The sequence below is a fragment of the Pseudonocardia alaniniphila genome (genome assembly GCF_022524485.1).
GTDB classification, from domain to species: domain Bacteria; phylum Actinomycetota; class Actinomycetes; order Mycobacteriales; family Pseudonocardiaceae; genus Pseudonocardia; species Pseudonocardia alaniniphila.
Map to the genome: position 1 here is coordinate 228381 of NZ_JAKXMK010000006.1, position 57190 is coordinate 285570.

Annotated in this window: 53 protein-coding genes, 1 pseudogene and 1 riboswitch (2 of these 55 only partly in view); of the genes and pseudogenes, 21 read left to right on the forward strand and 33 right to left on the reverse strand. The window is 71.3% G+C overall.

Features of this window, described 5'->3' with window-relative positions; all coding sequences use genetic code 11:
• On the forward strand, positions 1-258 hold the end of the coding sequence (locus tag MMF94_RS07845; RefSeq protein WP_241035625.1) for a type 1 glutamine amidotransferase domain-containing protein. Its footprint begins 324 nt before the window's first position; the window shows 258 of its 582 coding nt (coding positions 325-582); its start codon lies off the left edge, out of view; its stop codon occupies positions 256-258.
• 71 nt (positions 259-329) lie between these two features.
• Positions 330-878, forward strand: a complete 549-nt coding sequence (locus tag MMF94_RS07850) for a DUF6328 family protein (protein WP_241035626.1) — start codon at positions 330-332, stop codon at positions 876-878.
• 12 nt (positions 879-890) lie between these two features.
• On the opposite strand, the gene MMF94_RS07855 is transcribed toward MMF94_RS07850, so the two are convergent.
• Complete coding sequence (locus tag MMF94_RS07855; RefSeq protein ID WP_241035627.1) at positions 891-1664, reverse strand: RNA polymerase sigma factor SigF; 774 nt, start codon at positions 1662-1664, stop codon at positions 891-893.
• A 284-nt stretch (positions 1665-1948) separates the two neighbouring features.
• On the opposite strand from MMF94_RS07855, the gene MMF94_RS07860 reads away from it, so the two are divergent.
• Positions 1949-4231, forward strand: coding sequence for a HelD family protein (locus MMF94_RS07860; protein ID WP_241035744.1), 2283 nt, complete (start codon positions 1949-1951; stop codon positions 4229-4231).
• A gap of 35 nt (positions 4232-4266) precedes the next feature.
• Here the strand turns inward: MMF94_RS07860 and tnpA are convergent.
• Positions 4267-4678 (reverse strand): annotated as a pseudogene (gene tnpA / locus MMF94_RS07865) (IS200/IS605 family transposase).
• Between the two features lie 11 nt (positions 4679-4689).
• Here tnpA and MMF94_RS07870 point away from each other — a divergent pair.
• Positions 4690-5883, forward strand: coding sequence for an RNA-guided endonuclease InsQ/TnpB family protein (locus tag MMF94_RS07870; protein WP_241035628.1), 1194 nt, complete (start codon positions 4690-4692; stop codon positions 5881-5883).
• A 43-nt stretch (positions 5884-5926) separates the two neighbouring features.
• Here the strand turns inward: MMF94_RS07870 and MMF94_RS07875 are convergent, their stop codons facing one another.
• The 9 genes from MMF94_RS07875 to MMF94_RS07915 form a co-directional block, all read right to left on the reverse strand.
• Positions 5927-6694, reverse strand: a complete 768-nt coding sequence (locus MMF94_RS07875; protein ID WP_241035629.1) for a 3-oxoacyl-ACP reductase — start codon at positions 6692-6694, stop codon at positions 5927-5929.
• 113 nt (positions 6695-6807) lie between these two features.
• Positions 6808-7266 carry an SRPBCC family protein gene (locus MMF94_RS07880; RefSeq protein ID WP_241035630.1) on the reverse strand — a complete coding sequence of 153 codons (459 nt, stop codon included), beginning with the start codon at positions 7264-7266 and terminating at the stop codon, positions 6808-6810.
• Positions 7267-7749, reverse strand: a complete 483-nt coding sequence (locus tag MMF94_RS07885) for an SRPBCC family protein (RefSeq protein WP_241035631.1) — start codon at positions 7747-7749, stop codon at positions 7267-7269.
• A complete protein-coding gene (locus MMF94_RS07890; RefSeq protein ID WP_338104174.1) occupies positions 7746-8033 on the reverse strand; it encodes an ArsR/SmtB family transcription factor in 288 nt (95 codons plus the stop codon). The genes MMF94_RS07885 and MMF94_RS07890 overlap by 4 nt, the downstream gene beginning before the upstream one ends.
• Positions 8034-8208: 175 nt before the next feature.
• Positions 8209-9255: a hypothetical protein gene (locus tag MMF94_RS07895; protein WP_241035633.1), complete on the reverse strand. Its 1047-nt coding sequence runs from the start codon at positions 9253-9255 to the stop codon at positions 8209-8211.
• Between the two features lie 64 nt (positions 9256-9319).
• Complete coding sequence (locus MMF94_RS07900; protein WP_241035634.1) at positions 9320-10045, reverse strand: gamma-glutamyl-gamma-aminobutyrate hydrolase family protein; 726 nt, start codon at positions 10043-10045, stop codon at positions 9320-9322.
• Positions 10026-11402 carry a glutamine synthetase family protein gene (locus tag MMF94_RS07905; RefSeq protein ID WP_241035745.1) on the reverse strand — a complete coding sequence of 459 codons (1377 nt, stop codon included), beginning with the start codon at positions 11400-11402 and terminating at the stop codon, positions 10026-10028. The genes MMF94_RS07900 and MMF94_RS07905 overlap by 20 nt, the downstream gene beginning before the upstream one ends.
• A gap of 28 nt (positions 11403-11430) precedes the next feature.
• Positions 11431-13020, reverse strand: a complete 1590-nt coding sequence (locus MMF94_RS07910; protein WP_241035635.1) for an amino acid permease — start codon at positions 13018-13020, stop codon at positions 11431-11433.
• 23 nt (positions 13021-13043) lie between these two features.
• Positions 13044-13982 (reverse strand): choline kinase family protein, encoded by a 939-nt coding sequence (locus tag MMF94_RS07915; protein WP_241035636.1) that lies wholly within the window; start codon positions 13980-13982, stop codon positions 13044-13046.
• A 53-nt stretch (positions 13983-14035) separates the two neighbouring features.
• Here MMF94_RS07915 and MMF94_RS07920 point away from each other — a divergent pair, with 53 nt between their 5' ends.
• Both MMF94_RS07920 and MMF94_RS07925 read left to right on the forward strand, forming a co-directional pair.
• Positions 14036-16498: a GcvT family protein gene (locus tag MMF94_RS07920; RefSeq protein WP_241035637.1), complete on the forward strand. Its 2463-nt coding sequence runs from the start codon at positions 14036-14038 to the stop codon at positions 16496-16498.
• A 92-nt stretch (positions 16499-16590) separates the two neighbouring features.
• Entirely contained in the window at positions 16591-17433 is an 843-nt protein-coding gene (locus MMF94_RS07925; RefSeq protein ID WP_241035638.1) for an aldo/keto reductase, read from the forward strand.
• A gap of 176 nt (positions 17434-17609) precedes the next feature.
• Here MMF94_RS07925 and recQ read toward each other — a convergent pair whose 3' ends face one another.
• From recQ to MMF94_RS07950, 5 genes are all read right to left on the reverse strand, one after another.
• Positions 17610-19427 carry a DNA helicase RecQ gene (gene recQ, locus MMF94_RS07930; protein ID WP_241035639.1) on the reverse strand — a complete coding sequence of 606 codons (1818 nt, stop codon included), beginning with the start codon at positions 19425-19427 and terminating at the stop codon, positions 17610-17612.
• Positions 19428-19471: 44 nt separating this feature from the next.
• Positions 19472-20245, reverse strand: a complete 774-nt coding sequence (locus tag MMF94_RS07935; RefSeq protein WP_241035640.1) for a GntR family transcriptional regulator — start codon at positions 20243-20245, stop codon at positions 19472-19474.
• Between the two features lie 82 nt (positions 20246-20327).
• A complete protein-coding gene (locus MMF94_RS07940) occupies positions 20328-21110 on the reverse strand; it encodes a YqjF family protein (protein ID WP_241035641.1) in 783 nt (260 codons plus the stop codon).
• 27 nt (positions 21111-21137) lie between these two features.
• On the reverse strand, positions 21138-23057 hold the full coding sequence (locus tag MMF94_RS07945) for an ABC transporter ATP-binding protein (protein WP_241035642.1): 1920 nt from the start codon (positions 23055-23057) through the stop codon (positions 21138-21140).
• Positions 23054-24847 (reverse strand): ABC transporter ATP-binding protein, encoded by a 1794-nt coding sequence (locus MMF94_RS07950; protein ID WP_241035643.1) that lies wholly within the window; start codon positions 24845-24847, stop codon positions 23054-23056. The genes MMF94_RS07945 and MMF94_RS07950 overlap by 4 nt, the downstream gene beginning before the upstream one ends.
• Before the next feature lie 154 nt (positions 24848-25001).
• On the opposite strand from MMF94_RS07950, the gene fgd reads away from it, so the two are divergent.
• A complete protein-coding gene (gene fgd, locus MMF94_RS07955) occupies positions 25002-26006 on the forward strand; it encodes a glucose-6-phosphate dehydrogenase (coenzyme-F420) (protein WP_241035644.1) in 1005 nt (334 codons plus the stop codon).
• A gap of 51 nt (positions 26007-26057) precedes the next feature.
• Here the strand turns inward: fgd and MMF94_RS07960 are convergent, their stop codons facing one another.
• Genes MMF94_RS07960 through MMF94_RS07970 form a run of 3 tightly spaced genes read right to left on the reverse strand, consistent with a single transcriptional unit; the run spans position 26058 to position 26998 of the window.
• The gene (locus MMF94_RS07960) at positions 26058-26468 is read right to left on the reverse strand and encodes a ChaB family protein (RefSeq protein ID WP_241035645.1); all 411 of its coding nucleotides are present in this window, start codon (positions 26466-26468) and stop codon (positions 26058-26060) included.
• A 3-nt stretch (positions 26469-26471) separates the two neighbouring features.
• Positions 26472-26783, reverse strand: coding sequence for a DUF4235 domain-containing protein (locus tag MMF94_RS07965; RefSeq protein ID WP_241035646.1), 312 nt, complete (start codon positions 26781-26783; stop codon positions 26472-26474).
• The gene (locus MMF94_RS07970) at positions 26780-26998 is read right to left on the reverse strand and encodes a hypothetical protein (RefSeq protein ID WP_241035647.1); all 219 of its coding nucleotides are present in this window, start codon (positions 26996-26998) and stop codon (positions 26780-26782) included. The genes MMF94_RS07965 and MMF94_RS07970 overlap by 4 nt, the downstream gene beginning before the upstream one ends.
• Between MMF94_RS07970 and MMF94_RS07975 the strand changes: the two genes are divergently transcribed.
• Positions 26997-27533 (forward strand): ATP-binding protein, encoded by a 537-nt coding sequence (locus MMF94_RS07975; RefSeq protein ID WP_241035648.1) that lies wholly within the window; start codon positions 26997-26999, stop codon positions 27531-27533. The two genes, MMF94_RS07970 and MMF94_RS07975, sit on opposite strands and share 2 nt — an antisense overlap.
• 29 nt (positions 27534-27562) lie before the next feature.
• Here the strand turns inward: MMF94_RS07975 and MMF94_RS07980 are convergent, their stop codons facing one another.
• From MMF94_RS07980 to MMF94_RS08000, 5 genes are all read right to left on the reverse strand, one after another.
• On the reverse strand, positions 27563-28348 hold the full coding sequence (locus MMF94_RS07980) for an AfsR/SARP family transcriptional regulator (protein ID WP_241035649.1): 786 nt from the start codon (positions 28346-28348) through the stop codon (positions 27563-27565).
• A 290-nt stretch (positions 28349-28638) separates the two neighbouring features.
• Positions 28639-29598, reverse strand: a complete 960-nt coding sequence (locus MMF94_RS07985; RefSeq protein WP_241035650.1) for an ATP-binding protein — start codon at positions 29596-29598, stop codon at positions 28639-28641.
• On the reverse strand, positions 29595-30488 hold the full coding sequence (locus MMF94_RS07990; RefSeq protein WP_241035651.1) for an MEDS domain-containing protein: 894 nt from the start codon (positions 30486-30488) through the stop codon (positions 29595-29597). Before MMF94_RS07990 ends, MMF94_RS07985 begins: the two co-directional genes overlap by 4 nt.
• Before the next feature lie 164 nt (positions 30489-30652).
• Positions 30653-32221: an acetolactate synthase large subunit gene (locus tag MMF94_RS07995; RefSeq protein ID WP_241035652.1), complete on the reverse strand. Its 1569-nt coding sequence runs from the start codon at positions 32219-32221 to the stop codon at positions 30653-30655.
• Complete coding sequence (locus tag MMF94_RS08000; protein ID WP_241035653.1) at positions 32218-32739, reverse strand: OsmC family protein; 522 nt, start codon at positions 32737-32739, stop codon at positions 32218-32220. Before MMF94_RS08000 ends, MMF94_RS07995 begins: the two co-directional genes overlap by 4 nt.
• A gap of 73 nt (positions 32740-32812) precedes the next feature.
• On the opposite strand from MMF94_RS08000, the gene clsA reads away from it, so the two are divergent.
• The 7 genes from clsA (at position 32813) to gcvP (ending at position 40280) form a co-directional block, all read left to right on the forward strand.
• A complete protein-coding gene (gene clsA, locus MMF94_RS08005; RefSeq protein ID WP_241035654.1) occupies positions 32813-33439 on the forward strand; it encodes a cardiolipin synthase ClsA in 627 nt (208 codons plus the stop codon).
• 9 nt (positions 33440-33448) lie between these two features.
• On the forward strand, positions 33449-33832 hold the full coding sequence (gene gcvH / locus MMF94_RS08010) for a glycine cleavage system protein GcvH (protein ID WP_241035655.1): 384 nt from the start codon (positions 33449-33451) through the stop codon (positions 33830-33832).
• Between the two features lie 110 nt (positions 33833-33942).
• A complete protein-coding gene (garA, locus tag MMF94_RS08015; protein WP_241035656.1) occupies positions 33943-34395 on the forward strand; it encodes a glycogen accumulation regulator GarA in 453 nt (150 codons plus the stop codon).
• A gap of 103 nt (positions 34396-34498) precedes the next feature.
• Positions 34499-34972, forward strand: a complete 474-nt coding sequence (locus MMF94_RS08020; protein WP_241035657.1) for a bifunctional nuclease family protein — start codon at positions 34499-34501, stop codon at positions 34970-34972.
• A gap of 138 nt (positions 34973-35110) precedes the next feature.
• Entirely contained in the window at positions 35111-35689 is a 579-nt protein-coding gene (locus tag MMF94_RS08025) for a MerR family transcriptional regulator (protein ID WP_169394762.1), read from the forward strand.
• A 184-nt stretch (positions 35690-35873) separates the two neighbouring features.
• Positions 35874-37073, forward strand: coding sequence for an NAD(P)/FAD-dependent oxidoreductase (locus tag MMF94_RS08030; RefSeq protein WP_241035658.1), 1200 nt, complete (start codon positions 35874-35876; stop codon positions 37071-37073).
• A gap of 57 nt (positions 37074-37130) precedes the next feature.
• Positions 37131-37239, forward strand: a riboswitch (glycine riboswitch).
• Between the two features lie 152 nt (positions 37240-37391).
• On the forward strand, positions 37392-40280 hold the full coding sequence (gcvP, locus tag MMF94_RS08035) for an aminomethyl-transferring glycine dehydrogenase (protein ID WP_241035659.1): 2889 nt from the start codon (positions 37392-37394) through the stop codon (positions 40278-40280).
• Between the two features lie 164 nt (positions 40281-40444).
• On the opposite strand, the gene MMF94_RS08040 is transcribed toward gcvP, so the two are convergent.
• The 4 genes from MMF94_RS08040 to MMF94_RS08055 form a co-directional block, all read right to left on the reverse strand.
• Positions 40445-41572: a M91 family zinc metallopeptidase gene (locus MMF94_RS08040; RefSeq protein WP_241035660.1), complete on the reverse strand. Its 1128-nt coding sequence runs from the start codon at positions 41570-41572 to the stop codon at positions 40445-40447.
• A 493-nt stretch (positions 41573-42065) separates the two neighbouring features.
• Positions 42066-42950 (reverse strand): 3-methyladenine DNA glycosylase, encoded by an 885-nt coding sequence (locus MMF94_RS08045; protein WP_241035661.1) that lies wholly within the window; start codon positions 42948-42950, stop codon positions 42066-42068.
• 317 nt (positions 42951-43267) lie between these two features.
• Positions 43268-44320 carry a hemolysin family protein gene (locus MMF94_RS08050; RefSeq protein WP_241035662.1) on the reverse strand — a complete coding sequence of 351 codons (1053 nt, stop codon included), beginning with the start codon at positions 44318-44320 and terminating at the stop codon, positions 43268-43270.
• Positions 44313-45671 (reverse strand): hemolysin family protein, encoded by a 1359-nt coding sequence (locus MMF94_RS08055; RefSeq protein WP_241035663.1) that lies wholly within the window; start codon positions 45669-45671, stop codon positions 44313-44315. The genes MMF94_RS08050 and MMF94_RS08055 overlap by 8 nt, the downstream gene beginning before the upstream one ends.
• Positions 45672-45919: 248 nt before the next feature.
• On the opposite strand from MMF94_RS08055, the gene coaA reads away from it, so the two are divergent.
• The gene (coaA, locus tag MMF94_RS08060; RefSeq protein ID WP_241035664.1) at positions 45920-46882 is read left to right on the forward strand and encodes a type I pantothenate kinase; all 963 of its coding nucleotides are present in this window, start codon (positions 45920-45922) and stop codon (positions 46880-46882) included.
• Between the two features lie 40 nt (positions 46883-46922).
• On the forward strand, positions 46923-47375 hold the full coding sequence (locus tag MMF94_RS08065; protein ID WP_241035665.1) for a MarR family winged helix-turn-helix transcriptional regulator: 453 nt from the start codon (positions 46923-46925) through the stop codon (positions 47373-47375).
• 18 nt (positions 47376-47393) lie between these two features.
• Here MMF94_RS08065 and MMF94_RS08070 read toward each other — a convergent pair whose 3' ends face one another.
• Entirely contained in the window at positions 47394-48188 is a 795-nt protein-coding gene (locus MMF94_RS08070; protein ID WP_241035666.1) for a DUF427 domain-containing protein, read from the reverse strand.
• A 63-nt stretch (positions 48189-48251) separates the two neighbouring features.
• The gene (gene asnB / locus MMF94_RS08075; protein WP_241035667.1) at positions 48252-50111 is read right to left on the reverse strand and encodes an asparagine synthase (glutamine-hydrolyzing); all 1860 of its coding nucleotides are present in this window, start codon (positions 50109-50111) and stop codon (positions 48252-48254) included.
• Between the two features lie 84 nt (positions 50112-50195).
• On the opposite strand from asnB, the gene MMF94_RS08080 reads away from it, so the two are divergent.
• The 3 genes from MMF94_RS08080 to MMF94_RS08095 all read left to right on the forward strand — a co-directional run bounded on the left by MMF94_RS08080 (position 50196) and on the right by MMF94_RS08095 (position 53847).
• The gene (locus MMF94_RS08080) at positions 50196-50678 is read left to right on the forward strand and encodes a MarR family winged helix-turn-helix transcriptional regulator (RefSeq protein WP_241035668.1); all 483 of its coding nucleotides are present in this window, start codon (positions 50196-50198) and stop codon (positions 50676-50678) included.
• Between the two features lie 128 nt (positions 50679-50806).
• The gene (locus tag MMF94_RS43280; protein WP_277398673.1) at positions 50807-52684 is read left to right on the forward strand and encodes a serine/threonine-protein kinase; all 1878 of its coding nucleotides are present in this window, start codon (positions 50807-50809) and stop codon (positions 52682-52684) included.
• Complete coding sequence (locus tag MMF94_RS08095) at positions 52681-53847, forward strand: heparan-alpha-glucosaminide N-acetyltransferase domain-containing protein (RefSeq protein WP_241035669.1); 1167 nt, start codon at positions 52681-52683, stop codon at positions 53845-53847. Before MMF94_RS43280 ends, MMF94_RS08095 begins: the two co-directional genes overlap by 4 nt.
• Positions 53848-53861: 14 nt before the next feature.
• Here the strand turns inward: MMF94_RS08095 and MMF94_RS08100 are convergent, their stop codons facing one another.
• On the reverse strand, positions 53862-54614 hold the full coding sequence (locus tag MMF94_RS08100) for a sulfite exporter TauE/SafE family protein (RefSeq protein WP_241035670.1): 753 nt from the start codon (positions 54612-54614) through the stop codon (positions 53862-53864).
• A gap of 285 nt (positions 54615-54899) precedes the next feature.
• Between MMF94_RS08100 and MMF94_RS08105 the strand changes: the two genes are divergently transcribed.
• Positions 54900-55883 (forward strand): zinc-binding dehydrogenase, encoded by a 984-nt coding sequence (locus MMF94_RS08105; protein WP_241035671.1) that lies wholly within the window; start codon positions 54900-54902, stop codon positions 55881-55883.
• A gap of 13 nt (positions 55884-55896) precedes the next feature.
• Here the strand turns inward: MMF94_RS08105 and MMF94_RS08110 are convergent, their stop codons facing one another.
• Together MMF94_RS08110 and MMF94_RS08115 are read right to left on the reverse strand one after the other, a co-directional pair.
• Positions 55897-57000 (reverse strand): SWIM zinc finger family protein, encoded by a 1104-nt coding sequence (locus MMF94_RS08110; protein WP_241035672.1) that lies wholly within the window; start codon positions 56998-57000, stop codon positions 55897-55899.
• Positions 56997-57190 carry the 3' end of a DEAD/DEAH box helicase gene (locus MMF94_RS08115; protein WP_241035747.1) on the reverse strand. Its footprint extends 2452 nt past the window's final position, so only the last 194 of its 2646 coding nucleotides appear in the window; the start codon falls outside the window, past its right edge; it ends in the stop codon at positions 56997-56999. Before MMF94_RS08115 ends, MMF94_RS08110 begins: the two co-directional genes overlap by 4 nt.

A 57190-nucleotide genomic window follows, 5' to 3' on the forward strand; every position in this document is an offset into this window, starting at 1 on the left:
GTGGGAGTGATCTGTCACGGGCCGTGGACGCTGGTCGAGGCCGACCTCGTGCGCGGCCGGACGCTCACGTCGTACCCGAGCCTGCGCACCGACATCCGCAACGCGGGCGGCACGGTGGTCGACGAGGAGGTCGTCACCGACCACGGTCTGGTGTCGAGCCGCAACCCGGGTGACCTGCAGGCGTTCTGCGCGAAGATCGTCGAGGAGTTCGCGGAGGGTGCACACCAGGTGCAGGCGAGCGGAGCGACGGCCGGCTGACCGGGCAACCGGGGGCCCGGGAAGGCTCTCGACGGACGACTCGCGTCCTGTGACCCGGGTACCCTCCCAGCATGAAGGGCCCGGACCGCGGTATGCCGGAAGCCGGGCAGGAACGCCCCGGCGAGGGCCCCTTGCAGCGGGCCGACCGCAACATGATCGAGCTGCTGCAAGAGCTGCGGGTGGCGCAGACAGGCGTGCAGATCCTCTTCGCGTTCCTGCTGTCGCTGTCGTTCACGGACCGGTTCGCGAGGCTCGACGAGATGCAGCGGTGGACCTACATCGTCACCTTGCTGCTCTCGGTCATCACCGCCGGGCTCCTGGTCGCGCCTGCCGCCGCCCACCGCATGACGTTCCGCCGCGGGGTGAAGCAGCAGACGGTGCAGCTCGGCCACAGGCTCTTCACTACCGGACTGGCCACGCTGGCGCTCACACTCACGGGGTCGGTGCTGCTCGTGCTCGACGTGGCGACCAGCGACGAGATCGCGGTGCCGGTCGCGAGCGCGGTCGGGGTGATCCTGCTCGGGTTGTGGTTCGTGCTCCCGCTGCGGCTCCTGCGGCAGCCGCGCAACGGCGGCACTGTCGCCCGGCAGGACGAGGAACGCACGCCGGCTCGAACCTAGCCGCCGCCGCGGCTACGCGTCGTCCTCCGTGATCCGCCTGCGCATCTGCGCCAGCGTCTGGGACAGCAGCCGCGACACGTGCATCTGGGAGATCCCGACGCGGTCGGCGATCTGGGTCTGCGTGAGGTTGCCGAAGAAGCGCAGCAGCAGGATCGTCCGCTCCCGCTCGGGGAGCTCTTCCAGGAGCGGGGCGAGGGCCTCCCTGTACTCCACCTTCTCGAGTTCCGTGTCGGCGCTGCCGAGCGTGTCGGTCAGAGTGGTGTCGGCGCCTGCCACGAGCTCGTCCAGAGAGGTGCTGCGGTAGGCCTGCTGGGCGTCCAGGCCCTCGACGACCTCCGCGGGTGGGATGCCGATACGCATCGCGATCTCGCTGGGCCGCGGAGCCCGGCCCAGTTCCTGGGACAGGGGGCCGATGGCCGAGTTGATGGCGCTCTGCAGGTCCTTGAGGCGCCGCGGCACCCGCATCGACCAGGTCCGGTCGCGGAAGTGCCGCCGGATCTCGCCGGTGATGGTGGGTACGGCGTAGGAGAGGAAGTCGACGCCGCGGTTCGGCTCGAACCGATCCACCGCGTTCAGCAGGCCGACGGTGCCGGCCTGCTCGAGGTCGTCGACCGGCTCGCCGCGCCCGGCGAAGCGCCGGGCGATGTGCCGCGCCACCGGCAGGTAACCTGTCACGAGCTTCTGGCGCAGCCCGGCTCGGCCAGGATCGTCCGGCGGCAGGGACGCGAACTCGGCGAACAACGGCGCCAAGTGGGCGTAGTCGGATTCGCGGGAGGAGTCAGACACGGCGCACCGGGCACCTGGGGCAGGGATCGGGTCGCACCGTGTGAGCTACCCGCGAGCAGTCGGGAGAAAACGCTCGCGCTGGTACGTTCGTAAGCTGCCATTCCGTCCGTCCGCTTCGCGAAGGTGAATTGCCGGTGTCGAACAGCACGTCCCACGCTCGCAGCGGCAGCGACGCCCCGGCGGGTGACACACCGACGGGGGACCCCCGTACCAGCGACAGCGCCTCCGCCGACGTTCTCCCCACCGGCGACGACGGAATCGAGTACGAGCGCCGCTACGTCGGAATGCTCTACGAGCGTCTCGACGCCCGTCGTGCCGACACGGCGCGGCGGCTCGAGTCCGTGCTGCACGACGAGACGGTGGGCACCCCGCAGGCACTCACCGAACGGGACGCTGCCGCGGCGATGTACACCGACCGCCTCGCGGCGCTGCGTGCCGCGGAGCACGGGCTCGCCTTCGGCCGGCTCGACACCGACGAGGGCGAGCGCCGCTACGTCGGGCGACTCGGGCTGCTCGACGAGGAGAACGAGTACGAACCGCTCCTGATGGACTGGCGTGCGCCTGCCGCGCGGCCCTTTTACACCGCCACGGCGGCCTCGCCCGAGGGCATCCGGCGCCGCCGCCACCTGCGTACCCGCCGTCGCGAGGTCACGGCCGTCGACGACGAGGTGCTGGACCTGGACGACGCCACGGCCGCGTCGCAGGCGGGCGGCCTGACCAGTGAGGCCGCGCTGCTCGCCGCGGTCGGTGCGCGCCGTACCGGGCGCATGGGCGACATCGTCGCCACCATCCAGTCGGAGCAGGACGCGATCATCCGCTCGAAGCCCAGCGGAGTTCTCGTGGTGCAGGGCGGCCCGGGCACGGGCAAGACGGCGGTGGCGCTGCACCGCGCCGCCTACCTGCTCTACACGCACCGCGACCGGCTGGCCCGCCGCGGCGTGCTGGTGGTCGGGCCGAACCCGACCTTCCTGAGCTACATCGGGCAGGTCCTTCCGTCGCTGGGTGAGACCGCGGTGGTGCTCGGCACCGTCGGGCAGCTGCACCCCGGCCTCGATGCTCGGCGTGCGGAGTCTCCGCTCACTGCTGCGGTCAAGGGCCGAGCCGAGATGGCGGCCGTGATCTCTGCGGCTGTCCGCGACCGTCAGCAGGTGCCCCGGCGGCCCATCGAGCTCGTCGTGGAGCAGCAGCGGGTGCGGCTGGATCGGGACGTCGCCAACGCTGCGCGCACGCGCGCCCGGCGCTCGCGGCGGCCCCATAACGAGGCGAAGCGGATCTTTCACAAGGAGGCCGTGCGGCTGCTGGCCGACCAGGTGGCGCGCACGCTCGGCGGCCGCGGCCTGCTCGATTCCGGCGACCTGTCCGACATCCGGGAAGAGCTCACGGAGAGCAGAGAGCTCACCCGTGAGCTCGATGCGCTGTGGCCGACGCTCTCGGCCGAACAACTGCTCACCGACCTGTTCTCCTCCCCGAAGCGGCTCAACACGGTGGCCCGGCGGCTCCCGGCCGCCGACCGGGAGCTGCTGCTGCGCGACGCCCCCGGCGACGACGTCGCGGCCAACCTGCGCTGGACGCCCGCCGACGTCCCACTGCTCGACGAGGCCGCCGAGCTGCTCGGCGACGACGGTGCTGAGGCGGCGGCACGGGAGGCCGCTGCGCTGCGCGAAGAGGTGCTGTACGCCCAGGGCGTGCTCGATGTGCTCGACCTGGAGGAGGATCTCGACCCCGAGCTGCTGCGCGCCACCGACGTCGTCGACGCCGACCGGCTGGCCGAGCGCCAGGCCGTGCGCCGCTACGACTCCACCGCCGACCGGGCCGCGGCCGACCGCGAGTGGACCTACGGCCACGTGATCGTGGACGAGGCGCAGGAGCTCTCGCCGATGGCCTGGCGGCTGGTCATGCGCCGCTGCCCCACCCGCTCGATGACCATCGTGGGGGACATCGCGCAGACCGGCGACCTGTCGGGCGCGGCGTCCTGGGGCGAGGTGCTCTCGCCGTTCGTGGCCGCCCGGTGGCGGCTCGAACAGCTCACCGTCAACTACCGCACGCCATCGGAGATCGCGGACGTCGCCGACGACGTGCTCGCCGCGATCGAGTCGGGGCTCGCCGCGCCGCGCTCGGTGCGCAGCACGGGTGTCCCCCCGCGCGCGGTGCGCGTCGACCTCGTCCCGGGCCCCGACGGCGTCCGCACGGCCACGGCGCTGGAGGACACCGTCGCGAAGGTGCTGGCCGAGGAGACCGGGGCGGTGGGTGACGGCCGCACCGCGGTGCTCGCCCCGGCCGCGCGGGTCGCCGCGCTGCGGGAGCGCCTGCTGGGAACGGACGACCCCGAAGCCGACGGCGCCGAGGTGGACGTCGACCTCACCGCGCCCGTGGTGGTGCTCCCGGTCACCGCCGCGAAGGGCCTCGAGTTCGACGCCGTCGTGGTGGTGGAACCTGCCGAGCTCCTGGCCGAGTCGGTGCGCGGTGCGAACGATCTCTACGTGGCGCTCACCCGCTCCACCCAGCGGCTGGCGGTCGTGCACGCGGAGCCGCTGCCGGCGATGCTGCACCGGTTGCACCAGGCCTGAACTGCTACCGAGATGTCCGCTAGTGCATCGCACTTTCAGTGCGGTGGTGATGGCGGACGCGGGGGGTTCGCGCAGCGGGCGAGTGTGCCCGAGAGCGGATGGTGCTGTTGCTCGATGTAGTGCCGCAGGATGCTGGGTGGTGCACCGCTGAGCGAGGACCACAAGCGCTGCGCACGCCAGTAGTGCCGCGCGAGGTCGGGGAACTCGTGGCGCAGACGGCGCGAGGAGACGCCTTTGAGGCTGTTGACCAGCTTCGAGATGGCGACCTTGGGCGGGAAGTTGACCAGGCCGGTGAACTCGACCAGCTCGATCTCCAAGTTGTCGCAGACAGCCCGCGTGATCTTTTCCAGCCGGGTGCGGTGTCGCTCGCTGAACACCCGGCCGGTACTTCGTGACGAAAACCAAGTGCGCGTGCAGCAGGAAAGAGCAGTGTCTGTCAGTGCGGATACGGTGATCGGGTGCAGCTCCGGTACGCCTACCGCCTTAATCCGACACCGGATCAGCGGATCGCCCTCGCGAAGGCGTTCGGGTGCGCACGAGTGGTGTTCAACGACGCCGTCGCCGCACGCCGAGCAGCACATCTCGCAGGGGGTCCATACCCGACTGACGCGGCATTGTCGAAGGCGCTTACCGCCGCGAAGCGGACTCCCGAGCGGCCGTGGCTTGCCGAGGTGTCCGCAGTGGTGCTGCAGCAGGCGTTGGCCGATGCGAACACCGCCTACCGAAACTTCTTCGCCTCCCTCACCGGGAAACGGAAGGGACGCAAGCTGGGCGCACCCCGGTTCAGGTCGAAACGAGACAGGGCACAGTCGATCCGGTTCACCAAGGCCGCCCGGTTCCGAGTGACCCCCGCCGGTTGTCTAAGACTCCCCGGTATCGGCGACGTCCCCGTCCGCTGGTCCCGCGAGCTGCCGGCCGACGCCTCGAGCGTGACCGTGACCGTGGATGCCTCGGACCGGTACCACGCCTCGTTCGTGGTAGAGGTCGACGACCAGCTACTCCCGCCGGCCGGGCGGCAGGTGGGGATCGACCTCGGGTTGACCCATTTCGCGGTGCTCTCCGATGGCCGCAAGGTCGACAACCCGCGTATCGCACGCAAGGCCGCGGCGAAGCTCCGGCGGGCACAACAAGAACTGTCCCGCCGTCAGAAGGGGTCGGCTAACCGCGGCAAGTCGGTACGCAAGGTCGCGCGCTGCCATGCCCGGGTCGGGGATACCCGTAGGGACTGGCTCCACAAGCTGTCGACCACGATCGTCCGCGAAAACCAAGCGGTCTATGTGGAAGACCTCGCCGTGTCCGGCCTTGCCCGCACACGGCTCGCTCGCTCGGTGAACGACGCCGGGTGGTCCACGTTCGTCGGCATGCTGGCGTACAAGGCGGCACGTCACGGGCGAACGTTCGCCAAGGTCGACCGCTGGTTGCCCTCCACCCGTGCATGCTCGACGTGCGGGGCCATCGGCGAGGCCAAGCCCCTGCACGTGCGTGAATGGGTCTGCCCCTGCGGTGCTGTGCACGACCGGGACATCAACGCAGCAATCAACATCCTGGCCGCCGGACGGGCGGACAGGCCAACGCCTGTGGAGACGACGTCAGACCTCGGCTTGCCGGGGCAGTTGTCCGCGAAGCAGGAACCCACCGGGAGCGCCGCATGAGCAGCGCAGACCGGAATCCCCGCCCATCAGAGCGGGGAGGACGTCAAAGGGGAGTCACGTACGCACCCGAGATGCCGCCGTCGACCAGGAACGTCGAGGCCGTGATGAAGGAGGCGTCGTCGCTGGCGAGGAACGCCACCGCGCCGGCGATCTCCTCGGGCCGGGCGAAGCGGCCCATCGGGATGTGCACCAGCCGCCGCTGCGCGCGCTCGGGGTCGGCGGCGAAGAGCTCCTGCAGCAGCGGGGTGTCCACCGGGCCGGGGCAGAGCGCGTTGACCCGGATGCCCTCCCGGGCGAACTGCACGCCCAGCTCGCGCGACATGGCGAGCACTCCGCCCTTGGACGCGGTGTAGGAGATCTGCGACGTGGCAGCTCCCAGCACCGCCACGAACGACGCCGTGTTGATGATCGAGCCGCGTCCGGCGCGCTGCATGTGCGGGATCGCGGCCCGGCAGCACAGGTACACCGACGTCAGGTTGACCTCCTGGACGCGTTGCCACGCCTCGAGGCCCGTGGTGAGGATCGAGTCGTCCTCCGGCGGGGAGATGCCGGCGTTGTTGAAGGCGACGTCCACGCTGCCGTAGTGCTCCGCCGCCGCCGCGAACAGCGCCTGCACCTGTTCCTCGGAGGTGACGTCGGTGCGCACGAACAGGCCGTTGACCTCGTCGGCGACCGCCTGCCCCTGTCCCGTGTCGATGTCGGCGACGACGACGTTCGCACCCTCCTGCGCCAGCCTGCGGGCCGTCGCCAGCCCGATACCGCTGCCGCCGCCCGTGACGACCGCCGTGCGTCCCGCGAACCGCTCGATCATGAGACCGGACACTAGCCTGGCGCTTTCCCGCCGGTGTGATCACGAGAGCCGCGGAGCGGTCGTAGGGGGCTCCTGAGCTGGGACGAGCGGCGTTGTCGCGCGAACCTGTCGGCCTACGCCCGGGGTGGTGGCTGGCGGGTTTCGATGTGTCGTTTCAAACTCGCGACGTTGGCCGGCATTTCCTTCTGGGCTTGGCGGCGGACGACGAGCGGGACGAGGAGCTTGCCGATGCCGTGCCCCTCGAAGTCGACTGTGATGGTCAGCCGGGAACGGGTCTCGGTCAGTGGATCCACTGTGAGATCGACCGTGGCGCGGATGGGGCCGTCGATGCCACGCACACCCCACGTCCTCGGTGGGTCGATATGGGTCAGTTCGGAAGTCACGGCCCGGTCGGCTCCGCCGATGCGTCGGGTGGTCAGGCACCTGATGCCTGTTTGCGGAGGGCCGGGATGGTCCATGCGAGCGTCGATGACGCCTGCCTGCCACTCCCTGAACCGAGTCGGGTCGGTGGCGTAGGCGAAGACCTCGGCGGCGGGGCGGTCCACTTCCGCAGAGGCGATGATCGGGGACATTCAGCTCTCCGGTTCGAACAGGGCGGCGTAGCGGGCCAGGTACAGCGGCCATCCGTGGTCTCCGTCGACGCCTTCACCGACCGACTGCCATCCGGGTCCGTGTCGGTCGAGGTGGCGGTGCTCCAGCTCGATACGGGTGCGGTTCGGACCCTCCGGGACGAACCGGACCTCGACCTCGCTGGTCAGTTCCGGGTCGGTCTCGACCTGCCACTGCGGGCTGATGTCCCAACTGAACACCAAGCGCTCCGGCGGCTCGTAGTCCAGGATCCGCGCCCAGTGGCACTCACTGCCGTCGATCGCACGGTCGTAGATGTGTCCACCGACTCGCGGCTCGAACACCGTCTCGGTGATCGCAGCTGCGAGCAGGTTGTGTTCTGGTGGCTTGAAGTCGCCGAAACGTTTGGTGAACGCCGTGAAGGCCTGCGTGATCTCCGCGTTGACCACGACCTGCCTGCGGACAACAGCGGCCTCAGTTCGGGTCATGGACTCTCCTCTGTCGCTTGTTCGGCAACATCCACGTAGCTGGCGAGAGCTCGCTGCCAGAAGGTGTCGAGCTGATCTCGCAACGCGGCCATCGCCGTCGGATTGAGCCGGTAGATCCGTCGTGTACCGACCGCGCGCTCGCTCACCAGGCCGGCGTCCTTGAGGATCTTCAGGTGTTGGGAGACCGCAGACCTGGTGACCGGCAGCTCGGCAGCGATCTGCCCCACCGCCTGCGGGCCCTCAGCGAGGCGGCTCACAATGGCACGCCGCGTGCCGTCCGCCAACGCGCTCCACCCGTCAACTGCTCGGTCAGGACTCACTAACGGTTAGCGTTCACTAATAAAGCTGTGGGTGTCAAGGGTTCAGCGTGAACTGGACGTCGCGCCTCGCCCACCCCGCCAACTCGCCAAAGATCCGGTCTAGTGCGGGCGGTTCTCGCGCCCGGACGTGGACGCTCCGCTACGCCGTGGCGACCCCGGGCCCGCACAGCTGCGCCCCCTGGCGCAGGATCGTGCGGGCCATCTCCCGGTCGCGCCGGCCCAGCCCGCACGACGCGGCGATGTCGACCGGACGACCGAGCGCCTCCTCGACGGCCGTCATCGCCGAGCGCAGCTCGTCGGCCGTCCGGCCCTCGTGCAGGAGCCCGGCGACGAACCGGGTGTCCGGGGGCAGGCGCAGCGCCGAGAGTCGCGCGTAGAACGCCGGGTCGAGCGGTGGGGGCTCCTCACCCGCGGCCAGCGGTGCGTGGACGAGTTCCAGACGGTGATCGGACGGCCAGCGGGCGGCCAGGGCGTTGAGCAGCGTGACGACGGGGCCCGTGTCGTGCAACCGGAACAATGCGGTGTGTTGCAGGTCACCCATGCACAGGTGCAGCCCGAAACGCGTGCCCTCCGGGGTGAGGCGCACCAGCGCGGCGACCGTGCGGGCGAGCCAGGCCGCGACGATCGGGCGTACCGGCGCGGGACTCATCGCGACGAAGGCGAGCTCGGCGGGCATCTCGAGCTGGACGAGCACGTCGTCGCCTGCGTCATCGCGGATGCGGCTGATCTCCCTGGCGATGGCTTCGGAAAAGGGCCGCCGGTAGAGAAGCGGACCTCGGGGGCCCATGGTGAACATCGACATGCCGAGACCGGTCGGCAGGCCGATCTGGAAGATCAGGTCCGTGCGGCCGTGTGCCTGACGGGCCGCGTCGAACACCGGCCGTGCCTCGGCGTACGTCTCCGGGTAGCCGAAGTGCAGGGAGTCGCCGCGGAGCCGGTGGCCGCGGCGGACCCGGAAGTTGAGGAGCCGGTCGTAGCCCGCGAAGTCGCCCTCTCGGCGGACCTCCAGATCGGGGTGCGCGCGCAGGCCTTCCATCACCGAGGCGATCCAGTTGCGTCGATCACCGGTCTCGCCGTCGGGCAGCGTGGCAAGGTACGGCCCGGCCAGCTCCAGCATCTCGTTCATCGCGTCGGCCGTCGTGCCGGCCGGAAAGCTTCCGACCATGTGCAGCGCCCGGTTGATCATGAATCGAGCGTGAGCAATGGCAAAGACTTCGTCAAGTCACGCCATGGGGTGACCTATCCCAAGGTCAAGTGCGGGTTGCGGCCAGCAGCGCTGCCATGAGCCGGATGTCGGTGGCGTCCTGTTCGGGATGCCACTGCACACCTACCACGAACGGGCGCTCGTCGAGTTCCACGGCCTCGACGGTGCCGTCGCCCGCACGGGCGGTGACGACCAGGCCGTCGGCGAGCCGGTCGAGGGCCTGGTGGTGGTGGCACTGCACCGCCACCGTGGTGCCGACCGCGGTGGCCACGCGGCCACCGGGAACCAGGTCGACCATGGTGGTGGCGAACTTGCCGGGGGTGGGGTTGTGCCCGTTGTGCCCGACGGCATCGGGCAGGTGCTGGACGAGGGTGCCGCCGAGAGCGACGTTGAGCATCTGCAATCCGCGGCAGACGCCGAGTACCGGGATCTCACGCTCGAGCGCCCGCTGCAGCATCGCGATCTCGGCGGCGTCGCGCTCGGCCCGCGCGGCGCCGGTGAGGGGATGGCGGTCCGCCCCGTAGCGCTGCGGGTCGATGTCGGGCCCCCCGGACAGCACGAGTGCGTCGATCCGGTCGACGGCCGCGGCTGCCTGCGGGCGCGGTGGCAGGAGCACGGGGATCCCGCCCGCGGCGAAGACGATGTCGGGATACGTGCTGGGCAGGAGCACGGTGTCGTGGTCCCACACCCCGTACGCCGCGCGCTCCCCGTAGGTGGTGAGCCCGACGACGGGACGATCGGGGCCGTGAGGATCAGAGCCGTTCGAAGCCACGCCTGCGCTCCCAGTCGGTGACGGCCGCGTCGAAGGCGGCCAACTCCACTCGTGCGGCGTTGGCGTAGTGATCGACAACTTCCTGGCCGAACGCCGCGAGGGCCACCTTGGACCCGGCGAAGAGCTCGGCCGCTTCTCGCAGCGTACCGGGCACTCGAGGGGCATCGGAGGTGTAGGCGTTGCCGACGAGCTCCGGCGACAGTTGCAGCTCGTTCTCGATGCCGTGCAGCCCTGCGGCGATCACAGCGGCGACGCCCAGGTACGGGTTCATGTCGCCGCCGGGTACGCGGTTCTCCACGCGCAGCGACGGGCCGTGCCCGACGACGCGTAGCGCGCAGGTGCGGTTGTCCACACCCCATGCGACGGCCGTGGGCGCGAAGGAGCCGTCGGCGTAGCGTTTGTAGGAGTTGATGTTGGGCGCGAACAGGTAGGTGAGCTCGCGCAGGCATGCCTGCTGCCCCGCGATGAACTGCGCGAACAGCGGGGAGAAGCCGTGCTCCTCACCGGGCGTAGCGCCAGCGGAGCCCGCATCGGCACTGCCGGCGAAGACCGGTCCGTCCTGCCCACGCAGTGAGATGTGGATGTGGCAGGAGTTGCCCTCCCGCTCGTCGTACTTCGCCATGAAGGTGAGCGCCATGCCCGCCTGGTCGGCGATCTCCTTGGCGCCCGTCTTGTAGATCGAGTGGTTGTCGCAGGTGGTGAGCGCGTCGGCGTAGCGGAAGGCGATCTCGTGCTGGCCGAGGTTGCATTCGCCCTTCGCCGACTCGACGACCATGCCTGCGCCGGCCATCCCGTTGCGGATCCGGCGCAGCAGCGGCTCCACGCGTGCCGTGCCGAGCATCGAGTAGTCGACGTTGTACTGGTTCGCCGGCTCGAGCTGCTGGTAGCCCTTGCGCCACGCCGTGTCGAACGAGTCGGCGAAGAGCATGAACTCCAGCTCGGTGCCCACGTCGGCCTGCAGACCGCGCTCGGCGAGCCGCTCCAGCTGGGCACGCAGGATCTGCCGCGGTGACGCGACCACGGGCGAGCCGTCGGCCCACTGAGCGTCGCAGAGCACGAGCGCCGTGGCCTCGTGCCACGGGACCTGCCGCAGCGTCGTGAGGTCGGGCTTCAGCACGAAGTCGCCGTAGCCGCGCTCCCAGCTCGACATCGCGTAGCCGGCGACGGTGTTCATCTCGACGTCGACGGCCAGCAGGTAGTTGCAGGCCTCCGCCGCGTGCGGCACGACCTCGCCCAGGAAATACGTGGCCGCGCAGCGTTTGCCCTGCAGCCGGCCCTGCATGTCGGTGAACGCCACCAGCACGGTGTCGATCGACCCGTCGTCGACGGCGACGCGCAGCTGGTCGAGGGTGAGCATGCCGCGTGGTCTCATGTGATCGAGGATCTCACGGTGTTTCGGTCTCCAGCTCCCGTTCGGTGATCGGCGGCTCCTCCTCGATGCCCACTTCGCGCACCGGTCCCGTGAACCAGCGGCGCGCCGAGAGCAGGTACCAGCCGCCGAACAAGATCAGCGCCCCGCCCACGGTGAGCGGCGCGTAGTTGACCACGTTCCAGTCGAAGTCGGCGGCGCCCGGAATGCCCTTGGGGGAGACCGGCATCAGGAAGAGCAGGCACACGATGGCGATCCAGGCGACCGCGACCGGCGCGATCCACCGGTAGTGGTGACCGAGGCTCCACGCCCCGCCCTCGAACCGGGCACCGGCCCGGATCCGCAGGATGATCGGCAGCGCGAACGCGATGTAGAGCCCGATCACCGCGATGGACGTGCCGACGAGGTAGCCGACCACACCGTTGGCGAGCGTCGGCAGCATCAGCGCCCAGCTCAGCACGGCGATCGCGATCACCGCGTTCACCGGCACGCGGTTCGCCGCGACCTTGCGCCACACCCGCGAGCCGGGCACAGCGCCGTCACGGGAGAAGGCGAACATCATCCGCGACGCCGACGTCACCGACGCCGTACCGCAGAAGAACTGTCCGACCACCGCGATGAGCAGCAGGAACTCCGCCCAGGCCGTACCGAGCGACTCGGTCCAGATGTAGACCACCGCATTGCCCAGAGCGTCGAGCGTGCCCTGCACGTCGGGCACGGCGAACGTCACGGCCACCAGGAGCACGAAGCCGAAGAGCACCGACACGGCGACCGACATGACCATGCCCCACGCCGCGGCACGAGACGCCAGCCGCGTCTCCTCGCTCATGTGCGCAGAGGCGTCGTACCCGGTGATCGTGTACTGGGCCATGAGCAGGCCGATGCCGAACACGAACCAGAAGCCGACGTCGCCGAACCCGTTGCCGGCGAACCCGGAGTTGTTGATCGTCTCCCCGAAGACGAACGCCGCGGACTGGTGGTTCTCCGGGATGACGATCAGCACGGCGACGATGACGACCACGCCGATCATGTGCCACCAGGCGGAGACCGTGTTGAGCCGCGCGAGCAGGTTGACGTTCAGCAGGTTGAGCGCGAGGTGCAGCGCGACGATCACGGAGTAGACCACGAAGACCGTGCCGGTGCCGGTGCCGGCGACGGTGGGGAACCAGAGGTTGAGCAGCGCGGTCGTGAAGATCGCGGCGCCGTAGTCAATCGCGGCGGTCACCGCGATCTGCCCGACCAGGTTGAACCAGCCGGTGAACCAGCCCCACGCCGGACCGCCGAGCTTCGACGCCCAGAAGTACAGCGCGCCGGCGGTGGGCATCGCCGAGGCGATCTCACCCATGGCCATCGCCACCAGCACACAGAAACCGCCGACGAGGAGCCAGCCCCACGTGATGGCGACGGGCCCACCGTTGTTGAACGCGATGTAGTACGAGGTCAGGCAGCCGGCGAGGATCGAGATGATCGTGAAGGAGATCGCGAAGTTGGAGAACCCGCCCATCTCGCGGTAGAGCACCTGCACGTATCCGAGACGATGCAGGGTGGCCTCGTCGTCGTCCTTGCCCACGCTGTTCCTGTCGTCGGTCCGGTCGTTCGTGGGCATGCGACCTCCAGGAATCGCGGATCTCAGTCGGGTAGGCGCGCGGCCACGAGCAGGTGCTCGAGGTCGGGTCCGTCGAACTCCTGGACGGCACGGTCGTACTTCTCCATGCCCCAGGACCAGAAGTCGAACTCCAGCGGGCTGGAGCCGTGCTGGATCGAGGCCCACAACATCCAGCCGTACTTCGCCATCAGCGCGAACAGCCGGGCGCGTGCGACCTGCCGGGGAGAGGGCCGCCCGTGGTAGGCGGCGACGAGCACGTTCAGCAGCGGGGGCGGCAGCGCGGCCTCGCTCCAGATGTTTCCCAGCTCGAAGGCCGGGTCGTTGTTGCCGGAGTACTCGAAGTCGATGATCCGCACCTGCCGGCCACCGCTCCCGTCCGGGCAGAGGAGGAGGTTGGCGGCGAGCAGGTCGTTGTTGCACGGCACCGTGACCCGGGGGCCGAGCGCCGCTCGGATCCGCGGCACCAGCGGGGCGAACTCGTCGTAGCGAGGGGGCAGCCGGAAGCCGTGCTCGGCGACGATGCGCCGGTAGCGGGCCTGGACGTCGAACATGTCGAAGTCGCCCGCGAAGCGCGGCCCGGAGTGCAGCCGGCGACAGGCTGCCGCGACGAGGCGCAGCACCTCGCGGTCGTGCAGATCCTCGTCGGTGAGCGTGCGGCCGGGCAGGTACCCGACGGTCAGGCCGGTGCCGGGGCGGTAGTGCAGGACGGGTGCACCGACTCCTGCCTGCGCGGCGGCGACCGAGTTGGCGTACTCGTTCTCGCGGTCGATGCCCAGCAGTCCACCGCCGTCCTGCATGGGGATGCGCACGACGCAGGACCCCTCGGGGTTGGTGACCTTGAGATTGCGGTTGGTGAGGCCGCCGGGAAGCTCCTCGACCGTGCGGGGGCGGCGAGCCGTGCACGGGATGGAGTCGAGCAGTGCGTCGGTGGCGGGATCGACCGCCATGGTCCGCACGCGCATCGGTGGATGGTAGGGCTCGCGCCGGGAACGGTCTAGACCGTAAGGTCGCGGCCATGGCGCAAGCGCTCCCCGGCCGAGCCCGTGTTGTGGTGATCGGTGGGGGAGTGGGCGGCGCGAGCGTGGCGTTCCACCTCGTCGAGCGCGGCGAGCGGGACGTCCTGCTCATCGAGCGCGCGGAGCTCACCAGCGGATCCACGTTCCACTCGGCGGGACTGGTCGGCCAACTGCGCTCCGACCCGGCGCTCACCACCATGAACGGCTGGTCGGTCGAGCTCTACCGCAGGCTGCAGCAGACCGAGCACGCCCCGGGCTGGGTGGAGTCCGGCTCGCTGCGGCTCGCGTCCTCGCCCGCCCGTCTCGAGGAGATCCGCAGGCAGGCGGGCTGGGCACAGCGCTCCGGCCTGCCACTCGACCTGATCTCCGCCGCCGAGGCGACCGAGCTGTTCCCGCTGATGTCGGCCCAGGGCGTGCTCGGGGCCGCCTACACGCCGACCGACGGCCAGGTCGATCCGGCGCGGCTCTGCTACGCCCTCGCGGCCCTCGCACGGGCCGGGGGAGCGACGATCACCCAGCAGACGCGGGTGGTCGGCATCGACACGGTGGACGGGCGGGTGACGCGCGTCCGGACCGACCGCGGGGACGTGGAGTGCGAGGTGGTGGTCGACTGCGGAGGCATGTTCGCCGCCGAGATCGCGCGCCTGGTGGACGTCAGGGTCCCGGTGGTGCCGATGTCGCACCAGTACGTCGTCACGGCGCCGCTGCCGCCCGGCTCGCTGCCCGATCATTCACTGCCGTCGCTGCGCGACCCCGACCTGCTCGTCTACTACCGCCAGGAGATCGACGGGCTGGTGATGGGCGGCTACGAGCGCCGGAGCGCGCCGTGGACCGCCACAGCCCGCTGCGTCGACGCGGTCCCGCCGGACTTCAACGGCAAGCTGCTCCCACCGGACTGGGACCGGTTCGAGGAGATCCTCGCCAACTCCCAGATCCGCGTCCCGGTGCTCGCCGACACCGGCGTGGCGTCGATGATCAACGGACCGGAGGCCTTCACCCCGGACAACGAGTTCTGCCTCGGGGAGACCGAGGTCGCGGGGTTCTTCGTCGCGGCCGGGTTCTGCGCGCACGGGATCGCCGGTGCGGGGGGCGTCGGGCGCGTGATGGCGGCGTGGATCCTCGACGGCGACCCCGGCCTCGACCTGTGGCACATGGACGTGCGCCGCTTCGGCCACCGGCACCACCGCTCGCCCGGCTACACCCTCGCCCGTGTGCGGGAGAACTACGAGAGCTACTACGACATCCGCTACCCCGCCGCGGAGCGCACGGCGGGGCGCCCGCTGCGCACATCGCCCGCGTATCCGTGGCACGCGGCGCACGGCGCGGTGTTCGGGGAGAAGGCCGGCTGGGAGCGGGTGAACCACTACTCCGCACCCGGTTCCGAGGAGCTGCGACCGCGCGGATGGGCCGGCAGGCACTGGTCGCCCTGCGTCGAGACCGAGCACGTCGCCGTGCGGGAGGCCGTCGGCCTGTTCGACGAGAGCTCCTTCTCGAAGATCGAGATCTCCGGCGCGGACGCCGCCGCGTTCTGCCGTCACGTCTTCGCCGGTCGCACCGACCGCGCACCCGGCGCCGTCGTCTACACGCAGGCCCTCAACGACCGCGGCGGCATCGAGATGGACGTGACCGTCACCAGGGCGGGCCCCGAGGAGTTCCTCGTGGTCACGGGCACGGCGTTCGGGCCGCACGACCTCGGATGGCTGCGCCGCCAGGCCCGGGCGATCGGTTCTCAGGTGCGCCTCGCCGACGTGACCGGCGCCTGGGCGTGCTTCGGGCTCTGGGGACCGCGCGCCCGTGACGTGCTCGCCCCGCTCACGCCCGCGTCCCTGTCGAACGCCGACTTCCCCTACCCGTCCATGCGGGAGACGACGGTCGGGGACGTCCCGGTGCGCGCGCTGCGTGTCACGTTCGTCGGGGAGCTGGGCTTCGAGCTCTACTGCTCCACCGAGTACGGCGCCGCGCTCTGGCACACGCTCGTCGAGGCCGGTGCTCCCCACGGCTTGCGCCCTGGTGGGTACCGGGCGATCGAGAGCCTTCGGCTGGAGAAGGGCTACCGGGTGTGGGGTGCCGACATCGGACCCGACACCACCCCGGACGAGGCCGGTCTGAGCTTCGCCGTCCGCCGTAGTGACGGTGATGGCGAGTTCGTCGGGCGCGGGGCACTGCTGGCCGACCGGGCGCGAGGGGTCACCCGGAGACTGCAGTGCCTCGTGCTCGATGACCCCCGCATGGTCGCGCTGGGCGGGGAGCCGGTCCGCATCGCGGACGAGGTCGTGAGCCGGGTGACCTCCGGCGGATACGGCTACACGGTCGCTCGCTCCATCGCCTATGCCTACCTGCCCGCAGGCGCCGCCGAGGGGACATCGGTGGCGGTGCAGGTCGACGGCACGTGGGTGGACGCCACGGTGGCGGCGCCGATCCTCTATGACCCGAAGGGCGAGCGTATCCGCGCCGACGGCTGACCGCCGGGGTGCGTCCGATCATGGGGCTGCGTGGGGACCGGCGAGAATGGCGGCCAGAACTGCGGCGCAGCCACGACAGGGAGGTACAGGCGATGGCGGGTCCCAGCACCGTGACGTTGCCGTCGGGCGAGGAGGTGCCGGCGCTCGGCCAAGGCACCTGGTACCTCGGTGATGACCCCCGACGGCGTTCCGACGAGGTCGCGGCGCTGCGCCTGGGCCTCGACCTCGGCATGACCGTCATCGACACGGCCGAGATGTACGGCGACGGTGCGGCGGAGCAACTCGTGGGCGAGGCCGTCGCCGGTCGCCGCGACGAGGTGTTCATCGTCGACAAGGTGCTGCCCCACCACGCCACCCGCGCTGGCACCGTGCAGGCGTGCCGGCAGAGCCTGCGCCGCCTCGGCACCGACCGGATCGACCTGTACCTGCTGCATTGGCGGGGGCGCGTGCCTTTCGCCGAGACGATCGCCGGGTTCACCGACCTGCTCGACGCGGGCGCCATCCGGAGCTGGGGAGTCAGCAACCTCGACCAGGACGACATGGCGCAGCTGTACGACCTGTCCGGCGGTGCGGCGGTGGCCACCGACCAGATCCTCTACAACCTCACCCGCCGCGGCCCCGAGTACGACCTGCTGCCGTGGTGCGCCGAGCACGGCGTCCCGGTGATGGCCTACTCACCGATCGAGCAGGGCAGGCTGCTCGGCGACCCAGCACTGGGCGAGGTCGCCCGCCGGCACGGCACGGCACCCGCCCAGATCGCGCTGGCGTGGGCGTTGCGCCGGCCGGGCACGATCGTGATCCCGCGCTCCGGCAACCCGGAGCACGTCCGGGAGAACGCGGCGGCCCGCGACATTACACTCACCGGCGACGATCTCGCGGTGCTGGACGCCGCGTTCCCGCCGCCGCGCCGGCCTCAGCCACTCGAGGTGCTCTGACCCACGGCCCGCCCTCGTCACTCGGGAGCCGGAGTGCTGTGGGGAGGTGGGCTACAACAGCACTACGGCTCCGAAGTGCGGGTGGGGGCGAAGGGGGATCACTTTTCGGATCGGCCGGCGCCGCTGGGCTGGGAGGACCGCTGTGCTGGGGGCTTGCAGGTGAGCCGAACCCGGGCTCAGCCTGCGAGGGTCTGCAGCACCTGCTCGCCGTACTTGGCGAGCTTGTTCTCCCCGATCCCGCTGATCGTGCCCAGCTCGGCGGTGGTGGAGGGCATGCGCGTGGCGATCTCCCGCAGCGTGGCGTCGTGGAAGATCACGTAGGCGGGCACTCCCTGCTCCTTCGCGGTGGCCCCGCGCCAGGCACGCAGCCGCTCGAACACCGGTGCCGCGGCGGCGGGCAGCTCTGCCTGTGGCGCCCGCGCCGAGCGGGAACGCCCCTGCGCCTGGCGTTTCGGATCGCGCCGCATCATCACCTGTCGCTCGCCGCGCAGCACACCGCGACTGGCCTCGGTGAGCACGAACGTCTGGTAGTTGCCCTCCACCGCCAAGAGGCCTTGTGCCATGAGCTGGCGGACGACTCCACGCCACTCGCCCTCGGTCAGCTCGGTGCCCACCCCGAACACGGTGAGCGAGTGGTGGTCGAACTGCTCGACCTTCGCTGTGCGCTTGCCGAGCAGGATGTCGATGATCTGCCCGGCCCCGAACTTCTGGCGCCGCTCGCGGTCGAGCCGGAACACGGTGGAGAGCACCTTCTGCGCGGCGACCGTGCCGTCCCACGACTCGGGCGGGACGAGGCACGTGTCGCAGTTGCCGCACGGCGTGCCCTGCTGCCCGAAGTAGTTCAGCAGCTGAACCCGGCGGCACTCGACGGTCTCGCAGAGCGCGAGCATCGCGTCGAGGTGCTGGGAGAGCCGGCGGCGGTGGGCGAGGTCGCCGTCGGAGTCGTCGATCATCTTGCGCTGCTGGACGACGTCGGCGAGCCCGTAGGCGAGCCATGCTGTGGACGGGAGGCCGTCACGCCCCGCGCGGCCGGTCTCCTGGTAGTAGCCCTCCACCGACTTGGGCAGGTCGAGATGGGCGACGAACCGCACGTCGGGCTTGTCGATGCCCATGCCGAACGCGATGGTGGCGACCATGATCACGCCGTCCTCGCGCAGGAACCGGGACTGGTTGGCCGCGCGTGTGCCGGCGTCGAGCCCGGCGTGGTACGGCAGCGCCGTCAGGCCCTGCGCCGCGAGGAACTCCGCGGTCTTCTCCACGGAGTTGCGCGAGAGGCAGTAGACGATGCCGGCGTCGCCGGGATGCTCGGTGCGCAGGAGGTGGAGCAGCTGGCGGCGCGGCTCGTCCTTCGGCGCGATCCGGTACTGGATGTTGGGCCGGTCGAAGCTCGCAACGAAATGCCGAGCGTCGTCCAGGCCCAGACGGGTGGCGATCTCGGCGTGGGTGGCCTTGGTGGCGGTGGCTGTGAGCGCGATGCGGGGCACGTCGGGCCAGCGCTCGTGCAGCTGGGAGAGCGCGAGGTAGTCGGGGCGGAAGTCGTGGCCCCACTGCGACACGCAGTGCGCCTCGTCGATGGCGAACAGCGCGATCTTTCCGCGGCCGAGCAGGCGCAGGGTGGACTCCACGCGCAGCCGCTCGGGCGCGAGGTAGAGCAGATCCAGTTCGCCGGAGAGGAACGCGGTCTCGACCGCCCGCCGTTCGTCGGGGCCCTGTGTGGAGTTGAGGAAGCCCGCACGGACACCGAGCGCGAGCAGGGCGTCGACCTGGTCCTGCATCAGCGCGATCAGCGGCGAGACGACGACGCCGACACCGTCGCGGACCAGCGCGGGGATCTGATAGCACAGCGACTTGCCACCGCCGGTGGGCATGAGCACGAGGGCGTCGCTGCCTCCGCACACGTGCTCGATGATCTCCTGCTGGTTCCCGCGGAACGTGTCGTAGCCGAAGATCCGGTGGAGCACCTCGTGCGCGTCGGCCGTCCGGGGGAGCGTCACCCCGTGATCGTAGGCTCCGCCCGCGCCCGCCCGTCGGCGAACTGTCAGTCCTGGCGGCTGCGCACGTCCGTGCGCACCATCAACCGCACCCGGTCGGCGCGGTAGACGTCACGGGCGAACTCGACGGGTAACCCGGCCACTGACTGCGCGACGCGCTCCACGCTCATGAGGGCGGTGCCACGTGGCACCCCGAGCGCAGCGGCGTCGGCCGCGCCGGCGCTGACCGACTCCAGGTACTCCACCGCGGTGTGCGGAGCGAGCCCGAAGTGGTCGGCGAGCAGGTCGTAGATCGACCCTGTCAGCGGGTGGTCGAGCAGGTCGGCGAGGTGCTCGGCGGGCAGCCAGGACCGCTCCAGAGCGAGTGGGGTGCCATCCGCCGAGCGCACCCGCACGAGCTCGTGGACTGCCGCGCCCACCGGGATGCACAACGCCGCCGCCACCTCCTGATCGGCGGCGATCGTGCACGCCGACAGCACCTCGGCGCCGGCCCGCCGATGCGCCCGGCGCATCTGTTCGGTGAACCCCGCCAGCCCCGTGAGGTCGCAGTCGATCTTCGGTTCGGCGACGAACGCCCCGCCTGTGCGGCCCGGCTGGCGGATGAGCACCCCACGGCGGGCGAGCCCGTCCAAGGCCTGGCGCAACGTCATGCGACTCACCCGCAGCGCCGCGGCCAGGGCCCGCTCGCCGGGCAGGCGGTCGCCGGTGGCGATCTGGCCGTGCGTGATCTCGTTCATGAGCCACTGCTCGATCTGGGTGTGCACCGGCAGCCCGTGCCGGCGGTCCAGCGTGGGTGCGCGATCGAGCAGCTCAGTCGACACGTATACAGCCTAGGCGTGCCTGGTCAGGCACTGATGGATCTTCGCCCGGCGGTCCGGCCCTGCGGCCGGATGGCGGGCGCCGCTACTCGGCCGGCCCACCGTGCCGTCGCGGGGTGGTCGCGAGGGCCGGCATCCCGAACGTCACCGAGGCGCCGTCGCTGAACGCGACGTGGTCGGGCGGGCGCCGGGCGAGCGCGCCGAGGCCTACCGCGGCGAGCAGCCCGTCGTCGAGCTCCAGCACTTGCGCCGTCCGCAACGGCCAGGCCTCGTGGGCGTTCGGCAGGTACCAGGTGCAGCCGAGATGGGCGACGTGCAGCCCCCAGCGTGCGGTGAGGAAGCGTTCCAGCGGGCCGTCGACGGCCTCGGCGCCGGCCCGCACGACGATCCGGCTGCGCGCCGTCCCCTGCCACTGGGTGCGTGTCGCGTAACCGCGGATGTCGCCGTGGATGTCGCCGTCGGCGACGAACCGCATCCGCGCCCACCGGTAGGGCAGCCCGAAGACCGAGCGGGCGGCGGCCACCGCGACCGCCCGCTCGGCGTCGAGGCTGAGGAACACCACTCCGCGCCGCCCCGTGGCGTCCACGGAGTACAGGCGCACGTTGGTCTCCAGGAACGAGCCGACCCAGGGGATGGCCGGCCCGTGCGCGAAGCCGGTGCCGGACATGCGGAACGGCACGAGCCCGACGTAGGTCCACCCGTCGAGGACGTCGGGCTCGACGCCGGGCGGGAGGAACCGGGCGACCTCGTCGGGCCGGACCGCCCAGTGCAGGAACGTGACGTCGCGCCAGCGCTGCCGCAGCAGGTGCGGCCGGGGCAGCGCCGGCGCGTCGACGGAGACCGGCTCGGGCGTGGCGGGCGGGCGCACCCGTCCATCCTGGGCTAGCGCCCGCACTCAGGCGAGCGACGCGCGCCATGCCTCGTGCAGGTCGGCGAACTCGCCCCCACCGCGGAGCAGTTCCTCCGGAGACCCGTCCTGCACGACCCTGCCGTCGGCCACCACGAGCACGCGGTCGGCGATCAGCACCGTCGAGAGCCGGTGGGCGATGATCATCGACGTGCGCCCGGCGAGCACGGTCTCCAGCGCTGCCTGCACCGCTCGTTCCGAGGGGATGTCGAGCGACGAGGTGGCCTCGTCGAGCAACACCACCGCCGGATCGGCCAGCACCACCCTGGCGAGCGAGACGAGCTGGCGCTGCCCCGCCGAGAGCCGGCCTCCGCGTTTGCGCACGTCGGTGTCGAACCCGTCGGGCAGCGCCTCGATGAACTCCCGTGCACCCACCGCGTCGGCGGCGGCCACGATCTCGGCCCGCCTGGGCGACCCGACATCCCCTGACCGGCCCATCGCGATGTTGTCCGCCACCGAACCGGCGAACAGGAACGCCTCCTGCGTGATCATCACCAGCGCGGAGCGCAGCGCCTCGTCGGTGATGTCGCGCAGGTCCACCCCGTCGAGGCGCACTGCGCCCGAGACCGGGTCGTAGAAGCGCGCCGCGAGCTTGGCCAGCGTCGACTTGCCCGCGCCGGTGGCCCCGACGAGCGCGACCGTCTGCCCGGCCGGGATGCGCAGCGAGAACTCCGGCAGCACCGTGCGCTCGGCGGCCCTGCGGTAGGCGAAGCTGACGCGGTCGAACTCGAGTTCTCCGCGCACGGGGAACGGCAGCGGCACCGGACGCGCCGGCTCGGGCACGCCGGCCGGCGTGTCGAGGACCGAGGCGATTTTCTCCAGCGCGGCGGCAGCCGACTGGTAGCTGTTGAAGAACTGCGCCAGATCGTCCATGGGGTCATACAGCCGGCGCAGGTACAGCAGGAATGCCGTGAGGGCACCCAGGGCCAGCGTCCCATCGAGCACCCGCAGCCCGCCGATCAGCAGGATGAGCGCCAGCGTGACATTGCCGACGAGGCGGACCCCCGCGATGTACCACGCCACCGTGAGGAACGCCGCCGTGTTGGCATCCCGGTGGGCGGTGGTGAGCCCGTCCATGATCTCGTCGTTGCGTCGCTCGCGGCGGAACGCCTGCACGGCGCGGATGCCGTTCATCGACTCGACGAAGTGCACGATCAGCCGCGCCACCGTGCTGCGGGTGCGCCGGTAGCTCGCCCGGGAACTGCGCTGGAACCAGCGGGTGAGCACCAGCAGCGGCACGAATCCGCACAGCACGACCGCGGCGAGTGCCGGGTCGAGCCACACGAGCAGCACCGTGATGCCGACCAGCGAGAGCACGGCCCCGAACAGGCCTTCGAACCCCTTCTCCAGCAGGTCGGTGAGCGAGTCCATGTCGCTGGTCAGGCGCGAGATCAGCCGCCCGGAGGTGTAGGACTCGTGGAAGTCGAGCGACAGCCGCTGCCCGTGAGCGAACACGCGGCGGCGCAGGTCGAGCAGCAGATCCTGCCCGACCCGGCCGGACAGCAGCGTGAACGCCGAGCGCAGGGCCGCGCCGGCGATCCCGGTGGCCGCGTACCCGGCGATGGACCAGGCCAGCGGGCCGGGGCGCCCGGCGAGGGCAGCGGGCACGCCCTGGTCGATCGCGGTGGCCACCAGGAGGGGCCCGGCCAGCATCGCCAGGTTCTCGGCGACGAGCAGCACCGCTGCGAGCACCACCGCGCGCCGGTGCGGACGCAGCAGCTCCCCGACGAGCAGGCGGGCGCGACGCTGCATCCGCAGCCCGGTGGTCCGGTCGATCTCGTCGGCCTCGTCATCCTCTGCGGCGATACCGCGCCAGGTCTCGACGTCGGCGCCCGGGCCCGTCGCGGGCTCCGGGCCCGTTTCCGCGCCCCGGCCGGCCACGGTCTCCGTGCCGGTGTCGGTGCTCATGCGCCCACCTCCTCTCGTTCGTCGGTCAGGTCGTCCAGTGCGCTCGTCAGCAGCCGCCGGTACTCCGCGTCCGTGGCCAGCAGTTCGCTGTGGGTGCCGACGGCCGCGATCCGGCCGTCGACGAGCAGCGCGACCCGGTCGGCGAGCTGCACGGTGGACGACCGGTGCGCCACGACCAGCGCCGTCACCCCTCCCAGCACCCGCCGCAGCGCGGCCTCCACCTCTGCCTCGGTGTGCACGTCCAGCGCGGAGAGCGGGTCGTCCAGCACCAGGACGGGCGGACGCCCGATCACCGCCCTGGCCAGGGCGAGCCGCTGGCGCTGCCCGCCCGAGAGCGACATACCCTGCTCGCCGATCCGGGTGTCGAGGCCCCACGGCAGAGCCGCGACGAAACCGTCGGCGCTCGCTACGCGCAGGGCCTCCCACACCTGCTCGTCCGACGCGGACGGGAGTCCGAGAGCCACGTTCTCCCGCACGCTGGCCGAGATCAGCACCGGGTCCTCGAAAGCGGTGGCCACGGCGGTGCGCAGGTCGGCCAGCCGCAGGTCACGGACGTCGATGCCATCGATCAGCACCGCGCCCCCGGTGACGTCGTAGAGCCGGGCCACCAGTGCCGTCAGCGTGGTCTTGCCCGACCCGGTGGCGCCGACCAGCGCCATCGTCTCCCCGGGTCGCAGCGCCAGGTCGACACCGTGCAGGACGTCTCCGCGCCCACCGGGGTAGGCGAAGGAGACGTCACGCAGGACCAGTTCGCCCCGCACCGGGTTCGGCGCGGGCACCGGGTCGGGCGGGTCGATGATCGCCGGGACGACGTCGCGGACCTCCCAGTACCGCCGGGTGGCGGCCGCGGCGTTGCTCGCCTCGGCGAGCAGCCAGCCGATCGAGGCGATCGGCCAGTACAAGTAGGTCATGACGGTGACCGCGGCCACGAGGGTGCCGAGCGTCAGCGTGCCCTGGGCGACCCCGTAGGCCCCGAGCCCCAGGATCAGCGCGATCGCCGCCTCGGGCAGCGTCACCAGCACGGCCCACAGCGCCGCGAGCAGCCGCACCTTCAGCAGTTCGGTGCCGCGCAGCCCCCGAGCGTCCGCGACGAACCGCGCGGTGAGCCTGCGGCCCCGGCCGAGCGACTTGAGCACGCGGATGCCGAGTGCCGACTCCTCGATCACCGTGGCGAGGTCCCCCGCCTGGTCCTGTGCGCGCCGGGCGGCGACCGAGTAGCGGCGCTCCAGCATGAGCGTGAGCACCACGAGCGGCACCGCGATGACGCCGATGACCAGCCCCAGCGTGGGGGAGAGCCAGGCCAGCACGGCCACGCCCGCCACCATGGTCAGCACGTTGACCACGAGGAAGATCCCCGAGAACGCGACGAACCAGCGAATCGTGTTGAGGTCGGACGTCGCGCGGGAGAGCAGCTGCCCCGACGGCCACTGGTCGTGGAACGCCACGGGCAGGCGTTGCAGGTGGGCGAAGAGGTCGGCCCGCAGGTCGGCCTCGATGCGGGTGCTGGGGCGGGCGACGAGACGCCGCCGCAGCAGCATCAAGCCCGCCTCGAGCAGCCCGAAGGCGAGCACACCCGCGACCAGCCACGGCAGCGCCGACAGCTCGGAGCGGGCGATCGGGCCGTCGACGATGGCGCGGGTGATGAGGGGAATGGCCAGCCCGGCGAGGCTGCCGGCCAGCGCCGCGAGGGCGCCGCCGACCAGGGCATGTCGATGAGGGTGGACGTACGGGGCGAGGCGGCGCAGGGCACCGAGGGTGGCCCGGTGGGGCTGCTGGGAGTCGTCGCTCATGGCGCCGATGACGGTAGGTACTTCGGGCGAACGACGCATGCGAGTTCTTTCATGCAGCAACCGTGCGACCTCGATGCGAGTAGAGGTCAATGGCCGGGCTGTAGCACTCTTGGGCAACAGAAGCACCGGACCGGGTCAGGAAGGATCTGAGGACGTGACGTTGCGGATCGGCTACAAGGCCTCTGCGGAGCAGTTCGGGCCGCGAGAGCTCGTGGAGTACGCCGTACGGGCGGAGGAGGTGGGCCTCGACAGCGTGGTGACGTCGGACCACTTCCTGCCGTGGCGCCACGAGGGCGGCCACGCACCGTCCTCGCTCGTGTGGCTCGCTGCGGTGGGGGAGCGCACCGAGCGGGTGCAGATCGGGACATCGGTGCTCACGCCGACGTTCCGCTACAACCCCGCGGTGATCGCTCAGATCTTCGCCACGCTGGGGGAGGCCTACCCGGGCCGCGTGATGCTCGGGGTCGGCACCGGGGAGGCGCTCAACGAGATCGCCGTGTCGGGCATGGAGTGGCCCGAGTTCAAGGAACGGTTCGCGCGGCTGCGCGAGGCGATCCGGCTCATGCGTGAGGTGTGGACGTCCGAGGACGTGACGTTCGAGGGCGAGTACTACCGCACCGTCGGGGCCACCATCTACGACAAGCCGAAACAGCCGGTTCCGATCTACGTGGCGGCGGGTGGGCCGGTCGTGGCGAAGTACGCCGGCCGCTCGGCGGACGGTTTCATCTGCACGTCCGGCAAGGGCATGGATCTCTACACCGAGAAGCTGATGCCGGCCGTCACCGAGGGCGCCGAGGCGTCGGGGCGCAGTCTCGACCAGATCGACCGGATGATCGAGATCAAGATGTCCTACGACCGCGACGCGGAGACGGCGCTGGAGAACTGCCGCTTCTGGGCGCCGCTGTCGCTCACGGCCGAGCAGAAGCACAGCGTGGACTCCGCGGTCGAGATGGAGCGGCTGGCCGACGAGCTGCCCATCGAGCAGGTCGCAAAGCGCTGGATCGTGGCATCCGATCCCGACGACGCGGTGTCCCAGATCAAGCCCTACATCGACGCGGGGCTCAACCACCTCGTCTTCCACGGCCCGGGGCAGGACCAGGAGCGCTTCCTCACCCAGTTCTCCGAGGACGTGCTGCCCAAGCTGCGCGCATTGTCCTGACACACCGGTGCGGCGGGCACCTCGGCGCAGGTGCCCGCCGCCCTGTCGCGCCTACTTCTTCTTGTCGCGTGCTTTCGCCGTTTCCCGGTCGTTGGCCTTGCCGATCGCGTCGACCAGCTCGTCCTTGGTCATCGACGAGCGGCCGGGGACGTCGAGCCTCCTCGCAACATCCTGGAGGTGCCGCTTCGAGGCGTTCGCGTCCACTCCGCCCGCCGTGGGCCGATCGCTGTCGAGCCCACCTTCGGCGGCCCGCTCGTCGGAGGGACCCTTCTCCTCCTTGGGCTCCCAGTGGTCGCCGACCTTCTCGTAGCTGCGCTTCAACGCGGCGAACGCCACACGGTGGGCCCGGGCGCCATCGTCGTCGTAGGTCTCGAGCGCCGAGTCGTAGGTCTTCTCCCACGTCCGCTCGGCCTTGTCGTCCGAACGCCGCACCGTGCTCGGGACCTGGTCCTCTGCCGGCATGCACTACACCTCCGTGCGCGTGCGCGGCCGCGGTGGCGTGTCCAGGAACCGCCGCACGCCCTTCATCCCGTAGCGGTCCACCGCTGTCTTGATCAGGCCGAAGATCGCGCCCTGCAGTGTGGCGGCGAGGAGCACCTCGCGTGTGGTGTAGTCGTCGGAGAGGGGCAGCGGAGCCTCGTCCTCGTGCGACAGCTTCTTCCACACCAGGGCGAAGACCTGGCCGGCCAGCAGCCCTCCGAGCAGGCCGAAGATGAGACCGATGGGCTTGTAGGCGATCTTCGCCAGGCCGGTCAGCTCGTTCCCGTCGCGCTTCATCGCTGCGGCTCCTCGGCACGCGCCTCGGCCCCGGTCTCCCCGGCGTAGCCGGCGTCCTGGCCTGCCACCCGGCCGACGAACTCCTCGTTCTCGCCGGTGCCCGTGGTGCTCGGCCCGTCGGGGCGCTCTTCGCTGTCGCGGTCGACGCCGCCGGCCTCGCGGGTCCGCGCGAGGTGGGGATCGGAGGCGACGTCGGGCTCGGATGAACCATGCATGAGCAGCGAGTACCCGATCGGCTCCCCGCCGACACGGTTTGGCCCTGCCGTGGACGGGCACCACAGGATCGTGGTGGATGACGGCGCGATCAGGCCGCTGGCCGACCGACGGCCGGGCGGACGCCGGTTGCGGCTGCGGCACCATGCCCGGGCGGCGGAGCTGCGGGCGATCCGCAGCCGGATCGCCGCGTGGGCGGGGCAGCAACGGCTCCCCGAGGACGTGGTGATCGACCTGCAGCTGGCGGTCGGCGAGGCGGTGTCGAACGGCGTGGAACACGCCTACCGGCAGTCCGGTTCCGAGGAGCCGGACGTGGTGCCCACCGTGGAGGTGGAGCTGGAGGTGCTGGCCAACGAGCCGCTACCAGTCGTGGCGGTCATGGTGACCGACCACGGCCGGTGGCGGCCCGCGCCGGATCGCCCGGGCTACCGTGGCCGTGGTCTCACCATGATCGGACGGCTCTCGCAGCGGCTGCGGGTGGTGAGCTCGCGGCAGGGGACCCGGGTGTGCTTCGAGGTCCCGCTGCGCCCGTTCTAGGAGTTGTCGGCCCCGCAGACGTGCTGGGGTCAGCGTTGCGACGGGCCGGGAACCGAGCCACCGGCGACGAGCCGTCGGGTGCTGGGGGTGGCGCCGCGCACCGAGCGCAGGCCCGGCAGCTGCACGGCGGAGCGAGGCATCGTGCGGCGCGCCCGGAGCACCGGCCACACCGGCGAGGGCGGGAACAGCGCCTCCAGCCCGGTCGACGCGGGCCCGCCGACGCTCGAGCGCAGCAGCTCCTGGTAGTCGTCGAACTCGGCGACCGCGGCCGCGATGTCGCCCTGCCCGAGGTAGGCCTCGATGAGGACGCGGCGGGCGCTCTCGCGGCTGGGGGCGGTCTGCACGGCGCTCTTCGCGATCGCCACCGCCTCCTCGTACCGGGCGGCGGACGTCAGTCGCAGGCTGCGCTCCTCGAGCGCGTGCAGCCGCAGCTGGCGGAACCGCTCGCGTTCGACGGCGATCCAGGGGGCGGTCCAGCCGGGCAGGATGTCGGCGGACAGCAGCGAGATGTCGGGGTCGTGGTTGGTCGGGATGTCGGGCATCGCACGCACGAGCCCCAGTGCGTCGGCGAGGTCGACCTCGACGTCGGCGGCCAGCGCCAACGGGCCGCTCTCGTCCTCGTCGGCGAACAGCTCCGGTACGTCAACGGCGGTGGCGGCGTCGGCGAGCAGGCGTACCGCCGCGTCGGTGGGTACTCCCGGCCACAGGTCCGCGGCGAGGCTCGTGCGCTCCTGGGGCCGCGGATGCACGGCGAGATACGCCACAAGCCTGCGTGAGTCGACCCCGAGCGGGACGGTGGCACCGTCGGTGGTCAAGGTGAATGAACCGAGCACAGAGACCCGTCGCTGAATGCGGGAGTGAGCCTGCATCATGCGAGATCGTCGCTGGTCGTCAGACATGGTCATCCCAAATGTGATGGTGCCCGAATGTGGTGACGCTTATGGTGGTGCTCGAAATGTGGTGCTACGCGTGCGTGTGTGGCGTGTCGGCGCTGCCCGATGGCGCACGAGTCCGCGAAGGAGTCTTCTCCCGACCGGGCGTGTTGCCAAGGGGCATATTCGTCACACCCGCGGTTTCCAGGGTGACGCGCCGTGCAGATCTTACGTCACGGACTGGCGTGCATGCGGACATGGGTGCCCCATCGATCGGCCCATACATGCAGCGAATCGCATAATTGACGCGCGATCCAGACACCACGACCGCGAGGGTCGGCGGGATGGGGCGCCTGCAGGCCCGGTAGCGGGTCGGTGAGGGCTCCACGGTCGTGGATCTCGCACACCACCCCACCGCCCGTGCTGGTCCAGATGGCCAGCTCCGCCTCGGGCGCGCCGTGCTCGACGGCGTTGGTGGCCACCTCGTTCACGGCGAGAACCAGGTCCTCGGCGCGCGTGCGGCCATAGCCTGCGGTGTGCAGGGATTCCTCGACCGCCGAGCGCACCTCGTGCAGCTGCCACGCGCTGAACGTCATGCGGACGTCGGGCGGGCCCAGCAGCGTGGGGGCCGGAGCCGGCCGCATCGCGAGCACGTCGCGCGGGCAGCGATGCTGGGTGTTGTGCAGCAACCGCCCTCCAACCAGCAGCAACGGGTGGTTGCGCCGGGCCCCGTCGAGGATCTCCAGGTGTAGCGGCAGCTCCGGGAAGAAGCACGTCATGTGCACCGGGAGATCTGTCAGCGCGACGTTCACCGCGGCGTCCAGCTCGGTCCAGAAGCCGCCGTCGGCGCCGTCGAAGGCGCTGATGTGCTCGCTGAGCACGATGACGGGGCCGCCGGTGGTGGAGGTCAGCTCCCGCACCTCCAGGGCCCAGCGAGCGGCCACCGTCTGACCGGATGCGCCGTCGGGCCCGATGGGGCTGCTGAGCTCGACGAGCCCCGCTGCCCGGCCCAGCTCGGCGTACACGGCCCGCAGCGTGCGCGGACGCAGCGCGAGCGCCACCGGGTCGCCCCGTTCGAGACCCGCGAGGGCCAGCGGAACGAGCTGGGCGAGCAGTTCGGCGTCGGTGCTGTAGTAGCCGACCGCGTGCTCCAGGCGGACCGCGACGGCCGACCGGGTGGTCTCGATCCTCATCGGGCCTCCGGGAGCGTGTGGTCGGGCCGGGTCTTGACGACGAGCTGGGCGGCGAAGGGAGCGCCGCAGCGGTCGAGGACGCGCACCACGCGCGGCCGCACGCCGGTGAGGATCAGGCGGTGGGAGCTGGGGAACTCCTCCGCCGCGTGCACGAGGCTGACGGCGGCCGCGACGTCGAGGAACCGCAGCGAGGCCAGGTCGAGCGTGATGTCGGTGGGGCCGGCGTGGGATCGCAGTGCGTCGTCCAGCGCCGTCTCGAGCAGCCTGCGGATGCGTGGGCGGTTGCTGTGGTCCACCTCGCCTGCCAGCCGGGCGCAGCCGGGCCCGGTGCTCGTGATGCGCAACAGGTTGTCGTCGTAGATCGCGGGGACGACGAGCTCGGTGTGGTGGCGGGCGCGCAGCTCCTCGATGGCGCCGTCGGGGAACCGGCGGCGGTCGTAGAGACACAGCAGCCGGGCCGGGCGCACGCGGATGACCTCGTCGAACGCGTCGTCGTACTGGAGCAGCGAGACACCGCCCGCACGCTGCAGGGCGTAGCTCAGCTGCCCGGTGAGCCGCACGCCGGTGTAGCCCCGCTCGACCGCGTCGTCGACGGTGCCGCAGATGAGGTCCTGCACGTACGGGGGTGGGCTGCGCAGTGTGGCGCGAGTGGTGTCGGGCGGCACCACGATCAGGCTGCCGTCGTGCAGCGACTCCGCGATCGGCACGCAGTCGTCGGCCAGCCGTTCGATGACGCAGTCGGCGGTGCCGTCGTCGAAGTACACCACCTGCTCGCCCGCTGCCAGGCCGTCGGCGACGAACGCGGACGTCATCTCCCAGAGCTGCTCGTCGCTCACCGGAATGGCGCAGGCATGGTCGACGGTCCGTAGGTCCTCGACCGTTCTCACCATCACGCTTCCCGCGGAGCCGCCCGGCATGTCCCCGACGCGGCGGCCCGATCACGGACAGAACGCTGCGTCACGTGAACGACACTCTACGTCCGACACCCCGGGAAAAGGGACGTTCCCGGCGGGGGGTGGGACGAACCGGCGACCTGCCGCGACGAACGGGCCTGTCAGGGCACGAGCGGCGGGACCATCGCCTCCACGAGGTGCGGCCCGGGCTCGGCCGAGGCCCTCCGGAGAGCCTCGATCATCTCCTCGGCGGTGTGTACCCGGACCGCCGGGACCCCCATTCCCCGGGCGAGCGCGACGAAGTCGAGGTCCGGCCTGCCGAGATCGAACAGGGCCCTGGCCCGCTCCCCGCCGTTCTCGACGAGCCCCGCGGCACCGACGTGCTGCAGCTCCATCCGCAGGATGGCGTAGGCGCTGTTGTTGTAGACGACGGTGGTGATGTCGAGTGCCTCGCGGGCATGGGTCCACAGCGCCGAGATCGTGTACATGGCGCTCCCGTCGGCCTGCAGGCACCAGACCGGCCGGTCGGGGCAGGCCACCGCGGCCCCGGTGGCGGCGGGCAGGCCCCAACCGATGGACCCGCCGACGGCCGTGAGCCAGTCGTGGCGTGGTGCCGTCGCCGTCGCCGCGGGCAGCCCCGTGCCGGATGTGACCGCCTCGTCCACGACCACCGCCCCCTCGGGCAGCAGGGCGCCGACGACCGCAGCGGCGGTCTGGACGGTCAGGGCACCGCTCGGGAGCGCGGGGCGCGCGAGCTCCGCGGTCCTCGCGGTCGTGCCCGGCGCGAGGAGGTCGGCGAGCTCCTCCAGCGCGGCGGTGGCGAGCCCGTCACGGCCCGGCACGAGCGGGTGGATCTCGCAGTCCGCGGGCGCCAGCTCGGAGGGCTTGTCGGGGTAGGCGAAGAACGCCACCGGGGACCGGGCGCCGGCGAGCACCAGGTGGCGCGCCCCGGCGAGCTGGCGAAGCGCCACGTCGACGGGGTAGGCCACCCGCTCCACCGGGACCACGCCGGCGCCCCGCTCCATCCGGGTCGGGAACGTCTCGGCCAGGACCCTGGCGCCGGTCGCCGCCGCGATCCGGTCGGCGGCGGCCAGGCCGTCGGCCCGCGTGGCGTCGCCGCCCACCAACAGCACGCACGGTTCGCCCGACCGCAGTGCGCGCGCCGCGGACCGAAGGGCATCGGGGTCGGCAGGCTGCAGGGGAGCGGTCGGCAGCGGCTCCGCGACGCTTCCGCCGTCCTGCGCCCAGCTGACGTCCGCAGGCAGCACGAGCGTGGCGACCTGGCCCTCCCGGGCCGCGGCGACCGCCGCCGCGGCGTCGGATCCGACGTCGGCGGTGCTCGCGCTGTGGCGCACCCAGCCCGACACCGATCCGGCGACGGGCCCGATGTCCGACTGCAGCGGCGCGTCGAACTTCATGTGCTCGATGGCGTGGTCGCCGACGATGTTGACGATCGGCGCCCCCGCCTTGCGGGCGTTGTGCAGGTTGGCCAGCCCGTTGCCCAGGCCCGGACCGAGGTGCAGCAGGGTGGCGGCCGGCCGGCCCGCCATCCGTGCGTAGCCGTCGGCCGCGCCGGTGGCGACGCCCTCGAACAAGGTCAGCACGGCACGCATCTGCGGCACCGCGTCGAGGGCCGCCACGAAGTGCATCTCCGATGTGCCGGGATTGGCGAAGCAGACCTCGACCCCGCTCGCCACCAAGGACCGGATGAGTGCGCGGGCCCCGTTCACTGTGCGGCGGTGCCGGCGGTGTTCACGTGCACGGACGTGGCGGGCGATGACACCAGCGTCTGCAGCACCACGCAGTAGCGCTCCGTCAGCTTGATGAGGGTGGCGACCTGGTCGGCGTCTGCGCTGGTGGCGAGGTCGAAGGTCAGGCGGATGTCGCGGAACCCGACCGGTGCCTCCTTGTCGACGCCGAGCGTGCCGCGGAAGTCCAGGTCGCCCTCGGCGTGCACCGTGCCGCTCACATCGAGCCCCATGTTGGTGGCGACCGCGCGTAGGGTGACGCCCGCACAGGCGACGAGCGCCTCCAGGAGCATGTCCCCGGAGCACAGCTGCGAGCCGTCACCGCCGGTGGCCGGGTGCAGGCCGGCCTCGGCCAGCGCAGTTGCGGTGCGGACCCGGCAGGCCACGCCGGTGCCGTCGAGTTCTCCCTCGGCCTTCAGAGTGATGAGCGCGGTGGTGGGATCGTCCCGGTACTGCGCCTTGAGCGGGGCCTGCATCTCCTTGAGAGCGGAAGCGTCCATGTGATGATCCTGCCTTGGCCGGGGCGTCCTGTGCAGCCGCGAGCCGAGCCGGCCGCACCAGTAGGCTCCTGACGTGCCCGACCTGCCGACGACGCGGCCCCGGGCCGACCGCATCGTGACGGTCCCGAACCTGCTCAGCGTGCTGCGGCTGGCCGGGGTACCGCTGTTCCTCTACCTGCTCCTCGTGCCGCGCGCCGATGGGTGGGCGATCCTCGTGCTGGCCGTCGGCGGCTTCACGGACTGGCTCGACGGCAAGCTCGCCAGACTGCTCGGGCAGTACAGCCGCCTCGGCGCCCTGCTCGACCCCGCGGTCGACCGGCTCTACATCCTGGCCGCGCTGATCGCGCTCGGCGCGCGCGACGTGGTGCCATGGTGGGGAGTGGTGGCGCTGGTCTGCCGCGACCTGGTGCTGGCGGCCACGCTTCCCGTGCTGCGTCGCCGGGGCTATGCCCCCTATCGGGTGACCTACCTCGGCAAGGGCGCCACGTTCCTGTTGTTGTACGCGTTTCCGCTGCTCCTGCTCGGTCAGAACACGGGCTTCTGGGGCGAGCTCGCCCGGCCGTTCGGGTACGGCTTCGCGATCTGGGGCACGGCGCTCTACCTGTACTCAGGGGCGCTGTATCTGACGCAGTTCGTACTCGCGATGCGGTCGCCGGTGCAGCCGCCGGGGGTCGGTGGCCGTCTCGGAGGCGGGGACTAGGCTCCTCGCGTGATTCCCGAGGACCTTCGCTACACCGAAGCCCACGAGTGGGTGCGCGACCTGGGGGACGGGGTGGTTCGGATCGGCATCACCGATCACGCCCAGTCCCAGCTCGGTGACGTCGTCTTCGTGCAGCTGCCCGCGGTCGGTGACACCGTCACCGCTGGTGCGGCTGTCGGCGAGGTCGAGTCCACCAAGTCGGTGTCGGATATCTACGCTCCCGTGTCCGGCACGGTCGTCGCGGTCAACGACTCTCTCGAGAACAGCCCCGAGCTGATCAATTCGGGGCCCTACCAGGCAGGTTGGATGATGGACGTCCGGCTGGCCGACGATGCCGCCGCACTGGGCGACCTGCTCGACGCGACGGCGTACGGCGAGCTCACGGGAAGCTGACCGGGCCGGAACCGGACGCCGCCGCGCGGTAGGTTTGCGGAACCCACGGCACGTGGGCCGCACAGATCACAAATGAACGTTGCTACATCCATGCAGGAGGAGACCCCGAGGTGACCACGAACGACGGGCCCGGCGTGCCCCCGGAGCGCTCCCCGGAGACCACCTCGGTCTTCCGAGCGGACTTCCTCTCCGAGGTCGAGCCCCCCGCCCAGGACCAGCCGGTCTCCGGCGTCGACGCGCTACCTGCAGGAGCAGCCCTGCTGGTGGTCAAGCGCGGGCCCAATGCGGGGTCGCGGTTCCTCCTCGACCGGCCGTCCACGAGCGCGGGGCGCCACCCCGACAGCGACATCTTCCTCGACGACGTCACGGTCTCGCGCCGCCACGCCGAGTTCCGCAGTGACGCCGGCGAGTTCGTCGTCGTCGACGTCGGCAGCCTCAACGGCACCTACGTCAACCGGGAGCCGGTCGACACCGCTGTTCTGGCCAACGGCGACGAGGTGCAGATCGGCAAGTTCCGGCTCGTGTTCCTCACCGGGCCGCGCGAGCCCGGCGCCACAGGCTGAGGACTGGCGCAATACGGCGGCTCGACGCCCGTCCGGAGGCGGGCGCGGGCCGGGTGCGCCGTGTAGCGTCGACACTGCAGGACCGTCAGGAGGAGGGAAGCGCATGAGCGAGATGCGCGTCGTGGGTGTCCGGGTTGAATTGCCCGCGAACCAGCCGATCCTCCTGCTGCGGGAGACCAGCGGCGACCGGTACCTCCCGATTTGGATCGGTTCGGTCGAGGCCACTGCGATCGCCCTGGAGCAGCAGGGAGTCAAACCAGCCCGACCGCTGACCCACGACCTGCTCAAGGACGTGATCACGGGGTTGGGCCGCAGGCTGGAGCAGGTGCGGATCACCGATCTCCAGGAGGGCACGTTCTACGCCGAGCTCGTCTTCGACGGCGGCGTCAAGGTGTCGGCCCGGCCGAGCGACTCGGTGGCGCTCGCGTTGCGCATCGGGGTGCCGATCCACGCCGACGAAAGCGTGCTGGCAGAGGCCGGGCTGGTCATCCCCGACGAGCAGGAGGATGAGGTCGAGAAGTTCCGGGAGTTCCTGGACTCGATCTCGCCGGAGGATTTTCGCGGCGCGCAGCCGTAGTACCCGGCCGAGGCCATCCGGTCTCGACACGCCCGGTTCCGGGTGACTCGCGGCGGCGCGCCGCGTTGACCGGTCGCGCGCACCCGCTTACCGTCGGGCGTGACGGCCCGCCTTTCGGGCCCCGGCGGAAGGAGTTCGGTGGAGAACCCGCCGTCCGGCTCACCTGAACAGGGTGAGCTCTTCCCCGATCCCCTGCTGGGGGCCGGCCTCGACGGGATGCCGGACCAGCTCGTCGGGTTCCGGGGTCCTACCGCCTGCCAGGTTGTGGGGATCACCTATCGGCAGCTCGACTACTGGGCCCGTACGGGTCTGGTCGTGCCGTCCATCCGTGGAGCGGCAGGCTCGGGATCGCAGCGGCTCTACTCGTTCAAGGACGTCCTCGTCCTGAAGGTCGTCAAACGGCTTCTGGACGCCGGGGTGTCGCTGCAGAACATCCGCGTGGCGGTCGAGCACCTACGCCGGCGTGGCATCCGCGATCTCGCCGGCATCACGCTGTTCAGCGACGGCACCACCGTCTACGAGTGCTCGTCACCGGAAGAGGTCGTCGACCTGCTGCAAGGTGGGCAGGGCGTCTTCGGCATCGCCGTGAGCGGCGCGATGCGTGAGATCAGCGGGTCGATCAAGGACTTCCCGGTCGAGCGGGCCGACGGCGGCAGCGTCGACGAGAGCCCGGAGGACGAGCTGTCCCGCCGCCGCGCTCGGCGTGCCATCAGCTGAAGCCGCGGCGCCTTCCCCGGCGCCGAGTAGTTCGTCGCGAGATCCGCGTAGCCGCCCTCGCGAGGGCTCATCGGCTGATCTCGGAGCGATCAACGGCCTGCAGCGGCCCTTCCCGCGCCGACAACGACGGGCCATCCTGTTCCCTCCCGCATCCAGGGGGGCGTAACAGGAACGGTGGCGTCCGGTGAGCACCTACGACGCGATCGTGGTCGGCGCGCGGTGTGCCGGATCGCCGACCGCGATGCTGCTGGCACGCGAGGGGTACGCGGTCCTGCTCGTCGATCGCGCGATCTTCCCGAGCGACACGATCTCCACACACCTGGTGCATGCGCCCGGGGTGGCGGCGCTTCGGAGATGGGGACTGCTCGACGAGGTTCTCGCAACGGGGTGCCCGCCGATCGACACCTACGCGTTCGACTTCGGTCCGTTCACGATCACGGGAAGCCCGGGCGTGGCGTACGGCCCTCGCCGGACCGTGCTGGACGAGGTGCTCGTCCGTGCCGCCGCCGCGGCCGGGGCGGAGCTACGGGAGCGGTTCACGGTGACCGGCCTGCTCGTCGAGGACGGACGCGTCACGGGAGTCCGTGGGCATGGGCAGGGCGGCGGCCCGGTCGTCGAGCGGGCCCGAGTGGTCATCGGAGCGGACGGCCTCCGATCGCTGGTCGCTCGTGGGGTGCGGCCCGAGCGGTACCACGAGAAGCCGCGTCTGCTGTCCGGCTACTACGCGTACTGGAGCGGGCTGCCGATGGAGGGACGCTTCGAGGCCTACGTCCGGCCGTACCGGGCGTTCGCGGCGTGGCCGACGAACGACGGCCTCACGCTCGTCGTCGGCGGGTGGCCGTACCGGGAGCACGCTGCGAACAGGACCGACGTCGAGGGCAACTTCCTGGCGATGCTCGACATGGCTCCCGCCTTCGCCGACCGCGTCCGGGCCGGCACACGGGAGACGCGCTTTGCCGGCATGGCCGTGCCGAACTTCTTCCGCACGCCCTACGGACCGGGCTGGGCGCTGGTGGGGGACGCCGGTTACAACAAGGACTTCATCACGGCGCAGGGGATCCAGGACGCGTTCCGGGACGCCGAGCTGTGCGTGACGGCAGTGGACGAGGCGTTCTCCGGTGCCCGCCCGTTCGACCTCGCGATGCGCGACTACCGGTCGGCGCGGGACGCGCATGTTCTGCCGATGTACGAGTTCACGGCCGACCTGGCGTCGCTCGACCCGCCGTCACCGGAGCTCCGGGAGCTGCTGGTGGCCATGTGCGGCAACCAGCAGGCGATGGACGGGTTCGCGCGGGTGAACGCCGGGGTCACCTCGCCGGCCGAGTTCTTCTCGGACGAGAACGTCGGGCGCATCGTCGGCGCGGGACCGGGCTCACAGTTCTGACAAACGGCGCGGAGAGGGCAGGCGGCGGGAGAGGGCTACGATGTGACGCGTAGTCGCTGAACCCGCGCGGGAGAGTCCCGGTCGCCGTCTCGATTGATGGGGATCGGGCGCCGAAGGAGCAAATCCTCCCCGGAACCTCTCAGGCATCCTGGACCGCCCGGGCGAGACGCCTCTGGAAAGCGACGGGCGTGCCCGTCCGCCGACGGGGAAAGCCCGCTCTGTACGGGGTGAATCTCTCAGGCGCCCGGTGACCGGGCGGGGACAGAGGGGGAGGGCAGCAGTTGCGTGCCCGCCGCCTGCCCGACCTCCGGAGGTCCAGTGACCGACCGTCCCACCCCGCATCCCCTGGAGCGCCCGACGCTCCACGACCTCGAGCAGGGTCTCCCGTTCGTCGATCGGCACATCGGGCCGCGATCGGCGGAGCTGTCCACCATGCTGGCGGCGGTCGGCGCGGAGTCACTCGACGCCCTCGCCGACGCGGTGGTGCCCGACTCCATCCGCGACCGAGCACTTGTCGCCTCCACCTTGCCCCCCGCGGCGTCCGAGCCGGAGGTGCTCGCCGAGCTGCGGGCTCTCGCGGCGCGCAACACGGTGACCGTCCCGATGATCGGGCTGGGCTACTCGGGCACGGTCACGCCGCCGGTGATCCGCCGCAACGTGCTGGAGAACCCGGCCTGGTACACGGCCTACACGCCCTACCAGCCGGAGATCAGCCAGGGCCGGCTCGAGGCGCTGCTGACCTTCCAGACCACGGTCGCCGACCTCACCGGGCTCCCCGTCGCGGGGGCCTCCCTCCTCGACGAGGCCACCGCGGCCGCCGAGGCGATGACCCTCCTGCGCCGGGCCGGGCGGGCCACGTCGCCGCGGTTCGTCGTGGACGCCGACACCCTGCCGCAGACGATCGAGGTGCTCCGCACCCGCGCCGAGCCGCTGGGTATCGATCTCGTGGTGGCGGACCTGGACGCCGGGCTGCCCGAGGGTGAGCTGTTCGGGCTCCTTCTGTCCTACCCCGGCGCTTCCGGTGCGGTCACCGATCCGTCGTCCCTGATCGCCGAAGCACACGAGCGCGGAGCACTGGTGGCAGTCGCCGCCGACCTGCTGGCTCTCACCCTGCTCACGCCGCCCGGTGAGCTGGGCGCCGACGCGGCGGTGGGCACCACCCAACGCTTCGGGGTGCCGCTCGGCTTCGGTGGCCCGCACGCCGGTTACCTGTCGGTGCAGCAGAAGCATGCGCGCCAGCTGCCGGGCCGGCTCGTGGGCCTGTCCCGCGACGCCGACGGCAACCCGGCTCTGCGGCTGGCGCTGCAGACGCGTGAGCAGCACATCCGCCGTGAGAAGGCCACCTCGAACATCTGTACCGCGCAGGTGCTCCTGGCTGTCGTCGCCGCGTGTTACGCGGTCTACCACGGGCCGGACGGCCTGCGGCGGATCGCCCGCCGGGCGCACCGCATGGCCGCTGTGCTGGCCGCCGGGCTGCGGGCCGGGGGAGTGGGGGTGCTGCACGGGGAGTTCTTCGACACCGTGCAGGCGCGGGTGCCGGGACGGGCGGCGGAGGTGGCCGACGCCGCCCACGCCGCCGGGATCGCACTGCGGCGCGTGGATGAGGACACGCTGGGCATCGCCTGCTCCGAGGTGACCACGGTGGAGCACCTGGAGGCTGTATGGGCAGCGTTCGGCGTCACCGCCGACGCCACCGCGATCGACCTCGACACCGAGGACGTCCTCCCTCCGGGCCTGCTTCGCACCACCGAGTACCTCACGCACCCGGTCTTCCACGAGCACCGCTCGGAGACCTCGCTGATGCGCTGGCTGCGCAGGCTCGCCGACGCCGACATGGCGCTGGACCGCACGATGATCCCGCTCGGGTCGTGCACGATGAAGCTCAACGCCGCGGTCGAGATGGAGCCGATCTCGTGGCCGGCGTTCGCCGACATGCACCCGTTCGCCCCCGAGGCCGACGCCGAGGGGACGCTCGCGCTGATCGCCGACCTGGAGCGGTGGCTCGCCGAGCTCACCGGGTACGCGGCCGTGTCGCTGCAGCCCAACGCCGGTAGCCAGGGCGAGTTCGCGGGCCTGCTCGCGATCGCGGCCTACCATCGCAGCCGGGGTGAGACGCACCGGGACGTCTGCCTGATCCCGGCGAGTGCCCATGGCACCAACGCGGCCTCGGCCGTGATGGCCGGGATGCGGGTGGTCGTGGTGGCCACGTCCCCCACCGGCGACGTCGACCTCGACGACCTTCGCGCCAAGATCGCCGAGCACGGCCCCTCTCTCGCGGCTCTCATGATCACCTACCCGTCCACGCACGGCGTGTTCGAGGTGCGGGTCCGCGAGGTGTGCGACCGGGTGCACGAGGCCGGCGGGCAGGTCTACGTCGACGGCGCGAACCTGAACGCGCTGGTCGGACTGGCGAGGCCGGGGGCGTTCGGCGGCGACGTCAGCCACCTCAACCTCCACAAGACGTTCTGCATCCCGCACGGAGGAGGCGGGCCCGGCGTCGGTCCGGTGGCGGTGGCGGAGCACCTGGCGCCGTTCCTGCCAGGACGTGGCGGTGCCGAGGGGGTCGGTGCCGTGTCGGCAGCGCCACACGGCAGCCCGGGGGTGCTCCCGATCTCGTGGGCCTACATCCGGCTCATGGGAACCGACGGTCTGCGCCGGGCCACCCTCAGTGCGATCGCGGCAGCCAACTACGTGGCGAAGCGCCTCGGTGAGCACTACCCGGTGCTGTACGCGGGCGAGCACGGGCACGTCGCCCACGAGTGCATCCTCGACCTGCGCGGGATCACCCGGGACACGGGCGTGACCGTCGACGACGTGGCGAAGCGGCTCGCCGACTACGGCCTGCACGCGCCGACGATGTCCTTCCCTGTGGCGGGCACGCTGATGGTGGAGCCCACCGAGAGCGAGGACCTCGCCGAGATCGACCGCTTCGTCACCGCGATGATCGGGATCCGCGGGGAGATCGACCGTGTGGCGGCGGGGGAGTGGCCGGTCACGGACAACCCGCTGCGCGGTGCGCCGCACACCGCGGCGTGCCTGATGGACAAGTGGGACCACCCGTACCCGCGGGAGCTCGCCGCGTACCCGACGGGCGTCACACCGGGCGTACACGACCGCAAGGTGTGGCCTCCTGTGCGCCGGATCGACGGTGCTCACGGTGACCGCAACCTCGTGTGCAGCTGCCCGCCCGTGGAGGCCTACTCGTAAGGAGATGCCGGTGCGATGAGGGCGGACACTCCACGCCGCCCTCATCGCACGAGGCAGTTCCCTCACATGTCAACGAATCAATGACGCCAGCGTTCCGAAAATGAAACGTTGACCAGATACACCGAGCAACGGACGAGTACCGATCGTCGATCGGCACTCGTCGATTACGTGTATCCGCCCCGACGTGGAAGGTTGTGTTCGTCCCGGAGCATGTCCTCCGTGGTGCGGGGGAGCCCGATCTTCGCGTGCAGGGCATCAGACTTCGCTGTTCCGGAGACGGTCGCCAGTTCCTCGTCGTCGACCGTCCTGACATTGATGCCGTGCATGTTGTGCTGCGCGTGGACCAGTTCGTGGCCGTACACGAGAAACGCAGGGGTGACAGGTTCGCCCAGCTTGGCTCCCTCGCTGTCCTTGAAGCCGTAGGGAACCGCGACCGTGCTGGTGGAACCGCTGCCCGCAGTGTCCTCGTTCTGCGCGAGCGCATTCGCGGAGTCCGCGATCGCCTCCGCCCCGACGTCGGTGTTCCCGCCCATGAACTCGACCTGCCCGGGGTGGTAGGGGACGACGCCGACGGCAGGAGATCCAGGGCGTGAGGCCAGGTCGGTGACCAGGGCGCGGCCGCGTTGGCGGGACAGCAGCCGAGCATGAGCGGACAGAATCTGGGTCGTGAAGCCGGCGAGTTCGGCAGGGTCACGGTCGTCGCCGAATGCTCGGGGCTTGCCCGAGATCGAAACTCCCTGTCCGCTCGTGATTCGTGACCATGTGCGCGAGAGCGACTCGAGTGCCTTGCTGTCGGCGGCGTCGATATCCGGCGCGACGGGGCGCAGGTCGTAGATGCGGAGGATGTCGACGTAGGAGAGGTGCCGGTTCTGGATCTGGTCGAGCAGTGCCTTCAGATCGACTTCCCGCCGCTCGTCGGCCGGAGTCGCCGCGACGTTGTGCAACTGGGGGTAGATCATGTGCTCGGCTTGGTCGATAACCGTTCCGAGATCGTCACAGTGCTTCTGCCTGGCCGGCTTCGACCAGACGCGCCAGCCGAGCGACTTGGTCTTCGCGATCATCTTGTCGGCCTCGGCGATCATCTCCGTGACGAATCCCTGGATAGGGTCGTCCAGTGCCTGCGGCCGGGGCGCCCGCTGTACCACGGCCACCGGGCCGGCCGAGTCGGTTCGCAGCACGTCGTGCACCAGCGAGTGCTGTGCGTGCTCGTGGCCGGCGACAGCTGTGCGGGCCGGACCGTGGAGCATGCCGACCACGGCCGCATTGCCCGCCGCTCGTTGCAGGGCTCGCACCGCTCCTGGGTTCGAGTCTCGCGGGACCAGTGGACGTGAGACAGGTGTCGATCGGGCTGGCGGTCGCCGTCCACGAGGGGTTCCCTCGGCCGTGTTTGGCCGCTCTTGCGCGTACATGCCGATTCCTCTTCGCCGGGGTACCGGTCAGGTTCACAGGCGCGGACGAGAGCGGGCAAGGCCGCGAGATCAGTGCGGTCAACATCACCGAGGATCTTCACGGAGAGAGAACCGCTGGTCACGGGCGGTCCGAAGTGGGCACGTTGTGGTCACTCAGAGCAAGACCGCCGTGACAGCCGTGCGGGCGGGTGAACCCCCTCCCGGCCACCCGCCCGCAGCACGAAGAGGGTGCCTCGGCGTGGCCTGATACAGGAATCTTCGACGAGCTTGATTCCTTCGTTGTCAATCAATCATTGACGCTTACATGCCGTCGATCAAAGATTGACGACCAGAACGAGCAAGGACGAGCAACACCCACCACACGCCGGGGCGCCGCTCAGCGATCCGTGAGCAGGACCTCGCACAGCTCGACGAGACGGCGCCGCAGGGGAGTGGCGCTCCGGGCGAAGTCGGCCTGGGCGCGGGCGTACTCGGCCCGTCCGGCAGGCGTCTCGATACGGATGGGGGAGTAGCCGTAGCCGGCCAGGTCGTAGGGGCTCGCGCGCATGTCGAGCTCCCGCACCTCCACGGCAAGGGCGAAGCAGTCGGCGAGCAGCTCGGCCGGTGTCGCCGGAGCGAGTTTGTAGGCCCACTTGTAGAGGTCCATCGTGGCGTGCAGGCAGCCGGGCTGCTCGTTCGCCACCTGGTCGGCGCGCTCCGGGCGGATGGCGTTGAGCGGTTCCGCGGCACGTGTGAAGAAGCGGAAGGCGTCGTGGTGCGTGCAGTGCAACGGCAGCGACTCGACCACGGCGTCGGTGCCCGCAGGCCCGAGCCGTAGCGGAACAGCTGAGTGGCGGGGTGCGTCGCTGCGGTACACCATCGCCCACTCGTGCAGCCCGAAGCAGCTCAACCGGGCGGGGCGGGAGGCTGTCGCCACGAGCAGGTCACGCACGAAGGCTGCCGTCGTGACGATTCGGGGAGGCAAGGCGTGCACGTCGAGCCGCACGTGGTCGCCGTCGCGGACGTGGCCCGGGAGCGCGAGCAGCGCGTCCCCGCGTCGCAGGAGGAGCCCGGGCCCCGGCTGCCACTGCTCGAGCCGGGCCGGGCGGAGCGAGTAGTAGGTGAAGAGGAAGTCCATCACGGGATGCGGCTCGCCGCGGCGTCGGCGCTCCCGGTGAGGCGACGTCCATCGCACGACACGCGCCCGGTGCGCGGCGGCGCGCTCGCGCCACACCGGCTCGTCGAGCAGCGTGTGCGCTGCGGAGGGAGCCGGGGTCGTCACGGCGGTCCACGGTACCGACGGACGAACGCTGTGAGCGGGGCGGGCGCCGTCAGGTTCCTCTCATCGCCGAGTGCGTTCTTCTCGATCGCTTTCGCAGTTCCCGTCGTGGGTCAGGAACCGAAATGGGCACGTGAACGAATGGTCGATCATCTGCGATTCTTCGCACCTACGGTCGATCAGGCGCTGCCCTTCCTGCGCAACTGACCGGGCGCGAACCTGATCTCCATTTCGCATTCGACACGTCAAGATGGCCGCAAGCGGTATCCCGGGTACGGCGACCGTGGCCGTCTCCGATCTCGATGAGGTAACGCGGGCGCTCAGGCCTGCGCGCGCGGCGCGTGGGTGGCGTCGCGGACCTCACCGACGTAGGTCTCCAGGAGGTCCTCCATCGCGACGAGGCCAACCGTCCCGCCGCGGCCGTCCACGGCGCGGCCCAGGTGGGCGCGGGCGCGGCGCAGCACGGCGAGCGCCTCGTCGAGCCGGACGGAGACCGGCACCTCCGGAAGGCCGCGGATCCGCTCGATCGGCACGGCGGCGTCCGGGTCGTCGACGAGGTCGAGGATGTCCTTGACGTGGAGGTATCCGCTGAAGTTCCCGTCGGTGGCCCGGACCGGGAACCGGGAGAACCCGGTGTCGGCGACGCTGCGCGCCACATCGTCGACCGTCGGGTTCACCGGCAGAGCCACCATCTCCTCGCTCGGTACGAGGACGTCGCCGACGGTGGCCTCGGCCGAGCTGAGCGTGCGGCTGAGGCGGCGGGACTCGTGGTCGTCGAGCAGGCCCTCGCGCCCGGATTCGGCGATGAGGTCGGCGAGCTCGCCGGGGGTGAAGGACGTCTCGAGCTCGTCGCGCGGCTCCACCCGCAGCAGCCGCAGCACGCCGTTGGCCATCACGTTGAACAGCTCGATCAGCGGTCGCATCACGGTGGTGAAGACGAGGAACGGCGGCACCAGCCAGATCGCGGTGCGTTCTGGTCCGGCGATGGCGATGTTCTTGGGCACCATCTCGCCGAGGAGGATGTGCGCGACCACCACGATGGCCAGTGACACCGCGAACGCGATGGGGTGCAGCAGGGCGTCCGGCATGCCCAGCCAGTGCAGCGGGCGCTCGATGAGGTGGGCCACGGCCGGCTCGCCGAGGCGGCCGAGCAGCAGCGAGCAGATCGTGATGCCCAGTTGCGACGCGGCGAGCATCCGGGACAGGTCGGCGCCGGCCTTCAGGACGGTCCGGGCGGACGCCGTGCCGGAGGTTGCCATCGCCTCGAGCCGGTCGCGGCGGGCGGAGATCAGCGAGAACTCGGCGCCGACGAAGAAGGCGTTGGCGCCGAGCAGTGCGATCGCCGCCAGCAGCGCGAGCAGGTCGCTACCCATGGGCGGCCTCCTCCTGCCGGGCGGGGGGCGCAGGGTCGGGGTCGGCGGTGGCGCGAGCCAGGCGCAGCTCGGCGATGCGGTTGCGGTCGCGGCGCATGACGGTGAGCCGCCATCCGTCCACGTCGATGTCCTCTCCGACGTCGGGGATGTGTCCCAGCTGGGCGAGCACGAGCCCGGCCAGCGTCTCGTAGTCGCCGTCGGGCATCTCGAACCCGGTGGCATCGGCCACCTCGTCGCTGCGGAGCAGGCCCGATACGAGCCAGCTGCCCCGGCCCAGTGGGCGAACCTGTGCCTGCTCGGCCCGGTCGTGTTCGTCGCGTACGTCGCCGACGATCTCCTCGACGAGGTCTTCGAGGGTGACGATGCCCGCGGTGCCGCCGTACTCGTCCACGACCACGGCGAGCTGCAGGCCGGAGCTTCGGAGCCGGGTGAGCAGCTCGTCGCCGTCGAGCGACTCCGGGACCGTCGGGACGGTCTGGACGATGCCGCGCAGGGCGACATGGTCCCGCTCGGCGGCCGGCACCCCGAATGCCTGCTTCACGTGCACCACGCCGAGCACGGAGTCCGGGTCGCGGTCGTGCACGATGAAACGTGAGAAGCCGCTGCGGCGGGCCAGCGCCACCAGATCGGCCACGGTGTCGTCCGCGTCGAGGGACTCGACCCGCACCCGGGGGGTCATCAGGTCCTCGGCGACACGGTCGGTGAACCGCAGTGATCGGTCCAGCAGGGTGGCGGTGCCGGCGTCCAGGGTGCCGTGCTGCGCACTGGAGCGGACCAGCGAGCTGAGCTCGCTGGGCGACCGTGCCGAGCGCAGTTCCTCGGCGGGTTCGACCCCGAGCCGGCGCACGATGGTGTTGGCCACGCCGTTGAGCGCCGTGATGAGCCAGCGGAACGCGTGGGCGAACCCGCTCTGCAACCAGACCACCGCACGTGCGGTGCGCAGTGGGTCGGCAATGGCCAGGTTCTTCGGCACGAGCTCGCCGAACACCATCGACAGCGCCGTGGCGAACAGCAGAGACAGCACGGTGGCGGTGCCCGCGGCGAGCCCGTCCGACAGGCCGATCGCGGTGAGCACCGGACGAAACAGCGAGGCGATGGCGGGTTCGGCGATGTAGCCGGTGACCAGCGTGGTGACGGTGATGCCGAGCTGGCTGCCGGAGAGCTGGAACGACAGCGCGCGATGGGCCTTCTGCACGGCGCGGGCGCGCCGGTCGCCGACCTCGGCGACGTGGCCGTCGACCTGGCTGCGCTCGAGCGCGGTGAGGGCGAACTCGGACGCCACGGATATGGCCGTTCCGAGGGTGAGCAGGGCAACGGCGACCAACCCGAGGATCGACCACAGGACGCTCATCGGCCGCGCCGACGACGGACGTGACCGCTGGGCGGACGGACGGTATGCCGGGACGGGCCCGGCCTTCTACTGCAACCCGGCTCGGCGGGGTGTGCACGGGGCACAGGCGTGCTCCTCGTCAGGCGGAGCCCTCATCTTAGGTCGCTCTGCCTGCAGGGGCAGACCCACGTCGTACGGCGGATTCTCCGGACGTCACGCCGGTCACGTCTCGAAGCGGTGACCGGCCAGGGGATCTAAGTTGCACGGTCATGGACGGCAGTCGCAATGGTGCGCGCGAAACGTCCTCGCCGTTCGTGGACTTCGACCGGGCGGCGTGGGCGAAGCTTGGCGAGAACACTCCACTCCCGCTCACGGCGGAGGAGCTCGACCAGGTCCGAAGCCTCGGTGACGAGGTCGACCTCGACGAGGTCCGTGAGGTGTACCTGCCGCTGTCGCGGTTGCTCACCATGCACGTCCAGGAGGGTGGGCGGCTCTACCGGGCGTACCGCACGTTCCTGGGCGCCCGAACCGCGCGCACTCCGTTCGTGATCGGGATCGCAGGGTCGGTGTCTGTGGGGAAATCCACAACGGCTCGGCTGATGCGGCTCCTGCTCGCCCGCTGGCCGCAGCACCCGCGCGTGGAGTTGGTGACGACCGATGGGTTTCTGCATCCCAACGCCGAGTTGGAGCGCCGCGGGCTGATGTCCCGCAAGGGCTTTCCGGAGTCGTACGACCGGCGGGCGCTGCTGCGGTTCGTCACCGAGGTCAAGGCCGGGCGGGCCGAGGTGACGGCCCCGGTCTACTCGCACCTGGTGTACGACATCCTGCCCGAGGAGCGGCTCACGGTGCACCGCCCGGACATCCTGCTGCTGGAGGGGCTCAACGTCCTGCAGCCCGCGCAGCCGGCGCGCGAGGGCGGCGCGGCGCTTGCGGTGAGCGACTTCATCGACTTCTCCGTCTACGTCGACGCGGCGACGGACGACATCCGGCGTTGGTACGTGGAGCGTTTCCTGCGGCTGCGCGAGACCGCGTTCCGCAATCCCGAGTCGTACTTCCGCCGCTATGCCGCACTGGACGAGGCCGGGGCGATCACGCGGGCCGAGAGCATCTGGGCGGAGATCAACGGGCCGAATCTGGAACGGAACATCAAGCCCACGCGCGGCCGCGCGAGCCTCGTGCTCCGCAAGGGTCCGAAACACAACATCACCGGCATCCGGCTACGGAAAGTGTGACCGAAGCGACGGCCGTGAGAAGGCCTGGCACGATGGTCGGATGACCAGCGTTGACCACGTCGACACCGACGAGCAGACCGAGCTCGCAGCCCGGCTGCGTCTGGTCGTCGGAAGGCTGAACCGCCGTATTCGGATCGACGGGCGGGAATCGATCCCACCGTTACAGCTGTCCGCGCTGGTCACTGTGGAACAGCACGGGCCGCTGCGGCTCTCGGAGCTCGCGCGCCGGGAGGCTGTGACGGCTCCGACGATGAGCAGGGTGCTCGCGTCCCTGGACGAGCAGGGCCTCGTGATCCGCACCCCGGACCCCAATGACGCCCGGGGTGTGCGGATCGTGTTGTCCGAGCAGGGCGCGGCCCGGCTGGCCGAGGTGCGCTCGCACCGCACGGCGTTGGTGGCGCGGCGCCTGGCCCGCCTCGATCCGGAGCAGCGTCGCATCCTCGATGTGGCGCTCCCGGCGCTCGAAGCTCTGCTGGTGGACGAGGAGAACTGAGGCGCGTTCCGGTCCGGGTCAGGCCGGTTCGCCGTCGACCAGCACCCTCAGGTCGTCGTGCATGAAGCTCACCCGGCCGGCGATCCGCAACGACTCCGGCAGCGGCTCCGGGTAGCCCCAGGCGGCGTCGGTGAGCTCGCGGCCGTCCGGCAGCCGCACCGTCCAGTAGCTCGCGTCGCCCTTGTACGGGCAGTACGTGCTGGTGGTGGTGGGATCGAGCGGCACCACCACGTCGTCGGGCGAGAGGTACCAGCGCAGCGGGTACCCGGTCTCGTCGAGCACCAGAGCGGAGCTGGACTCGGCGACCACCGTGTCGCCGGCGAGCACCTGCACGTGGCGGGCCGACCGGCGCACGTCCACCCGGTGGTACGGGTCGGTCAGTGCTCGCGCCGGTTCGTCCTCGTCGAACCAGGCGTCGGCGGCCTCCCAGTACAGGGAGGCGTAGCCGGTCAGCCAGGAGGCAGCGGGCGTCGGGTCCGGGTAGGCCCACAGCGCGTTCTCCACGACGCGGTCTCCCACCCGCAGTGAGCGGTAGGTGGCGTCGCCCTTGAACGGGCAGTGCGTCGTGAGGTCGCTCGGGACGAAAGCCGAGGCGTCGAGGTCGGCCTCGGGCACGTAGAACCGGGCCGGGAGCGCGGTCTCGTGGAGCAGCACGCCGTGGGTGGTGTCGAGCACGGTTCGGCCTGCGAACTCCGCCCGCACCCGGCGTGGGAACGGGTGCATGAGGAGTTTGTGGGCGGGCCCGTCGATGCGGTAGTTGACGGTCTTCGGGGCACCTGCTGACAGCGGCGCGTCGTTACGAGTGAGGCCCATGGGAAGCCCAACGCCGCACCGGGCGCCGGGCTTCCCTGCGGGACCTCGTCTCGGTTCGCCGGCTCAGACGGCGAGACTCACGTGGTAGTCGTTCAGGAAGGCCTCGAGCGTGAGGATCTGTTCGAGGCCCCACCGGTTGCCGAACACTGCGCCGCTGTCGGGTGCGTCCAGCTCTGCGTGGGCCCGGTCGACGTCGAGCAGTGGTGCCACTGCGGAGTCTCGGTTCTTCAGCAGCGCGGTGAAGTCGGTGCGCAGCATCTGGTCGTAGGTCGGGTCCTGGGTGGAGGGGTAGGGGCTCTTGACGCGCTGTACGACCGACTGGGGCAGCACGTCGGCGGCTGCGGCCCGCAGCAGGCTCTTCTCCCGCCCGTCGAAGGTCTTGTGCGCCCACGGTGTGCCGAACACGTACTCGACGAGGCGGTGGTCGCAGAAGGGCACACGCACCTCGAGCCCGACGGCCATGCTCATCCGGTCCTTGCGGTCGAGCAGCATGGGCAGGAACCGGGTGAGGAACAGGTAGGAGATCTCACGCATGCGCCGCTCGTGCGGATCCGCTGCGGCCGGACCGGTCAGCTCGGGCACCTCCGCGAGCGCCCTGCGGTACTGGTCGTCGATGTAGCCGGGGAGGTCGAGCTTCCCGAGCAGCCCGCGGTCGAGGAGCCGCTGTGTGCTCTCCAGGCGCAGCGCGTTGCCGCCCAGCCACGGGAAGGTGTCGGCCTTGACGTAGATGGGGTCGTGGAACATCTGGTAGCCGCCGAAGACCTCGTCGGCCGACTCCCCGGACAGCGCCACCGTCGAGCGCTGGCGGATCGCCCGGAACAGCAGGTAGAGCGAGCTGTCGATGTCGCCCATGGTGATCGGAAGGTCGCGGGCGTGGCGGGCGGCGGCCCGCACGTCCGGGTCCATGAGCTCGTTGGAGGACAGGGTGATGTCGGTGTGGTCGGTGCCGACGAACTCCGCGACCTCGTGCACGTAGGGGCCGTCGGGTGTGGCGCGCATCGCGTCGGGCTTGAAGTTGTCGGTGTAGCCGACGAAGTCGACGGCGAAGGACCGGATCCGCTCCGGGCTGAAGCGTGCGGCCAGCGCGGTCATCGCCGAGGAGTCGAGCCCGCCCGACAGCAGCGTGCACAGCGGCACGTCGGAGATGAGCTGCCGCTGGATCGTGTCGTCGAGCAGTTCGCGGACGTGCCGGACGGTGGTTGGCACGTCGGCGGTGTGCGCGGTGTCGGTGAGCTGCCAGTAGCGCAGCTCCTGGATCCCGTCGCGGGTCACCCGGATGATGTAGCCGGGCGGCACCTCGCGCATGCCGCGGAACACGGCGTTGTTCGGGTCGGCGACGAATCCGAGTGCGCGGCGCAGGCCGTCGGCGTCGACAGCGCGCTCGGCGAGGCTGTTGGCGAGGATCGCCTTGGGCTCGGAGCCGAACAGCACTCCCTGCTCGGTGGGGTAGTAGTAGAGCGGCTTGATGCCGAGCCGGTCGCGCACGAGCAGCAGTTCGTGGTTCGCGGAGTCCCAGAGCGCGTAGGCGAACATCCCGTTGAGCTCACGCACGGCGTCGCGCGGGTCGCGCCGGCCCCACTGACGGTGGGCCTGCAGCACCACCTCGGTGTCGCTGCTCGTCTGGAACCGGCAGCCTGCCCCGGCGAGCCGCTCGCGCAGTTCCCGGAAGTTGTAGGTCTCGCCGCTGTAGACGAGCGCCAGGCTGGTGCGGCCCTCCTCCTCGAGCGTCATCGGCTGGCGGCCGCCCTGGATGTCGATGATCGCGAGTCTGCGGTGTCCGAGCGCCACCGGGCCCTCGACCCAGGTGCCCTCGTCATCGGGCCCGCGGCAGGCCATCGTCGCCGTCATGGCGGCGAGCTCCCGCTGGGCGTCGGGGGTCGTCAAGTCTCGTTCGAAATCCACCCATCCGCAGATGCCGCACATGTGGGCTCCCTGAGTTTGCGTAACTATCGTGTAACACCATTGCACCTCGCAACGTTGCTCGCCGCAACGACGTACGCTCACTTCGTGCCCGATCGACCCTTTCCCGGAGCAGTGGTGTCCGTCACCGACTCCATCTCCCAAGTCGAACGAGAGATCACCGTGCTGCTCCGTAGGACGTTGGAGCACTTGTGGGCCCGTGGGTACGGCGAGGGCCCTGTTGATCGCTACACGTATCCGGTGCTGGTCTTGCTCGACTCCCACGGACCGATGTTGCTCACCGAGCTGACGGCGCGGATCGGGCTCAGCAAGCCCACCGTGAGCAGGCAAGTCTCCCGTCTCGGGTTCGCCTCGCTCGTGGAGACATGGCCGGCGCCGCACGACCCCCGTGCCGTCGTCGTCCGCCTCACTCCAGAAGGTGCCCGTCAGGCGCAGCGGGTGGGCGAGGCGCGGCGCGAGAGCCTGCGTGCGGTGCTCGTCGGCTGGTCGGACACGGACAGTAAGACTCTTGCGACGCTCCTGGCGCGCCTCAACACCGATCTCGCCGGCCATCACGGCGGTGACGAGTAGTCAGAAACGGCCCATCCAACCCTTGGGCCGGACACGGCACGAAACGCCCGTCCGCGCGCTCACCTGACAGCCGTGATGCCATAGTTGCAGAGGAGGGTTCTGCTGGGCCGGCGGAGGGGGAGCATGTCGTGGACGGCCTGACCGCCCTGGTGGCCCAGCTCATCGCGGGCCTTCGGGGATACGTGCCGCCCGACGTCTGCCCTGGTGGGTGGCCATGGGCGGTATCAGGGCTGGGGGTGGCAGTCGGGCTGCTGCCGTCCATCGGGATCGTCGTGGTGGCCGCGCTGCGTAAGCGCATCGGGTCGCGGTACGGGGTCGGCGAGTCCACAGTGCTGGTCGGTGCCGGGCTGCTCACCGCGGGGGTGCTGCCCCTGCTTGCCTTCATCGCGACCGGCCAGGTGTTCCGGCTCGCGGAGGCCGGATCGGACGTTCCCGGCCTGACCAGCAGGCAGCTGGACGACCTCGGAAGCGCAGTGTGCATCGCGGGGTCGCAGTCGAGCTACCTCGGCGGGTACAGCGTCGCCGAGGCGTTCGACGTGTCCAAGCCGGTCGAGTTCGGGCTCGCCGTGGTGCTGCTGGTCGGGTTCCCGCTGGTCGCCAGCATGTTCGTGGCCGTGCAGGCCAGGCTGGCGCTGCGCCGCGGGCCGGCCTGGCCTGCCAAGTTCTTCTGGCTGCCGATCCTGCTGCTCGTCGTGTTCACCGCAGAGACCCCGGCCGGCAGCTCGGGTCACCTGTGGCTCGGCGTCACCGCGGGGAGCTTCCTCGGGATCTTCGTGGCGCTGACCGCGGGCGTGCCGTCGCGCGAGACCGTGCGCCGCTCGCTCGCGCCGCCCGACCCGCGGCCGGTCCCCGCCGCGGCGCGCCCGGGTGTCATCCGGACGCCGCCGGTGCAGACCGGGGCCCGCGCGGCGGTCGCCGAGTCCGCGCGAACCCGGCCCCCGCTCGCCGAGCGCCTCGCCGAACGTTTCGCCGCGCGCGAGGCCGAACCACCGGTCGTACCGATCCCGCGGGCCGCTCCGCTGGCGCCTGGTCCGCAGACGCCCGTGGGGCCCCGCCTGGGGCGGGGCGGTGGCGCTCCACCTCCCACCCTGGTCGCGGGGGCGCCGCCCTACCCGACGGCGCCGCCGCTCGCGGGCGCCGTCGGCCGCAACGGCGCGGCGCGCTTCCGGCTGATCAGCAGGCTCGGTTCCGGCGGTTTCGGGCGGGTCTGGCTCGCCGAGGACGCCCGGCTCGGGCATCCCGTCGCGCTCAAGGCGGCCCACGCCCCGGACGCGGAGACCGAGCAGCGCATCCAGCGGGAGGCCCGGGCACTGGCCGCGGTGCGGCACCCGAACTGCGTGCAGATCCACGACCTGGTGCCGGCCGCGAGCGATCCCGGGCTCAGTGAACTCGACGGCATGGTCATCGTGATGGAGTACGTCGAGGGGTCCTCGCTCGGCGAGCTGGTGCGCTCGCGGGGCCTCCTTGACGACATGGCCGCCGCGCGAGTCTGGGCGAGCGTGGCCGGGGCCCTCGATGCGGCCCACACGCGCGGGGTGATGCACCGTGACGTGAAGCCGGGCAACATCGTCGTGGACCGGGTCGGGCAGGCGCACCTGATCGACTTCGGGATCGCCCGGCGGACCGGCGACGCGACGATGACCCTTGCGGGCTTCGTGCTCGGCACACCCGACTTCCTCGCGCCCGAGGTGGCCTGCGGGGAGCGCGCCACACCGGCGTCGGACTCGTGGCAGCTCGCCGCCACCATCTCCTACGCCCTCACGGGCCACCCGCCGCGCGGTGGGCATCCCGACGCCGTCTCCGGGCTGCGGGCCGCGGCCTCGGGCGCCCCGCTCTCGCATCTGCCGAAGCGGTCGGCGCACCTCGCGCTCCTGCACGCCGGAATGGACAACGACCCCACCCGGCGCCCGCCGCTACAGGTCGTACAGCGGGCGCTGGAGGACTGGCTGCGGCGCAGCGGCGCCCACCCGGACGGCCCGATGACGGCGGGCACGCGGGGCCGTTGAGGGCCGACCAGCCCGCTTCCGGCACCGGTCGGATCGTCGGCGTCGACGCCGCCCGCGCCGTGGCGCTGGTGGGCATGTTCGCCACCCACATCCTTCCGCTGCGTGCCGGTGGCGCTCCAACGCCGGTCGGGCTCGTTGCCGACGGCCGGTCGTCGGCGCTGTTCGCCGTGCTGGCCGGGGTGGGAGTGGCGCTGTCCACGGGCGGGCCGCGGCGGCCCGCTGATGCCCGGGCACATCGCGCCGCCGCGGCAGCGCTGGCCGTGCGCGGGCTGCTGGTGGGGCTGCTGGGGTTGTGGCTGGTGGAGTTCGACCCGCCGGTCGCGGTGATCCTCGCCTACTACGGGCTCCTGTTCGTGGTGGCGACGCCCCTGCTGCGGCTGCCGGCGACGGTGCTCGCGGTGGGTGCGGTCGTGGCCTGCGTCCTGGGACCGGCGATGAGCCTGCTGTTGCGGTCTGACCTGCCGGCCGGGCCCGGTGGCCAGCCGGGCCTCGCCGCGGTGGCCGCGCCCGGCGCCCTGCTGGAGACGCTGGCTCTCACCGGGATCTACCCGGTGTTGCCGTGGATCACCTATCTGCTGGCCGGGATGGCTGTCGGCCGCATGGACCTGCGCAGCGCACGGGTGGCGGCGGGCCTGCTGGCCGGCGGCACGGTGCTCGCACTGCTGGCCACCGGGGCCTCGGCGCTGCTTCTGGGGCCCGGAGGCGGCGCGGCGGCGCTCGGCCCGACGGCGCTGGCGCAGCGCCGCTACGGGACCACGCCCACCGGCAGTTGGTGGTGGCTGGCGGTCGACACCCCGCACTCGGGCGCGCCGCTCGACCTCGCCCACACCACGGGCACGGCGCTCGCGGTGCTGGGCGCGATGCTGCTCCTGGCCCGATGGGCCCGACCGGCGGTGCTGGTGCCGGCTGCGCTCGGGGCGGTGCCGCTCACGCTCTACACGCTGCACGTCATCGCGCTGGCCGCGTACCCGGGCACAGTGCCCGACGGAAGTCCGGACGAGGGCGCGCTCCTGGTCGGGCACGTCCTGGCTGCCACCGCGATCGCGACGGCGCTGTGGCTGGCCGGACGGCGGGGACCTCTCGAGTCCGTGGTCTCGGGTGCTGCCCGGCGGGTCCGGGTCGCGCTCAACCCCGCTCCTCCCGCCCCTGCGCCCGGGCGCTGAGATCCCCGCAGAGCTCAGAACGCCTGCAGGCCCAGCCGCACGGCCAGCACCATCCCGGCGACGGCGATCGCGATGCGCAGCACGGAACCGGGGAGCCGGCGTGCCAGCAGGGGGCCCGTCCAGCCGCCCACCAGCAGGCCGGCGGCCAGTGGAAGGACGGCCCACCACTCCACGGGCCCGAACACCGCGAACCCGACGGCGGCGATGCCGTTCGCGAGTCCCAGCAGGACGTTCTTGAGCGCGTTGCCCTGCAGCAACGACACCGGAAGGGCCACCAGCAGCAGCGCCAGCATCAACACGCCTGCCGCGGCGCCGAAGTACCCGCCGTACACCGAGACGGCGACGATCCCGGTGATCACGCCGGGGCTCGTCCGGTGCGAGGAGGCGGTCATCATCGCGGACTTGACCAAGGGCTGCAGGAGCAGCGCGAGCGACGCCGCGGCGACGAGGAACGGGACGATCCGCACGAACAGCCCGTCCGGGGTGACCAGGAGCAGCCCGGCGCCGGTCGCGCCGCCGAGCACGGCGAGCAACGCGAAGCGCCGGACGGCCGGCCCTTGACCGGTGAGCTCCGGACGGGAGCCTGCGGTGGAACCGAGCGTGCTGAACGTCATCGCGACCGTGTTGGTGACGTTCGCCGCGGTGGCGGGAATGCCGGCGGCCAGCAGCGCGGGGTAGGAGAAGAGCGACGCCAGCCCGGCCATCGATCCGGCCAGCCCGGCAGCGACACCGGCGCCGACCAGGAGAAGGAAGGTGCCGATGACCACGTCAAAGAACTTTAACGAGGCATCGGTTGCGAATCCTGCGGATGCGACCTCACCCACAGCGCGGACTCGGCGCCGGCGTCGCCCGCCCGAACCCGGCCCGACATGACGTCGGACACTCTGTCCGACGCAGAGTAGCGTCGTCCGCGGACGGGCGCGGGTAGGGATCAAGCCGGGGCGGCTCGCTCCCATGTCCCGACCGCTCGACGGAGATCGGGCCTCACGTCGGTGGCCCACGTTCCCGCGGCCCACCGACTGGATTCCGGCAACGGCAGAGGATGGACGACGGTGATTCACGGCAGGTCCTGGCAGGCTCATTCCTTCGGCGAGCCGAAGGACGTGCTGCGTGTGGAGGAGATCGAGTGGGCCGCCCCGACGCAGGGGCGTGTGCTGGTGAAGGTCCGCGCGTGCGGAGTCGGCCTGCCCGACCTGCTCATGACCACGGGCGCCTACCCTCCGCTGCCGCGGCCGCCCGTCGTCCCCGGTCAGGAGGTGGCCGGTGAGGTCGTCGCCGTCCCCGCAGGGTCGGCGTTCGCGGTCGGGGACCGGGTCATGGGTTCCACGGCGTTCGTCGAGGGCTGGGGCGGCTACTCGGACTACGCGTACGTACGCGAGCCGAAGACGGTTCGCATTCCGGCGACGATGACCGACGAGGAGGCCGCCGGTTTCGTGATCGGCTTCCGCACCGCCTACGCCGGTCTGTGCGACCGGGTCCGCGTCGCGTCCGGGGAGGTGCTCCTGGTCCTCGGCGCGGCGGGCAACACCGGCGCAGCGGCCGTCCAGCTGGGGAAGGCGATCGGGGCCACGGTCATCGCGACCGCGGGCACCGAGGAGAAGCTCGAGTTCTGCACGCGGATCGGAGCCGACAACGTCGTCGATCACCGGACAGAGGACGTCGCGGAGGCGGTCCTCGCGATCACCGGTGGCCACGGCGCCGACGTCGTCTTCGACCCGGTCGGTGGTGAACTCGGCACCCGGGCCACCGCCGCCGTCGCACGCCTCGGCCGCATCGCCGTGATCGGCTACGCGAGCGGTTCCTGGCTCACCCTCGATCCGCTCGACATGGTGCTGCGCAACTACACGGCCGCCGGTGTCTTCGCCGGTGGCACCGCCGAGGAGGACCGGGCCGCGTACGGGCAACTCGTCGAGATCGCCGAACGCGGAGCCATCAGGACACCGGTGACCACCGTCGTGACGTTCGACGACGTTCCCGACGTGATCAGCGCGGTCCCGACCGCGCCTCCGGGGAAGGCCGTCGTCCGCATCTCCTGAGGACGATCCTGAGTCACAAAGCCGCAGCCGGATCCTGATCCGGCGGCCCGGCGGGCCACCAGCGACCGTCGACCCAGTGGAACGGGTACCAGCGCCCGTCCACACCTCGGCGGATCCTGATCTCGGACTCGGCGCCCGCCGCGAGCAGCTCGGCCTCGGCTGCTGCCTCCTCGGGCGCCGGGTCGTTTCCGGCCCTCTCGAGAGCATCCTGGCCCGCAGCTCCGCCCAGCTCCCACGCCCGGACGGCGACGGCGATGTCCGGTCCGGCCGACGCCGCCACCCGCTGGGCCGTGCCGGGGTGGAGGGCGGCCCAGCGTGCGGCGTCGGCCCGCTCGGTCAGTGGGACGGCGGGCGCGGTGAGCAGTTCGCGTGCCCGCACCGCCGCGTCGGCGGCGAGCAGCGCGAGGGCGTCGGGCGGAAGACCCGGCGCCTCGGGAACGACCAGCGCCTGCGTCCGCGGCGGGTCGGGCGGTGCCGGCGGGAGCGGAGCAGGCACCGCCGCATATGCCTCGGTCGCCGGGACGCCCCGCTCCACCGTGCTGCCGGCGGGCTCAGCTGTCCGCGTACGGCGCGTCCCGAGTGCCTCCAGCAGCTCGTCGGTGGCGCGGCCCCGCAGCAGCAGGAGGACGAACGGGTCGTCGTCGAGCAGCCACGCCGTCTGGTAGCAGAGGGCTGCGGCGTGCTGGCAGGGGTCGCCGATGTCGGGGCAGTCGCAGTCGGACTCGAGGTCGCCGATCGTGGGCAGCAAGGGCACGCCCACGGCGTCCGCCGAGTGCACGAGCGCTCGGGGCACCTCGCCGTCGAGCAGCGCCGCGAGGTGGCCCGCCTCCGCGCCCACCTGGTCGAGCAGGCGGTCCCAGTCGGCGTCGGTCAGCTGCGTGAGATGGACCGTCACCTCGACGATCCCGTCCGGGTCCTCGACCACCGCGCTGATCCGGCCCGGCGAGATCGTGATCGGCCCGACCCTGCCGCTGCCCGCGAACCGTCTGCCCCGGCGCAGCAGCACGGCGTCGAGTGCGGTGTCCTCCATCGCCGCGACGAACGCCCGCGCCCACCAGGACCGTCCGCGCCTGCCTGGCCTGGGCGGAAACGCCGCAAAGCCCCGTGCCGTGTTCATCGTTCGCCTCCGCGGAGTTCGACGAGGTCGGCCAGTTCGGCGTCGGTGAGTTCGGTGAGCGCCGACTCGCCACCGGCGAGCACGGCGTCGGCCAACGCGCGCTTGGACGCGAGCAGACCGGCGATGCGGTCCTCCACGGTGCCCTCGCTGATCAGCCGGTGCACCTGGACCGGGCGTGTCTGCCCGATCC

Excerpts from the sequence above, each read along its gene's own strand:
- asnB (WP_241035667.1), bottom strand. The coding sequence starts at position 50,111 with ATGTGCGGCATCTGCGGATGGGTGGATTTCGAACGAGACTTGACGACC.
- MMF94_RS07970 (WP_241035647.1), bottom strand. The coding sequence starts at position 26,998 with ATGCATGGTTCATCCGAGCCCGACGTCGCCTCCGATCCCCACCTCGCG.
- MMF94_RS07965 (WP_241035646.1), bottom strand. The coding sequence starts at position 26,783 with ATGAAGCGCGACGGGAACGAGCTGACCGGCCTGGCGAAGATCGCCTAC.
- MMF94_RS08110 (WP_241035672.1), bottom strand. The coding sequence starts at position 57,000 with ATGAACACGGCACGGGGCTTTGCGGCGTTTCCGCCCAGGCCAGGCAGG.
- MMF94_RS07905 (WP_241035745.1), bottom strand. The coding sequence starts at position 11,402 with ATGCTCACCCTCGACCAGCTGCGCGTCGCCGTCGACGACGGGTCGATC.
- MMF94_RS07975 (WP_241035648.1), top strand. The coding sequence starts at position 26,997 with ATGAGCAGCGAGTACCCGATCGGCTCCCCGCCGACACGGTTTGGCCCT.
- MMF94_RS07895 (WP_241035633.1), bottom strand. The coding sequence starts at position 9,255 with ATGATCAACCGGGCGCTGCACATGGTCGGAAGCTTTCCGGCCGGCACG.
- MMF94_RS07860 (WP_241035744.1), top strand. The coding sequence starts at position 1,949 with ATGCTCTACGAGCGTCTCGACGCCCGTCGTGCCGACACGGCGCGGCGG.
- MMF94_RS07910 (WP_241035635.1), bottom strand. The coding sequence starts at position 13,020 with ATGCCCACGAACGACCGGACCGACGACAGGAACAGCGTGGGCAAGGAC.
- MMF94_RS07920 (WP_241035637.1), top strand. The coding sequence starts at position 14,036 with ATGGCGCAAGCGCTCCCCGGCCGAGCCCGTGTTGTGGTGATCGGTGGG.
- MMF94_RS07925 (WP_241035638.1), top strand. The coding sequence starts at position 16,591 with ATGGCGGGTCCCAGCACCGTGACGTTGCCGTCGGGCGAGGAGGTGCCG.
- MMF94_RS07950 (WP_241035643.1), bottom strand. The coding sequence starts at position 24,847 with ATGAGCGACGACTCCCAGCAGCCCCACCGGGCCACCCTCGGTGCCCTG.
- coaA (WP_241035664.1), top strand. The coding sequence starts at position 45,920 with ATGGACGGCAGTCGCAATGGTGCGCGCGAAACGTCCTCGCCGTTCGTG.
- MMF94_RS07985 (WP_241035650.1), bottom strand. The coding sequence starts at position 29,598 with ATGAGGATCGAGACCACCCGGTCGGCCGTCGCGGTCCGCCTGGAGCAC.
- MMF94_RS07885 (WP_241035631.1), bottom strand. The coding sequence starts at position 7,749 with ATGACCCGAACTGAGGCCGCTGTTGTCCGCAGGCAGGTCGTGGTCAAC.
- MMF94_RS08020 (WP_241035657.1), top strand. The coding sequence starts at position 34,499 with ATGAGCGAGATGCGCGTCGTGGGTGTCCGGGTTGAATTGCCCGCGAAC.
- MMF94_RS07875 (WP_241035629.1), bottom strand. The coding sequence starts at position 6,694 with ATGATCGAGCGGTTCGCGGGACGCACGGCGGTCGTCACGGGCGGCGGC.
- MMF94_RS08065 (WP_241035665.1), top strand. The coding sequence starts at position 46,923 with ATGACCAGCGTTGACCACGTCGACACCGACGAGCAGACCGAGCTCGCA.
- MMF94_RS07990 (WP_241035651.1), bottom strand. The coding sequence starts at position 30,488 with ATGGTGAGAACGGTCGAGGACCTACGGACCGTCGACCATGCCTGCGCC.
- MMF94_RS08050 (WP_241035662.1), bottom strand. The coding sequence starts at position 44,320 with ATGGGTAGCGACCTGCTCGCGCTGCTGGCGGCGATCGCACTGCTCGGC.
- MMF94_RS08070 (WP_241035666.1), bottom strand. The coding sequence starts at position 48,188 with ATGGGCCTCACTCGTAACGACGCGCCGCTGTCAGCAGGTGCCCCGAAG.
- MMF94_RS08000 (WP_241035653.1), bottom strand. The coding sequence starts at position 32,739 with ATGGACGCTTCCGCTCTCAAGGAGATGCAGGCCCCGCTCAAGGCGCAG.
- MMF94_RS08055 (WP_241035663.1), bottom strand. The coding sequence starts at position 45,671 with ATGAGCGTCCTGTGGTCGATCCTCGGGTTGGTCGCCGTTGCCCTGCTC.
- MMF94_RS07960 (WP_241035645.1), bottom strand. The coding sequence starts at position 26,468 with ATGCCGGCAGAGGACCAGGTCCCGAGCACGGTGCGGCGTTCGGACGAC.
- MMF94_RS07880 (WP_241035630.1), bottom strand. The coding sequence starts at position 7,266 with ATGTCCCCGATCATCGCCTCTGCGGAAGTGGACCGCCCCGCCGCCGAG.
- MMF94_RS07850 (WP_241035626.1), top strand. The coding sequence starts at position 330 with ATGAAGGGCCCGGACCGCGGTATGCCGGAAGCCGGGCAGGAACGCCCC.
- MMF94_RS07915 (WP_241035636.1), bottom strand. The coding sequence starts at position 13,982 with ATGCGCGTGCGGACCATGGCGGTCGATCCCGCCACCGACGCACTGCTC.
- MMF94_RS07945 (WP_241035642.1), bottom strand. The coding sequence starts at position 23,057 with ATGAGCACCGACACCGGCACGGAGACCGTGGCCGGCCGGGGCGCGGAA.